The organism is Nocardiopsis sp. L17-MgMaSL7 (genome assembly GCF_003182025.1).
GTDB classification, from domain to species: Bacteria; Actinomycetota; Actinomycetes; order Streptosporangiales; family Streptosporangiaceae; genus Nocardiopsis; species Nocardiopsis prasina.
In genome coordinates this window covers 1-57671 of sequence record NZ_QGTF01000019.1, presented here as the reverse complement: position 1 = coordinate 57671, position 57671 = coordinate 1, and the positions used below count along the sequence as shown (strand labels likewise).

General features: G+C 71.6%; 48 protein-coding genes. 34 read left to right on the top strand and 14 right to left on the bottom strand.

The window, feature by feature from the left end; all coding sequences use genetic code 11:
- The first annotated feature begins 644 nt into the window (after nt 1–644).
- From BDW27_RS24620 to BDW27_RS24610, 3 genes are all read left to right on the top strand, one after another.
- Nucleotides 645–908 carry a WhiB family transcriptional regulator gene (locus BDW27_RS24620; RefSeq protein WP_110051983.1) on the top strand — a complete coding sequence of 88 codons (264 nt, stop codon included), beginning with the start codon at nt 645–647 and terminating at the stop codon, nt 906–908.
- A gap of 138 nt (nt 909–1046) precedes the next feature.
- Nucleotides 1047–1613, top strand: coding sequence for a hypothetical protein (locus tag BDW27_RS24615; RefSeq protein WP_026129661.1), 567 nt, complete (start codon nt 1047–1049; stop codon nt 1611–1613).
- A 111-nt stretch (nt 1614–1724) separates the two neighbouring features.
- Entirely contained in the window at nt 1725–2342 is a 618-nt protein-coding gene (locus tag BDW27_RS24610; RefSeq protein ID WP_110051981.1) for a copper resistance CopC family protein, read from the top strand.
- Nucleotides 2343–2405: 63 nt separating this feature from the next.
- Here the strand turns inward: BDW27_RS24610 and BDW27_RS24605 are convergent, their stop codons facing one another.
- Nucleotides 2406–3167, bottom strand: coding sequence for a PP2C family serine/threonine-protein phosphatase (locus BDW27_RS24605; protein ID WP_017590331.1), 762 nt, complete (start codon nt 3165–3167; stop codon nt 2406–2408).
- A gap of 851 nt (nt 3168–4018) precedes the next feature.
- On the opposite strand from BDW27_RS24605, the gene BDW27_RS24600 reads away from it, so the two are divergent.
- Nucleotides 4019–5293, top strand: coding sequence for a glycosyltransferase (locus tag BDW27_RS24600; protein ID WP_110051979.1), 1275 nt, complete (start codon nt 4019–4021; stop codon nt 5291–5293).
- Between the two features lie 17 nt (nt 5294–5310).
- Nucleotides 5311–6309 carry an anti-sigma factor RsbA family regulatory protein gene (locus tag BDW27_RS24595; RefSeq protein ID WP_110051978.1) on the top strand — a complete coding sequence of 333 codons (999 nt, stop codon included), beginning with the start codon at nt 5311–5313 and terminating at the stop codon, nt 6307–6309.
- On the opposite strand, the gene BDW27_RS24590 is transcribed toward BDW27_RS24595, so the two are convergent.
- Both BDW27_RS24590 and BDW27_RS24585 read right to left on the bottom strand, forming a co-directional pair.
- Nucleotides 6299–6646 carry an STAS domain-containing protein gene (locus BDW27_RS24590; RefSeq protein WP_017546860.1) on the bottom strand — a complete coding sequence of 116 codons (348 nt, stop codon included), beginning with the start codon at nt 6644–6646 and terminating at the stop codon, nt 6299–6301. The two genes, BDW27_RS24595 and BDW27_RS24590, sit on opposite strands and share 11 nt — an antisense overlap.
- 163 nt (nt 6647–6809) lie before the next feature.
- Complete coding sequence (locus BDW27_RS24585; protein WP_017546859.1) at nt 6810–7577, bottom strand: GAF and ANTAR domain-containing protein; 768 nt, start codon at nt 7575–7577, stop codon at nt 6810–6812.
- Nucleotides 7578–7724: 147 nt separating this feature from the next.
- On the opposite strand from BDW27_RS24585, the gene BDW27_RS24580 reads away from it, so the two are divergent.
- Nucleotides 7725–8882 (top strand): PAS domain-containing protein, encoded by a 1158-nt coding sequence (locus tag BDW27_RS24580; protein WP_110051976.1) that lies wholly within the window; start codon nt 7725–7727, stop codon nt 8880–8882.
- A 781-nt stretch (nt 8883–9663) separates the two neighbouring features.
- On the opposite strand, the gene BDW27_RS24575 is transcribed toward BDW27_RS24580, so the two are convergent.
- Both BDW27_RS24575 and BDW27_RS24570 read right to left on the bottom strand, forming a co-directional pair.
- Entirely contained in the window at nt 9664–10302 is a 639-nt protein-coding gene (locus tag BDW27_RS24575) for a two-component system response regulator (RefSeq protein WP_017546857.1), read from the bottom strand.
- A 6-nt stretch (nt 10303–10308) separates the two neighbouring features.
- Nucleotides 10309–14733 carry a HAMP domain-containing protein gene (locus BDW27_RS24570; protein WP_110051974.1) on the bottom strand — a complete coding sequence of 1475 codons (4425 nt, stop codon included), beginning with the start codon at nt 14731–14733 and terminating at the stop codon, nt 10309–10311.
- Nucleotides 14734–15151: 418 nt separating this feature from the next.
- Here BDW27_RS24570 and BDW27_RS24565 point away from each other — a divergent pair, with 418 nt between their 5' ends.
- Nucleotides 15152–17317 (top strand): SpoIIE family protein phosphatase, encoded by a 2166-nt coding sequence (locus BDW27_RS24565; protein WP_017546855.1) that lies wholly within the window; start codon nt 15152–15154, stop codon nt 17315–17317.
- A 117-nt stretch (nt 17318–17434) separates the two neighbouring features.
- Here the strand turns inward: BDW27_RS24565 and BDW27_RS24560 are convergent, their stop codons facing one another.
- The gene (locus BDW27_RS24560) at nt 17435–18040 is read right to left on the bottom strand and encodes a response regulator transcription factor (RefSeq protein WP_110051973.1); all 606 of its coding nucleotides are present in this window, start codon (nt 18038–18040) and stop codon (nt 17435–17437) included.
- Nucleotides 18041–18270: 230 nt separating this feature from the next.
- Between BDW27_RS24560 and BDW27_RS24555 the strand changes: the two genes are divergently transcribed.
- The 3 genes from BDW27_RS24555 to BDW27_RS24545 all read left to right on the top strand — a co-directional run bounded on the left by BDW27_RS24555 (nt 18271) and on the right by BDW27_RS24545 (nt 22092).
- Nucleotides 18271–20004, top strand: a complete 1734-nt coding sequence (locus tag BDW27_RS24555; protein ID WP_110051971.1) for a S1C family serine protease — start codon at nt 18271–18273, stop codon at nt 20002–20004.
- A 302-nt stretch (nt 20005–20306) separates the two neighbouring features.
- On the top strand, nt 20307–21566 hold the full coding sequence (locus BDW27_RS24550) for a glycosyltransferase (RefSeq protein ID WP_110051969.1): 1260 nt from the start codon (nt 20307–20309) through the stop codon (nt 21564–21566).
- A 139-nt stretch (nt 21567–21705) separates the two neighbouring features.
- A complete protein-coding gene (locus tag BDW27_RS24545; protein WP_110051967.1) occupies nt 21706–22092 on the top strand; it encodes a DUF4259 domain-containing protein in 387 nt (128 codons plus the stop codon).
- Here the strand turns inward: BDW27_RS24545 and BDW27_RS24540 are convergent.
- From BDW27_RS24540 to BDW27_RS24530, 3 genes are all read right to left on the bottom strand, one after another.
- Nucleotides 22089–23645: a HAMP domain-containing sensor histidine kinase gene (locus BDW27_RS24540; RefSeq protein ID WP_110051964.1), complete on the bottom strand. Its 1557-nt coding sequence runs from the start codon at nt 23643–23645 to the stop codon at nt 22089–22091. The genes BDW27_RS24545 and BDW27_RS24540 overlap by 4 nt on opposite strands.
- A 62-nt stretch (nt 23646–23707) precedes the next feature.
- A complete protein-coding gene (locus BDW27_RS24535) occupies nt 23708–24406 on the bottom strand; it encodes a response regulator transcription factor (RefSeq protein WP_026129659.1) in 699 nt (232 codons plus the stop codon).
- Between the two features lie 76 nt (nt 24407–24482).
- Complete coding sequence (locus BDW27_RS24530) at nt 24483–25430, bottom strand: CoA ester lyase (RefSeq protein WP_017546848.1); 948 nt, start codon at nt 25428–25430, stop codon at nt 24483–24485.
- Between the two features lie 165 nt (nt 25431–25595).
- Between BDW27_RS24530 and BDW27_RS24525 the strand changes: the two genes are divergently transcribed.
- Nucleotides 25596–27932, top strand: a complete 2337-nt coding sequence (locus BDW27_RS24525) for a molybdopterin-dependent oxidoreductase (RefSeq protein WP_199560758.1) — start codon at nt 25596–25598, stop codon at nt 27930–27932.
- Between the two features lie 344 nt (nt 27933–28276).
- On the opposite strand, the gene BDW27_RS24520 is transcribed toward BDW27_RS24525, so the two are convergent.
- Complete coding sequence (locus BDW27_RS24520) at nt 28277–28939, bottom strand: GntR family transcriptional regulator (RefSeq protein WP_017546846.1); 663 nt, start codon at nt 28937–28939, stop codon at nt 28277–28279.
- Nucleotides 28940–29122: 183 nt separating this feature from the next.
- On the opposite strand from BDW27_RS24520, the gene BDW27_RS24515 reads away from it, so the two are divergent.
- From BDW27_RS24515 to BDW27_RS24490, 6 genes are all read left to right on the top strand, one after another.
- On the top strand, nt 29123–30313 hold the full coding sequence (locus BDW27_RS24515; protein WP_110051963.1) for a CaiB/BaiF CoA-transferase family protein: 1191 nt from the start codon (nt 29123–29125) through the stop codon (nt 30311–30313).
- Nucleotides 30314–30366: 53 nt separating this feature from the next.
- The gene (locus tag BDW27_RS24510) at nt 30367–32022 is read left to right on the top strand and encodes a FumA C-terminus/TtdB family hydratase beta subunit (protein WP_110051999.1); all 1656 of its coding nucleotides are present in this window, start codon (nt 30367–30369) and stop codon (nt 32020–32022) included.
- A gap of 24 nt (nt 32023–32046) precedes the next feature.
- Complete coding sequence (locus tag BDW27_RS24505; protein ID WP_110051961.1) at nt 32047–33738, top strand: DASS family sodium-coupled anion symporter; 1692 nt, start codon at nt 32047–32049, stop codon at nt 33736–33738.
- A 33-nt stretch (nt 33739–33771) separates the two neighbouring features.
- Nucleotides 33772–34674: a MaoC family dehydratase N-terminal domain-containing protein gene (locus tag BDW27_RS24500; protein ID WP_110051959.1), complete on the top strand. Its 903-nt coding sequence runs from the start codon at nt 33772–33774 to the stop codon at nt 34672–34674.
- Nucleotides 34675–34770: 96 nt separating this feature from the next.
- Complete coding sequence (locus BDW27_RS24495; protein WP_017546840.1) at nt 34771–35925, top strand: acyl-CoA dehydrogenase family protein; 1155 nt, start codon at nt 34771–34773, stop codon at nt 35923–35925.
- The gene (locus BDW27_RS24490) at nt 35925–36758 is read left to right on the top strand and encodes a CoA ester lyase (protein ID WP_110051958.1); all 834 of its coding nucleotides are present in this window, start codon (nt 35925–35927) and stop codon (nt 36756–36758) included. The genes BDW27_RS24495 and BDW27_RS24490 overlap by 1 nt, the downstream gene beginning before the upstream one ends.
- Here the strand turns inward: BDW27_RS24490 and BDW27_RS24485 are convergent.
- From BDW27_RS24485 to BDW27_RS24475, 3 genes are all read right to left on the bottom strand, one after another.
- Entirely contained in the window at nt 36736–38886 is a 2151-nt protein-coding gene (locus BDW27_RS24485; protein ID WP_110051956.1) for a PrsW family glutamic-type intramembrane protease, read from the bottom strand. The two genes, BDW27_RS24490 and BDW27_RS24485, sit on opposite strands and share 23 nt — an antisense overlap.
- Nucleotides 38887–39023: 137 nt before the next feature.
- Nucleotides 39024–40355, bottom strand: a complete 1332-nt coding sequence (locus BDW27_RS24480) for an isoprenylcysteine carboxylmethyltransferase family protein (RefSeq protein ID WP_110051996.1) — start codon at nt 40353–40355, stop codon at nt 39024–39026.
- Nucleotides 40355–41452, bottom strand: coding sequence for a hypothetical protein (locus tag BDW27_RS24475; protein WP_233515915.1), 1098 nt, complete (start codon nt 41450–41452; stop codon nt 40355–40357). The genes BDW27_RS24480 and BDW27_RS24475 overlap by 1 nt, the downstream gene beginning before the upstream one ends.
- Before the next feature lie 99 nt (nt 41453–41551).
- Here BDW27_RS24475 and BDW27_RS24470 point away from each other — a divergent pair, with 99 nt between their 5' ends.
- Entirely contained in the window at nt 41552–42217 is a 666-nt protein-coding gene (locus BDW27_RS24470; RefSeq protein ID WP_110051954.1) for a TetR/AcrR family transcriptional regulator, read from the top strand.
- Nucleotides 42214–42714 carry an NUDIX hydrolase gene (locus BDW27_RS24465; RefSeq protein ID WP_233515914.1) on the top strand — a complete coding sequence of 167 codons (501 nt, stop codon included), beginning with the start codon at nt 42214–42216 and terminating at the stop codon, nt 42712–42714. The genes BDW27_RS24470 and BDW27_RS24465 overlap by 4 nt, the downstream gene beginning before the upstream one ends.
- A 5-nt stretch (nt 42715–42719) precedes the next feature.
- Here the strand turns inward: BDW27_RS24465 and BDW27_RS24460 are convergent, their stop codons facing one another.
- Nucleotides 42720–44273, bottom strand: coding sequence for an NAD(P)H-hydrate dehydratase (locus BDW27_RS24460; RefSeq protein ID WP_110051952.1), 1554 nt, complete (start codon nt 44271–44273; stop codon nt 42720–42722).
- 151 nt (nt 44274–44424) lie between these two features.
- On the opposite strand from BDW27_RS24460, the gene BDW27_RS24455 reads away from it, so the two are divergent.
- The 15 genes from BDW27_RS24455 (at nt 44425) to BDW27_RS24385 (ending at nt 57144) form a co-directional block, all read left to right on the top strand.
- Nucleotides 44425–44862: a hypothetical protein gene (locus BDW27_RS24455; RefSeq protein WP_110051950.1), complete on the top strand. Its 438-nt coding sequence runs from the start codon at nt 44425–44427 to the stop codon at nt 44860–44862.
- Between the two features lie 118 nt (nt 44863–44980).
- Complete coding sequence (locus tag BDW27_RS24450) at nt 44981–47050, top strand: N-acetylmuramoyl-L-alanine amidase (protein WP_110051949.1); 2070 nt, start codon at nt 44981–44983, stop codon at nt 47048–47050.
- An 88-nt stretch (nt 47051–47138) separates the two neighbouring features.
- Nucleotides 47139–47861: a MerR family transcriptional regulator gene (locus BDW27_RS24445; protein ID WP_110051947.1), complete on the top strand. Its 723-nt coding sequence runs from the start codon at nt 47139–47141 to the stop codon at nt 47859–47861.
- A 149-nt stretch (nt 47862–48010) separates the two neighbouring features.
- Nucleotides 48011–49012, top strand: coding sequence for a MerR family transcriptional regulator (locus BDW27_RS24440; protein ID WP_110051945.1), 1002 nt, complete (start codon nt 48011–48013; stop codon nt 49010–49012).
- A gap of 165 nt (nt 49013–49177) precedes the next feature.
- On the top strand, nt 49178–50020 hold the full coding sequence (locus tag BDW27_RS24435) for a hypothetical protein (protein WP_110051943.1): 843 nt from the start codon (nt 49178–49180) through the stop codon (nt 50018–50020).
- A 131-nt stretch (nt 50021–50151) separates the two neighbouring features.
- Nucleotides 50152–50904: a DUF4352 domain-containing protein gene (locus BDW27_RS24430; RefSeq protein WP_017546827.1), complete on the top strand. Its 753-nt coding sequence runs from the start codon at nt 50152–50154 to the stop codon at nt 50902–50904.
- Nucleotides 50905–51059: 155 nt separating this feature from the next.
- The gene (locus BDW27_RS24425) at nt 51060–51422 is read left to right on the top strand and encodes a hypothetical protein (protein ID WP_026129655.1); all 363 of its coding nucleotides are present in this window, start codon (nt 51060–51062) and stop codon (nt 51420–51422) included.
- Entirely contained in the window at nt 51415–51852 is a 438-nt protein-coding gene (locus BDW27_RS24420; RefSeq protein WP_110051942.1) for a hypothetical protein, read from the top strand. The genes BDW27_RS24425 and BDW27_RS24420 overlap by 8 nt, the downstream gene beginning before the upstream one ends.
- Nucleotides 51853–51867: 15 nt before the next feature.
- A complete protein-coding gene (locus BDW27_RS24415; RefSeq protein ID WP_110051941.1) occupies nt 51868–52110 on the top strand; it encodes a hypothetical protein in 243 nt (80 codons plus the stop codon).
- Between the two features lie 243 nt (nt 52111–52353).
- On the top strand, nt 52354–52758 hold the full coding sequence (locus BDW27_RS24410; protein ID WP_110051940.1) for a hypothetical protein: 405 nt from the start codon (nt 52354–52356) through the stop codon (nt 52756–52758).
- Nucleotides 52759–52767: 9 nt separating this feature from the next.
- Nucleotides 52768–53622 (top strand): sulfurtransferase, encoded by an 855-nt coding sequence (locus BDW27_RS24405; protein ID WP_017546822.1) that lies wholly within the window; start codon nt 52768–52770, stop codon nt 53620–53622.
- A 335-nt stretch (nt 53623–53957) separates the two neighbouring features.
- Nucleotides 53958–54557 (top strand): DUF4178 domain-containing protein, encoded by a 600-nt coding sequence (locus BDW27_RS24400; RefSeq protein WP_017546821.1) that lies wholly within the window; start codon nt 53958–53960, stop codon nt 54555–54557.
- Between the two features lie 7 nt (nt 54558–54564).
- Nucleotides 54565–55077, top strand: a complete 513-nt coding sequence (locus BDW27_RS24395; RefSeq protein ID WP_110051939.1) for a DUF2617 family protein — start codon at nt 54565–54567, stop codon at nt 55075–55077.
- Between the two features lie 12 nt (nt 55078–55089).
- Entirely contained in the window at nt 55090–55464 is a 375-nt protein-coding gene (locus tag BDW27_RS24390; RefSeq protein ID WP_017546819.1) for a hypothetical protein, read from the top strand.
- Nucleotides 55465–55554: 90 nt separating this feature from the next.
- Nucleotides 55555–57144, top strand: a complete 1590-nt coding sequence (locus tag BDW27_RS24385) for a polyamine aminopropyltransferase (protein WP_110051938.1) — start codon at nt 55555–55557, stop codon at nt 57142–57144.
- The last annotated feature ends 527 nt before the right edge of the window (nt 57145–57671 follow it).

Below are 57671 nucleotides of genomic sequence, written 5' to 3'. Positions count from 1 at the left end.
GATTCCGCGCAGATGTTTGGGAGGCTTACCAATGGGTAGGGCTCGTTTATTTAGCAGCTTGATTCCGCCTTGGACGGGGCTCCCAGGTGACGCTGGGTAGCGGCCGAGCCGCCCGTCCACGCCCTGTCTATCAGGGGCTTCGGCCCCCAGGGCGGACCGGCGTCGCGCGAGGTGGGAGGTGACTCGCGGGCGGGTGGTCGGCAACCGTCAGGGTCAAACATAGAGCCTCCACGACGAATATTAAGCGTGCGTTAAGTCACATCAATTCGGTGGAAAGCTCGCGACATATCGCCCTGGGTGACGCGCCACGCACGTCACACGTTACGCGTGACACCCGTCGGAACCACTTGTACGCAGGAATTTCCTTCGGTTTCCAGACGTCGGACGAACCCCCGCGAACCGCCCTTCCGCCCGGCCCCGACCGACCAGTGGAGACCGGGACCACCGTCGTACGTCCTTGATGAATCTCCGACTTTCCATCAGACTCTGTGTAGTACGACCTCATGTAGTACTACGATTAGTCGCACCGCTTCGCCGCAGCCCATGCGGGTCCGGCACCCCCGGGACGGCAGTGCGGACTCGAACTTCGTCGCCCCCGCCGTGGGAACACGGCGAGGACCACTGACCAGGGATCGGAGGCGTCCGTGAACCGCCTGTACCACGACAGCGAGGACTGGGTCGAGCAGGGGAACTGCCGCTCGTACGACCCCGAGATCTTCTTCCCGGTGAGCAGCACCGGGATCGGCCGCACCGACACGGAGCAGGCCCTGGACGTCTGCCGCAGCTGTACTGTTCGCCCGGAATGTCTGCGGTGGGCACTGCGTGCCGGGGAGGCTCACGGAGTCTGGGGTGGCACCACCCCCGAGCAGCGTCGCTACATGCGTCGCGAGCTGGCCCCGGCGGGTTAGGCGAGGTGGAGCCGCCGGACGCGAGGGTTCGCGTCCGGCGGCTCACTTCTGCCACCGGGCCCCGCTCCGAGACGTTCGAGCGCGTTCTCACGTCCGGAGGCCTTGCGGGCCCCTGTGGCACGGCCTAGGTTCACTATCGTGCGACCCGCTCACGGCACGCTCCGCCTCACACGCACGGCGCTCCTCGCCGGTGCGTGCACGGGCATTGCCTGGGTGGGCCACAACGTCGGGGCCGACAGCCCCGCCGGGGCCTGGGGGTTCCTCCTGGCCACGGCGTTCCTGTTCGGTCTCCTCTGGCGGTTCACCGGGATCATGCGGGGCTTCGGCGACATCTTCGCCGTGATGGCCCTCGCACAGGTCGCCCTGCACCTGATCCTCCAGCTGTCGGGACCCGGGACCGTCCAGGTCGAGCACGCCGGGCACGGCTCCGCCGCCCTCGGACTGGCGCCGGGGATGCTGTTCGCCCACCTGTGGGCGGCCCTGCTCGCCTCCGCGCTGCTGTCCCACGGCGAGTCCGCGCTCTGGTTCCTCGCCTCCGCCGTCTCCCGGGCCCTCCCGCGGCCGCCGCGCCTGCCCGACCTCACGCCCGTGGAGTCCGGGGTCGCGTTCGTCGCGCCCCCGGCCCTCGCGCCGCCTTCCCCAGAGCCGTCGACGCACGGTCCCCGCGGGCCTCCCGGTTCGCCCGCGTTCCGCACGGCCCCGTAGCCCCAGGCTCCGGCGGTCGAGGCGGTCCCCCAGAAGAGCCCCGGACGAGCACCGGTCCCCGACCCGTGCCCGCCGGGCGCGAACCGCACCCGAACGGCCTGAGAGAAGATCATGAGAAGAATCCGTACCGCGGCCCTGGTCGCCCCCTTCGCCGCCGCGCTGCTGCTGGCCCCCGCCCCCGCTTTCGCCCACGACGTGCTGATCGCCTCCGACCCGGAGGACGGCGTCACCCTGGACACCGTCCCCGAGGAGGTCACGCTGACCTTCAACAACGCCCCGATGGCCGGCGGCAGTGGCAGCGCCATCGTCGTGACCAGCCCCGAGGGCGCGGAGATCCAGGAGGGCGAGCTGACCTTCGACGGCACCGACGTGTCCGTCGCCCTCACGCCGCCCACCGAAGAGGGCGAGTACGGCATCTCGTACCGGGTGGTCTCCTCGGACGGTCACCCCATCCAGGACACCCTGAGCTTCTCGCTGTCCGAGGAGGCCGTCGCGGCCGCCGCCCCGGAGGAGCCCGAGGAGGAGCCCGCGGGCGCCGAGGAGGAGGCCCCCGAGGAGACCGTCACCGAGGCACCCGCGGCCGAGGAGACCGCCGCCGAGGAGGGCGGGACCTCCCCGCTGATGGTCCTGGTCGGTGTCGTCGTGGCCGTCGCCGCGATCGGCGCGGTCGTGCTCGTGGTGGTGCGTTCGCGCAACCGCCCCGGCTCCGGTGAGGGCTCCCAGAAGTAGCACCGCACGACGAAGGGGCCCGCACGACGACGCGTGCGGGCCCCTTCCGTGTGCGACCGCCGGCTACCTTCTGCGGGCCAGCAGGATGCTGATGTTGTCCTTGCCGCCGGCTTCCATGGCGGCCTGCCAGAGGGCGTGTACGGCGGCCTCGTCGCTGCCGGCCTCCGCGATCATCCGCTCCATCTCCTCGGGCAGCACCAGATCCGACAGGCCGTCGCTGCACATGAGCCAGGCGCTGGGGTCCGCGGCGTCGTCCCGTCCCACGTGGGGGACCATCGAACCGCCGGAGCTGCCGCCCAGGGACTGGGTGATGAAGTTGGTGGTGACGGGGCGGCCGTCCTCGGAGGGGGGCAGGGCCGGGGAGTCGTCCTCGGAGAGCTGGCGCAGGTGGCGGCCCTCGAGGCGGTAGGTGCGGGAGTCGCCCACGTTGAACCAGAAGTTGCCGTCGCTGTTGAGCAGCACGCCCGCGACCGTGGTCCCCATGCCGGAGAACTCGGTGTGTTGGAGCGCGTGGTCCTTGATCTCCTCGTCGATGTTGGTGAGGAGCTGGGCGATCTCCTCGGGGCCGTTCAGGCGCGGCCCCATCTCGGCCATGCGGTGCACCGCGTGTTCGGAGGCGATCTCACCGGCGGCCTGGCCGCCGATCCCGTCCGCGACCGCGAGGATGACCGGTTCGCTCACCGGCAGCACGCAGCGGACCGGGGAGGTCATGTTCGCGCTGGCGACGGTGAGAGCACCCATGACCACGGAGTCCTCGTTGGCGGGGCGAATAGCGCCCCGGTGCGTGAGGGCCGTGACAATGACTTCCCCACCAGCGACACCCATACGCCCTTCCTCCCGTTTCATCGGCCGTGGCCGGTTGCCCGGCGTCTGGCGCCGGGCCTTGGTCGAGTCCCGTACATCGTCTGGATTCAGTAACCGTACCGAGCCACCGCCGGAGTCGGTCAAAATCCGCGTACATCATGGCGGAAAACACCCGGATATGCAGTTCCCGCACCGGTTTTCGCCGCCAAAAGTGTTGTCGCGGTTGATCCTGGGACGTGTGTGGTGCCGTCGTTCGGTTCGGGTCCGACAGTAGCGGTGCCGGGGACCGCCCGACAGTGCCCACCGGCAGGTTCGGTCAACCCGCAGACCAGAGGCCCCGCGACGCACCCGCCCGGAGGGGCCGGGCCGGGGCCCGCCCGCCCCCGCGGCGCTCTGAAGGGGATCGATGCCACGTTGTCGGTTCCCTGAGGGTCTGGCAGAATGGTCCCGTTGGGTGTCTAAGACGCAGACACACACGACCGCCCTGTGCGGCGCCCTGACTTCCTCAGGCGCCCCGGTGGCTCGAACTCCCTTTCGACGGTCGTTTGGTGTGGTCTCATGCGTCCTTCCCTTCCTCTCTCCTCTCCGGTCTCCACCGTCCGTGCGCACCGCGTGCGCGCGGTCCTCAGCGCTGCCCGCCATCCCCCTCCACCGGACCCAGGTCCCGGACGCGCGTCTCCCTGAACCCGTCCGCCCCGCTCCCCCCGGTCCCTCCGCTCCCGTGCTCGAGCGGCCCGGCGCCACTGCGGCCGCCGGTGCGGGACCACCGCGCAAGTCCCGCCCGGCAGGATTCCGACTCCCCGCTCCGGAGTCCCGCCGGGCCACCCATCCACGACGGACACCACGGCGGTGTCCAAGGAGTCCGAAGCCCAGTGAAGATCGCCATGGTCGCCGAACACGCCAACCCCCTCCCCGCCCACCGGGGCGAGCCGGCCTGCCCCGCGAGCCTGCACGTGTGTGCCCTGTCCCGCCAGCTCGCCAAGCGCGGGCACCGGGTGACCGTCTACGTCCGCCGCAGCGACCCCGCCCAGCCCGACGGCCGCACCCGCATGGCGCGCGGCGTCTCCGTCGCCTACCTGGACGCCGGGCCGGCCCGCCCGCTCGCCGAGGAGGAGCACGCCGAGCACACCGGGGCCTTCGGGACCGCGCTCGCCGCCGTCCTGGACGAGGACGTGCCCGACGTCCTGCACGCCATCGGCTGGACCAGCGGGCTGGCGGCCCTGCACGCCCAGGCGCACAGCGAGAAGGACCAGAGCGGGACCCCGATCGTCCAGACCTTCCACTCGCTCAACGCCAGCGAGCAGCGCTCCGGCCTGCCCGAGCGTCCCGACCGCGCCCGCATGGAGACGATCCTCGCCTCCCGCGCCGACCACGTCCTGGTCAACTCCACCGACCAGCAGGGGGAGCTGGCCCGCCTGCGCGTGCCGCGCCACCACGTGAGCGTCGTGCCGTTCGGCGTGGACCCGGACCACTTCAGCGTGGAGGGCAGCGCCTCGGCCGAGCCGTGGCACTCCCGCCGCGAGGAGCGCGCCCGGCTGGTCTCCGTGACCCCCCTGACCGAGGCGGGCGGCGCCCGCCGCCTGGTGGAGGCGATGGTGCGTCTGCCCGAGGCCGAGCTGGTGCTGGTGTCCACGGCCGAGGACCGCGAGGTGGCCCTGGACGAGAACGCCCGGAGCATCGAGCTGCTCTCCAAGGAACTGGGCGTGGACGACCGCGTGCACCTGACCGGCCCGGTGGAGCGCAAGGAGCTCCCGCGCCTGCTGCGTTCGGCCGACGTCTTCGTCTCCGCGGCCTCCTACGACCCCTACGGCGGCGCGGTCCTGGAGGCCATGGCCTGCGGGCTGCCCGTGGTGGCCACCGCCACCGGCGCTGTCCCCGGCGCCGTCCTGCACCGCACCAGCGGCGTCCTGATGCGTTTCGGCCGTCCCGACGAGGTGGCCCGTTCGGTTCGCGCCGTCCTGGGTACCCCGACGATGAGCACCGCCTACGGGATCGCCGCCGTGGACCGGGCCCGCTCCCGGTTCACGTGGCAGCGCATCGCCATCGAGACCGAGCTCGCCTACGAACGTTCGCGTCCGCATCTGGCCGCGCGCGACGAGATCGAGGAGGATGAGGCGGACCTCCTCCTGTCCGGTTCCGCCAACTGAACGGTCCGCCCACACCGATGACGTTCGAACACCAGGGACTCCTGTTCCGCCGTGAGAGACGGTTCCACGATGTGGCGTTGGAGCGGCTGCGGTCCGCCGTCCGCGCCGACGCCCACGTCGTGCTCTCCGTCGCCGACCCCGGACCGCTCCTGAACGGACTGGACCGGCACGAGCGTGACAGGGTGAACGTCATCGGGAGGGACGACCTCTACGAGGCCCCTGGGCGCACTCTGGCCGCCCTGCACCGGCTGGCCCTGCTCCACGGGCCGGGGCCGGTGAGCGTGGTGGCCGAGCCGCCCCTGGCGTCGCTGGCACACGGGCCGACGATGGAGCTGCGCGAGTGGCACCGGCTGGAGTCGGTGTTGAGCACCGCGTTGGCACCGATGCGCATGCGCATGCTGTGCGTGCACGACGAGCGCCTCCTGGGGCCGGGCGTGCGCGCCGCGATCCGGGCCACCCACCCGACGCTGGTGGGCGAGGCGGGTCCGCGACCCAACCCGGCCTACCTGGGGACCGAGGCCTTCGGTCGCCGCCCCCTGGCGCCGGAGCCGCTCGCCGTACGGGGGCCGGTGCACCGGTTGGAGATCGGGCAGTCGCTCCCCCGGCTGCGCGAGGAGCTCACGGGGCTGGCGGGCGCGGTCGGCCTGCCCCCGGAGCGGGTGGACAGCATGGTCGTGGCGGTGAACGAACTCGCGGCGAACGTGCTCGAACACGGCGCGGGCAAGGGCAGCGTCCACCTGTGGCGTGCGCGGGACCGGTGGGTGTGCGACGTGCTCGACGAACACGGCGACCTCACTGATCCGCTGGCGGGCTACCGGCCGGCCGACACGCTCCGCTCACGCGGCTACGGGCTGTGGATCACCCGGCAGACCTGTGACTTCCTGGAGATCTGCGGCAGCGGTGAGGGGTCGCTGACCCGGCTGCACTTCGTCGACCAGGCTCCTGTCGGCCAGCAGGGCGGTTCGGCCGGTGCCCGGGCGGGGTGCGGCGGCCGGGGCGTCGAGCTCATCCCTTGAGCGTGTCCACGGCGTTGTCCGTGCTCGCGTCGATCGGGATGACCTGGTCGATGCCCGCTATCACGAACAGGCGGTTCACCTGCTGCTGCGGTTCGGTGACGACGAGGCCCAGGCCGAGGTCGCGGGCCTGACGGAAGGCCGAGACGAGCACCCCGATGCAGCGGGAATCGCAGAAGCCCACCTTGGCGAGGTCGACCACCACCCCGACGGGCAGGGGTGCGGACAACACCTCGTCGAGGGCCTCCGCGAGGGCGGGTGAGGTGACGGCGTCCATCTCCCCCACGGGTGTCACGATGACGACGCCATCCTCGCGGCGGATCGAGATGTCTGACGTCACGCTCGGTTCTCCTTGTCGTTCGCGTGCACCGGGCCGAGCTCGACGCTCCCCCGGGCGGACCGACCGCCACCGCGTACCGCGACGGCCCCGAACCCTCATCATGACGGCTCACGGTCACGCTCTGGACTCGGAGTGACCTCGACCCGTAGGCGAAGCCGCCGTCTCAGCGCCCGTCTGGCCTCGGACGGCGCGACCGCTGCGGCCCGGTGTTCTCCGCGACCAGGTCCCGAGCCACGTCCACGACCTTCTTCCGGTTACGCTGCGCCACCTCCCGCAGTGCGGCGAAGGCGGTGTCGGCGTCACAGCCCCGGGCATGCATGATGATGCCCTTGGCCTGGTCGATCACCGTGCGCGCGGACATCGCGCGGCGCATGTGGGCGGACTCGCGGGCGGCGTCGGCCTGGCGGTCGGCGGTGTTCAGGGCCATCGCGGCGTGTTCGGCCAGCAGCGCCGTGAGCTGGGTGACGACCTCCTCGTCGAAGGCGTCGGCGCGGCCGGAGTGCACGCCGAAGGTGAGGATGCGGTCCTCGTCGCCGTCCCCGGAGAGTTGGCTGGGCTGGGTGACGGAGGAGCGGTCGCCGCACTGGACGGCCATGCTCGTGTACCGGGGCCAGCGGCTCTCACGCAGCACGTCGGCGACGCGGACCTGGGTCATCTCGCGGACGGCCTCCACGGTGGGGCCCTGGTCGGTCGTGTACTGGTGTTCCAGGGCCTCGGCGAGGTCGGAGTGCGAGGCGCCGTAGTCGGTGACCACGTGGCGGATGGAGCCGTCCTGTCCCACCACCTCGCGCCAGACCACCACCAGCGCGGCCGAGCAGCCGGGGACCCCGAGGGCGGCGGCCCTGCTCATCTGGTCCAGGGCCCGTTCGAGGGTGGTGTGCTCCGCCTGCCCCAACGCGCCGATGTCACGGGCGAGGTGTTCGATCCACACTGTCCGAACCTCCTCCGACGATTCCCGGGTCACCGCTCCAAAGGTAACCTTCGGGAGACCCTCGACCGGACGGTCGTCAGATCGGGTCAACGCTGTCAGGCCCGTCGCTGGCGGGACGCCCTCGACGATGACCGGGAGACCCTGAGCGTGTCGGAGAACCTCGCCGAACTGCAACGCGAGATCACTGCTCTGAGTGAGCGGATAGTTGCCCTGCGCAATACGCACGCCATGTACCCGGACGACGCCCAGGGCACCGCCGAGGCGGCCCTGGCCGAGCTGGAGTACGCCGAGCGCCTGCTCGGAACCGCCGGATCGGAACTCGCCCGCGCCCACAGCGAACCCCCCGAACCCCGCAGGCCAGCCGAGGACGGCGACCGCGCACTGCTGCGCGCGGTGTTCAACGAACTCAGCGTGCCCGTGGTCCTGCTCGACCACGACGGCTACGTGCGAAGGATCAACGGCGCCGGGGCCACCCAGCTGGGCAGCGCCCCCGGATACCTCACCGGAAAACCCTTCACGCACTTCGTGGACCTGCGCAAACGGGCCGCGATGCAGTCGTGGTTGGCGGCGGTCCTGCGCGGGGACGGCCCGGCGCACCTGGAGTCGCGGCTGGCCCAGCGCGGCTGGGCGGAGGACGTGCACCTGACGCTCACCCGCCTGGAGCTGCCCACCGAGGCGCAGCCGCTGGTGCTGGTGGCGATGTCGCCGCCCATGAGCGGCGCTGACGAGGAGGGCCCGGCCCCGCTGGAGTCCGAGGTGGAGGACCAGGTCGTCGTGTTGGCCGCGCGTCGCCTGGACGTGCTCACCCGGATGACCCGGCTGCTGCTGCGCGGCACCACCCCGACGAGGGACCTGGCCCTGACCGACGCGGCCGACCTCCTGGCCGACTCCTACGCGGACTGGGTGATCATCGACGTCTGCGACCTGCCGGAGGGGCCCAGGGCGGCCCGCCGCGCCACCGTGGTCGGCCCCGCCGACGCCCCCGAGGGGCAGCTTGAGGAGGTCGCCTCGCTCACCCCGGGCGACTCGGACATCCCCGGCGAGGTGCTGGGCCGGGGCCAGTCCCTGTTGTTCCCCCTGATCGAGGACGAGACGGTCCTGGGCCGCTCGCGCGTCGGCGCCCCTCTCCTGTCCGTCCTCGGCGCGGGTTCGCTGCTGTCCGTGCCCCTGAGGGGCAGCCGGGGGGTGCGCGGCGCACTCACCCTGATCCGCCGCAGCAACCGGGGCAGCTTCCGATTGGCCGATCTCGGCCTGATCGAGGAGATCGGCGAGCACATCGGCCTGGCCCTCCCCCCGCGGCCGTGATTCGTAGGGCACTCCCTTGCGGCTGGGGATCGCTGACCGGGCTCACACCCGTGACTCAGGTGAACAGGCGGCTCCCGCGCGTGGCAGAGGCGGATGGTCGCGGCCGGATGTCTCAGTCGCGAGGGGTTGCCACACAGGTGGTCGCCCCTCAGCCACAGGCGAAGTACCGAACCGGCTGCTCAGCCACAGGCGTGAGTCCCGCCCGTACACCCCAGCCGCAAGGGGGGTGCTTTCGTTCGGTGCCGGAGAGGGTTCTGGAGGTGGTGGAGGTGGGATTGCGAGGAACGAGCCATCACACCGAAGACACCGAAGGTTCCTCTGCAAAGGCACCGAACCCGGGCCAAAGCGAAGCGGAGGCCCAAAAAAGATGAGGGTGCCGGAGAGGGTTCTGCAAGACGAGTCAAGCCGCCAGCGAGGAACGAGCCAGGCGTAGACGAGGATGCTGTGTTGCCTTGAACCCAAATCCCTCTGCAAAGGCACCGAACACGGGCCGAAGCGAAGCGGAGGCCCAAAAAAGATGAGGGTGCCGGAGAGGGTTCTGCAAGACGAGTCAAGCCGCCAGCGAGGAACGAGCCAGGCGTAGACGAGGATGCTGTGTTGCCTTGAACCCAAATCCCTCTGCAAAGGCACCGAACACGGGCCGAAGCGAAGCGGAGGCCCAAAGAAGATGAGGGTGCCGGAGAGGGTTCTGGAGGTGGTGGAGGTGGGATTGCGAGGAACGAGCCATCACACCGTAGACACCGAAGGTTCCTCTGCAAAGGCGCCGAGCAAAGGCCCTGAATTACTCGGGCCCGTGCAGCGTGTCGACCAGGGTGGACAGCCGTGAGGCGGAGCGGTCGACTCGTCGGACGGCGTCCACCAGTGGCTGGTCGACCTCCTGGTAGTTGTCGACGATGTGCTCGCGAAGGGAGGCGAGGTCGGTCTGGACCTGGCGCGAGCGCTGGGCCAGCTGCTCGGCCAGGACCCGTCCGGGTTCCCCGGTCTCCTGGTTGAGTACCCGCTGGAGTGACCTGGCCTGTTCGCGCATCTGCGCCTTGAGCTGGTGCAGTTCCACGAACACCTCGACCTTGGAGCGCAGCACCCACGGGTCGAACGGCTTGATCAGGAAGTCCACCGCGCGCGACGAGTAGCCGCGGAAGACCTGGTGCCGATCGACTTCCTGGGCGGTCAGGAAGATGATCGGCACGTCCTTGGTCTTCTCGCGCTGCTTGATGTGCGCGGCGGTCTCGTACCCGTCCATGCCCGGCATGATCACGTCGAGCAGGATGACCGCGAAGTCGGTGCCCAGAAGGTGCTTCAGAGCCTCCTCACCCGAGTTGGCCCTGACCAGGTTCTGGTCGAGGGAGGTGAGGGCCGCCTCCAAAGCGATCAGGTTCTCGTCTCGGTCGTCGACGAGAAGGATGTTGGCCTTCTGAGTCACTGCTGGCTACTCCGAGTCTTCTGTCGGGGTGCTACCGGTGCTGCCAGTGTCCCCGCTCGCGTCGTTGTTATCCGTGGTGTCGCTGTTGCCGTCGTGGCCTCTGGCGCCATTGTGCCCGGCTTCGGTCGCGTCCGTTCCACCGGCCCTCAGGTCGTCGCCCGCCGCCCCCGCTCTGGTCTCCTCCGGGCCAGCCGTGAGCCAGCGTCGCATCACGTCCAGGAGGTGGTCCAGGTCCACCGGCTTGGTCACGTAGTCCGTGGCCCCGGCCGCGAGGCTGCGCTCCCGGTCACCCTGCATGGCCTTGGCCGTCAGGGAGATGATCGGCAGGTCCTCGAACTGCGGCATCTCGCGGATGCGCTGGGTGGTCTGGTTGCCGTCCAGCTCGGGCATCATCACGTCCATCAGGACGAGGGAGATCTCCTCGTTGGCCTCCAGCTTCTCGATGCCGGTGTGCCCGTTGTCAGCGTAGAGGACCTCCAGCCCCTGGGCTTCGAGTGCGCTGGTCAGCGCGAACACGTTGCGCACGTCGTCGTCGACGATCAGCACCCGTTGTCCGGCCAGCACGGCCCGCCGCTCGGGGTCGGTCCGGGCCTCCACGGTCTCCTGGGAGCTCTCGCTCGACTCCGCCTCGGCGGGTTCGGGCGCCTTGAGCACCTGCACCATGGGCAACGGCTCGACCGTCTCACCGGAGTCGGTCAGGGCCGCCACGACGGCGTCGAAGTCCTCGTCCGGCAGGTTGAGGTCGTCGTCGGACAGGTCCGGCAGGGAGTCGTACTCGATCCGGCTCGGTTCGATCGCGGGCACCGGCTCCAGGCTGGTGGTGATCTCGTCCGCGTTCTCCCCGGCGTCGTCGGGCAACCGGACCGGGAGCAGCAGGGTGAAGGTCGACCCCCGGTTGGCCACGCTCTGCACGCGGATCTCGCCGCCGAGCAGACGGGCGAAGTTGCGGCTGATGGACAGGCCCAGGCCCGTGCCGCCGAACCGCCGCGAGGTGCCGCCGTCACCCTGGTGGAAGGCCTCGAAGATCACCTGGAGTTTGTCCTCGGCGATCCCGATGCCGGTGTCGGCGACGGTGAACGCGATGACCTCCTCGTTCTCCACGAACATGTCGAGGTCGGCGTCCTCCAGCGCCCAGGCGGGCTCGATCAGCAGCCGTACCTCGCCCTGCGGGGTGAACTTCACCGCGTTGGAGAGCAGGTTGCGCAGGATCTGCTGGAGGCGCTGCTCGTCGGTCCACAGGGTGCCCGGGATGTCCGGTGAGACGTCCACCGCGAACGCCAGCCCCTGCTCGCCGGTGACCGGGCGGAAGGTGGCCTCCACGTAGTCGACGAGCTGGGCGATGGAGACCTCGCTGGGCTGCACCTCGGCGCGGCCCGCCTCCACCTTGGACAGGTCCAGGATCTCGTCGATGAGCAGCAGCAGGTCGCTGCCGGCCTTGTGGATGGTCTGCGCGAACTCCACCTGCTTGGCGGACAGGTTCTGCTCGGCGTTGTCCGCGAGCAGGCGGGCCAGGATCAGCAGGCTGTTCAGCGGCGTGCGCAGCTCGTGCGACATGTTGGCCAGGAACTCGGACTTGTACTTGGACGAGACCTGGAGCTGGTGCGCGCGCTCCTCCAGGGCGTTGCGGGAACGCTGGATCTGCTGGTTCTGGAGTTCGATCGCGCGGTTCTGGTTGGCCAGCTGGGTGGCCTTCTGCCGCAGCTCCGCGTTCTTGCCGCGCAGCTCCTCCTGCTGGCGCTGGAGCTCGTTGGAGCGTTCGCGCAGCTGGCTGGTGAGCTGCTGGGACTGTTCGAGCAGGTGCTCCGTGCGGTTGTTGGCCAGGATGGTGTTGATGGTGGTGCCGAGCAGTGCCACCAGCTGGCGCAGGAAGTTCTTGTGGATCTCACGGAACTCTTCGTAGGACGCGAACTCGATCACGCCGAGCGAGCGCCCCTCGGTGACGATCGGGAGGATGTACAGGTTGCGCGGCTGCGCGCCGCCCAGCCCGGACTCGACCTGCACGTACCCGGGCGGGATGTTGGAGATCTGCTGTTCGACCTGCTGGGACAGCGCCTCACCGGCCAGTCCGATGCCCTTGCGGATGCGCTGGCGCCCCTCGGGCGGGTCGAAGCCGAACCCGGCGTAGAGGCGGAAGACCCCCTCGTTGTCCTGGTCCTCGGGCAGGTAGCAGGCGCCGTGCTGGGCCCCGATCAGCGGCGTCACCTCGGTCATGATCAGGCGGGCGAGCTCGTTGAGGTCGCGGTGGCCCTGGATGTGACCGGAGATGCGGGCCAGGTTGGACTTGAGCCAGTCCGCGTCGGCCTGGTCGGCGGTGGTCTCGCGCAGGTTGGACACCATCAGGTTGATGTTGTCCTTGAGCTGTTCCATCTCGCCGCGGGTGTCGACCTGGATGTTGCGGGTCAGGTCGCCCTTGGCGACGGCGTTGGCGACCTCGGCGATCGCGCGCACCTGTGTGGTGAGGTTGCCCGCCAGCCCGTTCACGCTGTCGGTCAGCTGCTTCCACGTGCCGGTGACGCCCTCGACCTTGGCCTGGCCGCCCAGCTGCCCCTGGCTGCCCACCTCGTGCGCCACCCGGGTGACCTCGGTGGCGAAGGCCGACAGCTGGTCGACCATCGTGTTCACCGTCGTCTTCACCTCCAGGATCTCGCCCTGGGCGTTGACGTCGATCTTCTTGGTGAGGTCACCGGCGGCGACGGCGGTCGTGACCTCGGAGATGTTGCGCACCTGGGTGGTGAGGTTGTGCGACATCGAGTTCACGTTCTCGGTGAGGTCGTTCCAGATGCCGGAAACGCCCCTGACGCTGGCGCGGCCGCCCAGCTTGCCCTCGGTGCCCACCTCACGGGCCACGCGTGTCACCTCGTCGGCGAACGCGGACAGCTGGTCCACCATCACGTTGATGGTGTCCTTCAGCTCCAGCATCTCGCCCTTAGCGTTGACGGTGACCTTCTTGGTCAGGTCACCGGCGGCGACCGCCCGCGTGACCATGGAGATCTGCCGCACCTGGTAGGTCAGGTTGTTGGCCATGGAGTTCACGTTGTCCGTGAGGTCCTTCCAGACCCCGGACACGTCGCGCACGTGGGCCTGCCCGGCCAGTTTGCCCTCGGTGCCCACTTCGCGGGCCACCCTGGTGACCTCGTCGGCGAACGTCGACAGCTGGTCCACCATCTTGTTGATGGTGTCCTTCATGTCGAGCATCTCGCCCTGGGCGTCGACGGTGATCTTCTTGCTCAGGTCGCCCTTGGCGACCGCCGTCGTCACCTGGGAGATGTTGCGGACCTGGTAGGTGAGGCTGTTGGCCATCGAGTTGACGTTGTCGGTCAGGTCCTTCCAGATGCCCGACACGCCCTTGACGTTGGCGCGACCGCCCAGCTTGCCCTCGGTACCCACCTCGCGGGCCACCCTCGTGACCTCGTCCGCCAGGGAGTCGAGCTGGTCGACCATGGTGTTCACGGTGTTCTTCAGGGCCAGCATCTCGCCCTGGACGTCCACCTCGACCTTGCGGGTGAGGTCGCCCCGGGCCACCGCGGTGGTCACCTTGGAGATGTCGCGGACCTGGTTGGTCAGGTTGTCCGCCATCGAGTTCACGTTGTCCGTGAGGTTCTTCCAGATGCCCTGGACCCCTCGGACGTTGGCGCGACCGCCCAGCTTGCCCTCGGTGCCCACCTCGCGCGCGACTCGGGTGACCTCGTCGGCGAACGTGGAGAGCTGGTCCACCATCGTGTTGAAGGTGTCCTTGAGCTCCAGCATCTCGCCCTGGACGTCGATGGTGATCTTCTTGCTGAGGTCACCACGGGCGACGGCGGTCGTGACGGTGGAGATGTCACGGACCTGGAGGGTGAGGCGGGAGGCCATCTGGTTGACCGACTCGGTGACCTCGCGCCAGGCGCCGGAGACGTCCTCGACCCGAGCGCTGCCGCCGAGCTTGCCCTCGGTGCCCACCTCGCGGGCGACCCGGGTGACCTCCTCGGTGAAGCCGCTCATCTGGTCGGCCATCCGGTTCACGGTGTTGGCCAGGCGCAGGAGGTCGCCCTTGAGTTCGCCCCGGCGGCCCTCGGTGGACGCCCGGCGGTTCAGTTCGCCCTCGGCGACCGAGTCCAGGACCCGCGCGACGTCGGTGACGGGTTCGGCGACCTCGTCGAGGAGGACGTTGAGGGCGCGGGCGCTGTTGCCCCAAGCGCCGCGTGCCGGGTGGACGTTGACCCGCTCGTTGAGCCGGCCCTCGTCGCGCACGACGTCGCCGACCCGCTGGAGTTCGGTGCTGAGCTGCTCGCTGTGGTCGATCACCTCGTTGAAGACGGAGGTGATCTCGCGGAGTTTGCCGCTGCCGCGCGACCTGAGCCGGACACTGAAGTCGCCGTCACGCATCCGGTACAGGGCACTCAGGATCTCGTCGAGCTGGTCGTCGGCCAGTTCCGTGACCGCCTCGGGCATGAACCCCTCCTCAATCCCGCACGTCTTCTCGGCCACCGAACGCGTATCGGCCCACGGTGAACGGGCCCCGCACGAATCGCACGCACGGGACACGGAGGTGCACGTGCCTCACGAGCACCCCTGGTGACACCCCGTCACGTTATCGTCGCGGAATACCACCCGAAAGAAGCGGATGTGTCGTCTTACACTAACTGGCGGAGCCAAAGCGCACAGGAGTGTTGGGCATGTTCCCCTTTCGCTCGTGGCTGACCCGCCTCGGGTTCCCGTCCGTGAGAGCCGTTCCCGCGCGGGGTCGCGTGAGGTTCGGGGTGGATCGGGGTTCCCAGGGAGGACGGCACGCGTATCGTGGCAGTGGCCACCCCTCCCACACCCGCGCCCAGTGACGAAGGACACCGACGGCTTGGCAGCACAAGACGCGTTGAAGGTCGCACGACGAGAGTTCCCCCCTGCTCCCGAGACCGCGGCGGCCGCCCGAGAGTTCGTGCACGACACCCTGCTCAGTTGGGGCGTGCCCGATCCCTTCGACGACATCATCCTGCTGGTGAGCGAACTGGTCACCAACGCCGTCATCCACGCGGACTCGGCGCTGGAGGTGACGGTGCGCCGCGCGGAGGGGTCGACCGAGGTGATGGTCACCGACTCCGCGCCCGAGCGCGCCGTCCCGCAGGCCGGGCCGCTGGCCGTGGACACCTCTCCCTCCACCGGTGACGAGCGCAGCGGTGGTCTGGGGCTGGCCCTGGCGTCGGCGATCGCCTCCAGCTGGGGCGTGAGCTACGGGCGCAACGACAAGGCCGTGTGGTTCCGGATCGAGGACCGGCCCGGGGACCACCCGTCGCTGGAGTCCCCTCCGGTGCGCAGGGGGCCGACCCGTCCGGTGCGCCCGCCCGCGTGGTCGGCGCTGGACTCGGCGCTGGGCTCCCGGCTGTCCCTGCCCCAGCTGCTGGAACGCACCGTGGAGTACTCGACCACGGCGCTGAGCGGGGACGCCGCCTACGTCGCGCTGGCCACCTCGGACGAGACCATGTGGGAGGTGCGCTCGGCGGTGGGGCTCACCGGCGGGGCGCCGTGGCGTCCGCTGCGGGTGCGCTCAGAGGAGATCTTCCCGTCCGCCGCGCCCGAACCCGGCCCGGTGATCAACGACGACCTGATGATCGCCCGCACCACCCGGGGCGCCCTGGCCAGGGCCGGGATGCGTTCGCTGGTGACGGCTCCGCTGATCGTCGACGGCCGGGTGACCGGACTGCTCGGCGTGGCCTCCACACGGGCCCGGCACTTCGGTCCGGCGGCGGCCAAGCGGCTCCAGGAGGGCGCGGACCTGATCGCCCTGCCGGTGGAGCGGTCCCGGCTGGCCGAGGTCGAGCTGAGCCGCCGTGCCTCGCTGAGCTTCCTGGCCGAGGCCAGCGACCTGCTCGCGGGCACACTGGACGAGCGGATGACGGGGGCGCTGGCCGCGCAGCTGATCACCTCGCGGCTGGGCCGGTGGTGCGCCATCCACACCATCAACGAGCTGGGGATCTCCCGGCTCACCCACGTGGTGCACGGGGACGAGAACCTCAACGACGTCCTGCGGTCCCTGCTGACCGCGCTGCCGCCGCGCGAACAGCGCGAGCCGGGCCCGCTGTGGTCGAACAAGGACCTGGCCGACGAGGGTCTGGACGAGCAGATGACCGGGGCGATCGCGCGCGGTCCGGCGATCAGCATCCCGCTGGTGGCCCACGGGCGCGCGCTCGGCCGGATGACCATCGGCAAGAACGATTCGGACGACTTCACCCGCGAGGAGGCCGACGTCGCGGACGACCTCAGCCGCCGGGTGGCGTCGGCGATGGAGAACGCGCGTCTGCACGAGCGGCACACGGCCATGAGCACCGCGCTCCAGCGCAGTCTGCTGCCGCCCAAGGACAAGGAGCCGGTGATCCCCGGCGTGGACCACGCGGTCTACTACCGGCCCTCGGACGAGCGCAGCGAGGTGGGCGGGGACTTCTACGACGTGTTCTCCGCAAGCGGCCGCTGGTGCTTCGCCATCGGTGACGTGTGCGGCACCGGGCCGGAGGCGGCGGCGGTCACGGGCCTGGCCCGGCACACGCTGCGCGCCCTGGCCCGGGAGGGGTTCACCCCGGCGCACATCATGCAGCGGCTGAACCTGGCGATCCTGGACGAGAACACGTCGACCCGGTTCCTGACGATGCTCTACGGGGAGATGACCCCGGCCACGGACGAGGCCGGCGGGATGCGGGTGCGCATGGTCTCGGCCGGACACCCGTTGCCGCTGCGCCTGAACCAGAAGGGCGAGGTCGAGCCGTTCGGCACGTCCCAGCCGCTGTTGGGCGCCTTCGAGGACGTGGGCTTCAGCACGGAGAGCGTGGACATCCGCCCGGGCGAGGTGGTGCTCGCGGTGACCGACGGCGTCACCGAGCGCCGCAGCGGTTCGGACATGCTCGGCGACGAGGGTCTGATGAAGATCTTCTCCGGCGCCGCCGGGCTCACCGCGCAGGCCGTGATCAGCCGGATCGACCGTGAGCTGGAGGAGTACGCCCCGGGCGGCAACTCCGACGACACCGCGATGCTCGTCCTGCGCTTCCTGTAGCCCGGCCGCCCTCCCGTCCCGCCGGTTCCGTCGGTCCCCTCGGCCCTGCCGGTCCCGAGCCGGACCGGGCACGCCGGATCGACCGGGCCAGCCGGGTCGGCCGGGTTCACGAGCCGGTCAGAGCCAGCCCATGTCCTGGGCGGTGCGAATGGCGGCCATGCGGTTGTCCGCGCCCGTCTTGCCGATGGCGTTGGACAGGTAGTTGCGGACGGTGCCCTCGGTGAGGTGCAGGGCCTTGGCGATGCGGGCGACGGTGGCGCCGTCGGCGGCGGCGCGGAGCACCTCGGCCTCGCGGTCGGTGAGCGGGCTCTCCCCGCCGACCATCGCGGCGGCGGCCAGTTCGGTGTCGATGTAGCGGCCGCCCTCGTGCACCCTGCGGATGGCCCCGGCGAGCTGTTCGACGGGGGCGTCCTTGGCGAGGAAGCCCCGGGCCCCGGAGGTCAGGGCGCGGCGCAGGTAACCGGGGCGGCCGAAGCTCGTGAGGATGACGACCCCGCAGTCGGGGGCGCGCTCCTTCAGTTCGGCGGCGGCCTCCAGCCCGGTGGCGCCCGGCATCTCGATGTCCAGGACGGCGACGGCGGCCCCGTGTTCGAGGACGGTGTCGACCACCTGGTCTCCGCGCCCCACCTCGGCGACGACCTCCAGGTCGTCCTCCAGTCCGAGGAGCGCGGCGATCGCTCCTCGCACGAGGTGTTCGTCGTCGGCGAGAACGAGCTTGATCACGGGTGGGGCCTTCCCTGTCGTATCGGGTTCCGGAAGCGGGGGCGCGGTATCGTTTCGGACATTGTGGTGCATAAGTCAATGCGTTCGCGCGGAAACACAGACCGGGGCACACCGCCGACCAGGGCCGGAGCCAACTCGAAACCACGATGTATGGGGCTCTCACCCTGTTCTAACCGACGCCCCCCAAGATGAAGCAAGTCAGTACATCGTCCCGTCAGCCGGAGGATGAGTTGCACCCGAACGACCCGAGTGAAGGTCCGGAGACCGGTGCTGGAGCCGAGCGCGGCGACGCCGAGCACGGTCACACCGGGTCCGGTGCCACGGACCAGCCCGAGACCGGTGAGGCGCGCCCCTTCGAGGGTTCCCTCCCCGACGACGCCGCGAACGAGCAGCCGGGCGAGCCCGGTCCGTCCGCCCCGCGCTTCTCCGCGCCCGAGGGCTCCCAGCCCGGCTGGGCGACCGGCCCCAACGACACCGACCGGGCCTCCTACGTCTTCCCCGGCCCCGACGGCCACGCGGGCTCCGCTCCCGGTCCGGCGCCGGAGGGCCCGCGGCCCGGCGACGGCCCCGAGCGGCCCGGGGGCTTCGGCGGCCCGTTCGACCCGCCCCAGGGCCCGCGGATCGCGGGCCACCAGCCTCCTGGGGCGCCGCCGCCCCAGGGGCCGCACACGGCGGCCTTCATGGCCGGGGGTCACGGCGGCCCGCAGGGGCCGGGTGGCTTCGGCGGAGCACACCCTCAGGGTCCGCACCCCCAGGGTGGTCCGCACTCCCAGGGGCCGCACCAGACGAGTCAGTTCGGACCGTCCCACTACCCGCAGTTCGGCCAGGGACCCTTCCCCGGTCAGCCGCAGGAGGCCCGCAAGAAGCGCGGCACCGGCCGCATCGTGGGCGTGGCGGCGGCTACCGCCCTCGTCACCAGCCTGATCGTCGGCCCGGCCGCCGCCCTGGGAACCGCCTACCTGATGCCCGGCGGGGGCAGTTCCCCGATCAGTTCGCTCACCGGCGAGCAGGGGACGACCGCGACCGAGGGCGCCGTCGGCGACGTCGCCGACGAGGTCCTGCCCAGCGTGGTCTCCATCCAGACCAGCGCGGGCGGCGGCAGCGGTGTCGTCATCTCCTCGGACGGCCAGATCCTGACCAACGCGCACGTGGTGGAGGCCGCCGGTGAGGGCCCCCTGCTGGTGCGGTTCAACGACGGCACCTCGGCGGAGGCGGAGCTGCTCGGGGCCGACCCGGTCTCCGACATCGCCGTGCTCCAGGCCCAGGGCCGTAACGACCTCACCCCCGCGAAGCTCGGCGACTCCGACCAGGTCGGCGTCGGCGGCGACGTGGTGGCGATCGGTTCGCCGCTCGGGCTGTCCGGCACGGTGACCACGGGCGTGGTGAGCGCGCTCAACCGCCCGGTGAACACCGGTGCCACCGAGAGCGGCGGCAGCCAGACCGCGACGGTGATCAACGCGATCCAGACCGACGCCGCGATCAACCCCGGCAACTCCGGCGGCCCGCTGGTGAACATGGCCGGTGAGGTGATCGGGATCAACACCGCGATCGCCGGGCTCTCCCAGGAGAGCGGTTCGGTGGGTCTGGGCTTCGCCATCCCCATCAACCAGGTCCGGCCGATCACCGAGCAGCTGGTCGAGACCGGCAGCGCGAGCTACCCGGCCATCCAGGCCACCATCGCGCCCAGCCCGGTCGGCGGCGCGCAGATCATGGAACTGACCGAGGGCGGGGCCGCCGAGGAGGCGGGCCTGAAGGTCGAGGACGTGATCGTGTCCGTGGACGGGGAGGCCGTTTCCTCTCCGGACCAGCTGATCGCGCTCATCCGCGCCCTGCGGCCCGGTGACGAGGTCACCCTGGGCGTGCTGCCCGGTGGCAGCGGCTCCGAGCAGGAGGTCACGGTGACGCTGGGCGAGCAGAGCGCGGCCGCGGCTGAGGAGGAGGCCTCGGAGATCGAGGAGGACTGACGGGGGCGTCTTCCTTTTCTTTCTCCGATCCCGGGACGGGGGCGGACTGGCCAGGAGGCCGGTCCGCCCCCGTCCGCTGCGCGGGGTGGGGGTTGCGAACCGGTGTCCGAGACGCGGTCATTGTGCCTTGACACACAAAGGCGACCACGGAGAGTATTCTTCCCTGCGCCTTCTGCTACGTCGCCGGTCGCCTCGGCGTCACCGGAAGGTCGGCGACGGTCCATACCGGTGGACCACACTCGTCGTACACCGCACCGGACCAGAGCACGGCCCAGCCGCTCGACGCCTCCAGGAGAACCGGTATGTCCACGTCCTTCGCACCGCAGTCCCCCACCGTTCCCCGGTCGCCGGAGAAGGGTCGCGGGGGGCGCCGCGTCCGGGTCCTCATCGGCACCGACACCTATCCGCCCGACGTGAACGGCGCCGCCTACTTCACCGCCCGCCTGGCCCACGGACTGGCCGAGCGCGGCGCCGAGGTGCACGTCCTGGGCCCCTCGCCCACCGGCCGCCCCTTCGTGGCCGAGCGCGACGGAGTGGTGGAACACCGCCTGCGGTCCATGCCTTCCCTGGCGCACGAGAGCGTGCGCCTGGCCCTGCCGCCCGGGGTGCGCGGGCACCTGAACCGACTCCTGGACCGGCTGCGCCCGGACACCGTGCACATCCAGAACCACTTCGTGGTCGGCAGGATCCTCACCCACGCCGCGCGCGCCCACGGCATCCCGGTGGTGGCCACCAACCACTTCATGCCCGAGAACCTCTTCGACCCCATGCGCATACCCGAGCCCCTGCGCCCGTACGCGGCCCGCCTGGCCTGGTGGGATCTGGGCCGCGTGCTGTCGAAGGTCGAGCACGTGACCACGCCGACCCCGGCCGCCGCGGGTCTCCTGACGGAGCAGGGGTTCGCCCGTCCGGTGGAGCCCGTCTCCTGCGGCATCGATCTGTCCCGGTTCCAGCCGCTGCCCGCCAAGGCACCGGCGGCCGAACGGCGGCGCCTGCGTGAGCGTTTCGGCGTCCCCGACCGCACGACCATGCTGTTCGTGGGCCGTCTGGACGAGGAGAAGAACGCCGACGAGCTGGTCCGGGCCGTGGGGCTCCTGCCCGGCGTCCAGCTGGTGCTGGCCGGGCACGGCGCCCACCGGGACAGGTTGGAGGAGCTGGCCCGCGCGGAGGGGGTCGCCGACCGGGTGGTGTTCCTCGGGTTCGTCGCCCACGAGGACCTGCCCGACGTGTACCGGTGCGCGGACGTGTTCACCATCGCGGGCACCGCCGAGCTCCAGAGCATCGCCACTCTGGAGGCCATGGCCAGCGGACTGCCCCTGGTGGCCGCCGACGCCATGGCCCTGCCCCACCTGGTGGAGGAGGGCCGCAACGGCTACCTGTACCAGCCCGGCCACCCGATCGAGTTGGCCGCACGGACGCGCCTGGTGGTGGAGGACGAGGCCACACGGAAGCGGATGGGCGCGCACAGCAGGTCGATGGCGTCCCGGCACCGTCTGGAGGACTCCCTGGAGCGCTTCGAGCGGATCTACCGAGAGGCGACGGTCGGCGCCCGCCCCTGGTGAGGGCCCCGAGCCGCCCGGGGTCGACCTGGGGTCCGGCCCGGAGTTCTGCCCGGAGTTCGCCCCGGAACCGCTCCGACCCGGAAGTGTCGGTGCCGCCTGGTTCGATGTCCCCAGTCGACACGTGACCGGGAGGACTTCCATGGGTACCTGGGGCAGCGGGAACCTCGACAACGACACGGCCGCCGACCACCTGTCGGCCGTCGTCGACCGGCTCGTCGGGGAGGTCGCCGCGGCGATGGCCGGCGAACCGGTCGAACTGGAGGCCGACGAGTACTGGGGCGACGCCGTCCCGTGCCACCTGGAACTGCTGTACGTCCTCGCGCGTGAGGGCTATTCGGGCGGGCGGCTGCCCGCACCCGAGGTCGTGCTCGGTTGGCGCCGGGTCTACATGGCGGCCTGGGAGCGGAGCATCGACGGGCTCGAACCCTCCCCGGAGTTCAGGGAGGAGCGCCGGGCCGTGCTGCACCGCACCTTCGACCGGCTGGCCGTCGCGGCCGCCCCCGACGCCCCCTCCCTGACCGGCTAGGCGGTTGGCCCCGGAGGCGCTGGCGGAACCCCTGGCGGCGGCCCCGGAGGCGCGCCCGCAGGTCCGGGCGGTGTGGCCGGAGGCCCCGGGGGTGCGGGCGGTGGTCCGTCCTGCGGCGGCCGGTGGAGCGGCAGCTGGAGGCCGATCACCATGCCCCCGCCCTCCCGGTTGCGGGCGAACACCTGACCGCCGTGCGTGTGCGCGATCTCCTTGACCATGGACAGCCCCAGTCCGGAGCCGGGCAGGCCACGCGCGACGGTGGCCCGGAAGAAGCGTTCGAAGAGGTGACCGATCTCGGCCGGGTCCACGCCCGGACCGCGGTCCAGGACCTCCACCACGCCCTGGCGGACCCGGATGACGATCGGCTCGCTCCCCTCGGGGTCGAACTTGGCGGAGTTCTCCACCGGATTGGCCAGGGCCCGTTCCAGGGAGCCGGGCCGTCCCCACACCACGCTGTCGTCCGCGTCCACCAGGATCTCCCTGCCGGTGCGGCGGTGGCTGCGCGCCGCCACCCGCCTGGCGACGTCGGCGAGCACGACCGGGCTCGGGGACTCGTCCTCGTGGTTGCCGGTGGCCAGCCCGACCAGTTCGTTGACCAGCCCGGTCAGCTCGCGGGTCTCCCCCTGGAGGTCGTCGATGAGCCGTTGGCGCCCCTCCGGGCTGAGCCGGTCCACCCGGCCCAGCACCTGCACGTTGGTGTGCAGGCTGGTGAGCGGGGTCCGCAGCTCGTGCGCGGCGTCCTGCACCAGACGGCGCTGTTCGTCCTTGGAGCGTGCCAGGCGGGCCAGCATGGCGTTGAACGCCGTGCTCAGCCGCCCCACCTCGTCGTTGCCCGGCTCCTCCGGGGCGCCGGGTCCTCCGGCCGGATCGCCCTGCTCTCCGTGGGCGTTCCGGTTCGGGGTGACCGGGTCCAGGCGTCCGGTGGAGCTGACGTACTCGGCGGCGTTGGTGAGCCGGACCAGGCGGCCGGTGATGCGGTGGCCCGCCAGCCAGCCCACCGAGGCCGCGCACAGGGCGACCAGCAGGCCGACCCACAGGATCTGGGTGGCCAGCCGCCCGATCATCTGCTCCACGGGGGAAAGCCGTTGCAGGAGCTGGATCGCGCCGCGCCCCTCCCCCAGGGACACGGTGCCCACCCGGTACTCCTGGCCCTGGATCCGGGTCTCCCTGGTGTCCACAACCCCGGCGCCCTCGGCCCGGGCCACCTCCAGGTCCGCGGAGGTGGGGTGGAAGGAGGAGAGTTCGTGCCGGTTGGCGAGCAGCCGCGCCCAGGTGCCGTCCGGGGTGAGGATCTGCGCGTCCAGGCTGCCGGGCGCCAGGAAGGTGAAGGTGTTGCCGTCCGGGGCGTCCTGGTTGTTCTGCGCGGAGACCACGAGCTGCCGGGACAGGTTCTGCACGGCCTCGTCGAACTCGCTCTCGGCGTCGGCCCGGATGAGCGCGGCGGCGGTGCTGTAGGCCAGGGTGCCGACGAGGGCGATGGTGAACGCCGCGACCAGGGCGAAGAGCACGGCGAACCGGGTGCCGAGGCGCCACTCCCTCGGGTGCAGGACCATGCTGGCGCGCGAGGGCCCCGGGGAAGCGGGCGTCGGTGCGGGTTCGGGAGCGGACACGGGCCTCACCCCTGGGGACGCAGCGTGTACCCGACGCCCCGGACCGTCTGGATCAGCGGCGGACCGCCGTCCTCCAGCTTGCGGCGCAGGTAGCTGATGTAGACCGCGAGGTTCTTGGACTCCGGACCGAAGTCGTAGCCCCAGATGCGGTCGTAGATGGTGGCGTGGTCGAGCACGATCCCCGAGTTGCGCATGAGCAGTTCGAGCAGGTCGAACTCGGTCTTGGACAGCTCGATCTCGCGTTCGCCCCGCCAGACCCGGCGGGCCCGGGCGTCCAGCCGCAGCTCGCCCACCCGTAGAGGAGCGTCCCCGTCGACCTCCTCGGGCACGGGCGCGGCGCGGCGCAGCAGTGCGCGCAGTCGCGCCAGGAGTTCGTCGAGCTCGAAGGGCTTGGCGAGGTAGTCGTCGGCCCCGGCGTCCAGCCCCGCCACCCGCTCCGGGGTCTCCACCCTGGCGGTGAGCATGAGGATGGGGGTCCTGTCCTGTTCGGCGCGCAGCACGCGGGCCACTCCGAGCCCGTCGACCCCGGGCATCATCACGTCCAGGACGAGCAGGTCCACGGGGTCGGCGTGGACGGCGGCCAGCGCCTGGACGCCGTCCGCCGCCGTCCGCACCGTGTACCCCTCCAGTTGGAGGGCGCGTTCCAGGGACTCCCTGATGGCCCGGTCATCGTCGGCGATCAGGACGGTGGCGGTGCTTTCCATGGGGGACATGCTCTCCCACCTTGGTGAGAGGTCGGTAAGAGGCGGGCCGGAAGGGTGCGAGACCGGTGGTCGCGGGTCAGGCGCCGGGTTCGAACGCGCGGGTGCGGGTGAGTCCGGCGGCGCGGCCCTTGCCCGCCACGACCAGAGCCATCTTGCGGGAGGCCTCGTCGAGCATCTCCTCGCCGAGCATGACGGCGCCGCGCCGGTCGACGGTGGTGGCGTGCTGGTAGGCGTCCAGGATCAGCTCGGCGTGGTCGTAGTCCTCCTGGGTCGGCGCGTAGGCCTCGTTGGCCGCCTCCACCTGGAGCGGGTGCAGGACCCACTTGCCGTCGAACCCGAGCGCGGCGGTGCGCCCTGCCGCCCTGCGGAAGGCGTCGACGTCGCGGATCTGGAGGTAGGGGCCGTCGATGGCCTGGAGGCCGTGGGCGCGGGCCGCCACGAGGATGCGCATGAGGACGTGGTGGTAGGCGTCACCGGTGTCGTAGCCGGGCGGCTGCTCCCCCACGACCAGGCTCTTCATGTTGACCGAGGCCATGAAGTCGGCGGGTCCGTAGACCAGCGTCTCCAGGCGGGGCGAGGCGGCGGCGATCCGATCCACCTCGACCAGGCCCTTGGCGTCCTCGATCTGCGCCTCGATCCCGATCCGGCCGACCGGCAGGTCCGAGGCGCGTTCGATCTGGGTGAGGAGGGTGTCCAGCCAGTGGACGTCCCGGGCCTCGGTGACCTTGGGCAGGACCAGGGTGTCCAGGTGCGCCCCGGCACCCTCGACGACGGCGATGACGTCGCGGTAGGCCCACTCGGTGGCGACGTCGTTGACGCGCACCGACCGGACCCGGCCCTCCCAGCCGCCGTCGTTGAGCGCCCGGACCACGGTGGCGCGGGCGGCCTCCTTCTCCGTCGGCGCTACGGCGTCCTCCAGGTCCAGGAAGAAGGCGTCGGTTTCCAGTCCCCGGGCCTTCTCCACGAACCGGGGGTTGGACCCCGGGACCGCGAGTACCGACCGCCGTGACCTGAGCTCACCCATCTTCGCCTGCTCCCTTGCGCGTGTGTCCTGGTGTTGGCTGCGCGGATCATCATCGCACCGCGACCGGTCGCCGCAGGAGGCGCGTCCCCCCGCGCTGCGTAGAGTGTGACCTGGGAGGGGGTCGTACCCCCGTCCGGGGTCACGCAGGGGAACACGGGAGTGCACATGTCCGCGACGCTTCGCCCGACCAGCGCCCACTGGGGCAGCTACCAGGTCGAGGTCCACGACGACCGGGTGGTCGGCGTGCGCGCCAACCCAGAGGACCCGGAGGCGTCGCCGGTCATCGGCAACACCCCCGTGGCGCAGCACCACCGCACCAGGGTGGCCCGCCCAGCGGTGCGCCGCCGCTGGCTGGAGCACGGGCCCGGACCCGACTCCCTCCGGGGCGACCCCGAGGACTCCTACGTGGAGGTGGAGTGGTCCACCGTCCTGGACCTGCTGGCCGGGGAGCTGGACAGGGTGCGTTCGGAGCACGGCAACGAGGCGATCTTCGGGGGTTCCTACGGCTGGGGCAGTGCGGGCCGCGTCCACCACGCGCAGAGCCAGCTGCACCGGTTCCTCAACACCATCGGCGGTTACACGCGGTCGGTGAACACCTACAGCCACGCCGCCCTGGAGGTGCTGTTCCCGCACCTGATCGGCACGCGGGCGGCCAACCGCCTGTTCCGGCGGGTGCCGTCCTGGAAGCGCATCCGCGAGCACACGGAGCTCCTGGTGAGCTTCGGCGGGCTGCGGGTGAGCAACACGTGGACGACCTCGGGCGGACGGGACTCGCAGACCGCCGCCCAGGCGATGCGCGCGGCCTCGGACGCCGGGGTGGAGTTCGTCTCGGTGTCGCCGTTGCGCGACGACACCGACGCCGGGGTGAAGTCGGCGTGGGTCTCGCTCCGGCCGGGGACGGACACCGCCGTGATGCTGGCCCTCATGCACGTGCTGTTCTCCGAGGGGCTGGCAGACACCGCCTTCCTCGACCGCTACACGGAGGGCGCGGACCGCGTGCGCGCCTACGTCATGGGTGAGCGGGACGAGCGCGGGAACCCCGGAGGGGTGGAGCGCTCCCCCGAGTGGGCCGAGCGGGTGAGCGGGGTGCCCGCCGCGGACCTGCGCGCGCTGGCCCGGCGGATGGCTGAGAAGCGCACGCTGGTGAACGTGGGCTGGTCGCTCCAGCGGGCGAGGTACGGCGAGCAGCCGCTGTGGGCGGGGTTCGCGCTGGCCTGCGTCCTGGGCCAGGTGGGGCTGCCCGGGGCGGGGTTCGCGTCGGGGTACGGCTCCATGGGCAACTACGGGGGCGGGGCCACCCCGTTGGGGCTGCCGCGCATGCCCCAGGGGAACAACGCCGTGACCGCCTTCATCCCGGTCGCTCAGGTCTCCGACATGCTGCTGCGTCCCGGGCAGGCCTACGACTTCAACGGCGAGCGCCGCGTCTTCCCGGACATCCGGCTCGTGTACTGGGCGGGCGGCAACCCCTTCCACCACCATCAGGACCTGGCCCGGCTGACCAGGGCTTTCGGCCGTCCTGACACCGTGGTGGTGCACGAGACGCACTGGACCGCCACCGCCCGGCACGCCGACATCGTGATCCCCTCGACCACCGTGCTGGAGCGGGACGACATGGCCGCCAGCCACGGTGATCTGGCGCTGCGCGCGATGCCGCGCCTGGTCGCGCCGCACGGGCAGGCCCGCGACGAGTACGACACCTACACCGACCTGGCCGAACGTCTGGGTGTGCGGGAGGAGTTCACCGAGGGGCGGACCAGCGGCGAGTGGGCGCGGGTGGCCTACGAGCGGTGGCGGTCGCTGCTGGCCCGCCGTGACCTGGAGACCCCCGGCTTCGACGAGTTCTGGGAGCGGGGGCGGATCGAGATGCCCGGCCGGGTCGAGGACGAGACCCACCTGGGCGAGTTCCGCGAGGATCCTGAGGCCAACGCGCTGCGGACGCCGAGCGGGCGGATCGAGCTGTACTCGGAGACCATCGCGTCCTTCGGCTACGCGGACTGCCCCGGGCACCCGGTCTGGCTGCCCGGTCCGGTGGTCACCGGCGTCGACGACGCGGATCTGCCGCTGGTGCTGGTCGCCAACCAACCTGCCACCCGGCTGCACAGTCAGCAGGACATGGGCGCCTACAGCGCCTCACGGAAGGTCGACGGCCGCGACCCGGTGCGGATGCACCCCGACGACGCCGAGCGGGCCGGGGTCCGCGACGGCGACGTGGTGCGTGTGTCGGGTGCGCGGGGTTCGTGCCTTGCCGGTCTGGTGGTGAGCGAGGCCCTGCGGCCCGGGGTGGTCCAGCTCTCGACCGGCGCCTGGTACGACCCCTCGGGGACCGACGTCACCTGCGTGCACGGCAACCCGAACGCGCTCACCGAGGACGTGGGCACCTCGTCGCTGTCCCAGGGGTGCACCGGTCAGCTGGTGCGGGTTCGGGTGGAGCCGTACGAGGGTGCTCCGCCACGCGTCCGCGCCTTCGACCCGCCGCTGGGCGTGGAGCCGTTCGAGGGCTGACCGGGGGCACGGCGGAGTACCCACCATGGGTGGGACCCGCGCGTTCCCTGGGGCGTTCGCCGCCGGGCCGCCCCGGGCCGCCCCGGTCCGGCCCCACTGGCAGCGTTCTCAGTCGGACCACGCACTGGAACGGAATCCGAGCCCCGCGTTCCCTGGGGGGTGCGGCCTCGGTCCGGAGCGTGGGGGTCCGAGCACGGTCCCGGCCCCGTGTCGGCCCACCAGCGGCGTCTCTGTCGGACCACCCTCAAGCCCGAATCCGGGCCCCGGTCCACCTGGCGTGTTCAACCCGGGCCGGAGGGCTCGGGCACACCATCCCGGCCCGTCGGTCGCACCGGCGAACCATCTCAGTCGGCGGCGGTCTCCGCGGTGAGCTGGCGCATCGTGTGCTCGGCCGCCTCGTCGATGTGCGCGCGCATGAGTTCGGCGGCCAGCTCGCCGTCCCGGTCCCGGAGCGCGGCCATGATCGCGTGGTGCTGTTCCGACGACGCGTGGGCACGCCCCACGAGGCTGATCGCCTGGTAGGGGACCCCGTTCCACAGCCGGTCGATGAAGTCCATGAGGTAGTCGGAGCGGGCCGCGCCGTAGACCGTCCGGTGGAAGCGGACGTTGAGTCCGGTGATGTCCTCGTTGCGCCCGTCCTCGACGGCCCGGTCGAGGACCTTCAGGGCCTCCGCCATCTCCTCCAGCTGCGCGTCCGTGGCCTGCTCCGCGGCCAGCCGGGCCGCCATGGGTTCGAGGACGAGGCGGAGCCGGTACACGTCCTCCGCCCGCTCGGGGGTGCACTGGGCGACGACTGCCCCGAGGTTGGCCTTCTGCTCGATGAGGCCGTGGGCCGCGAGCATCCGGAGGGCGTCCCGCACGGGGGTCAGGCTCATCCCGAGCCTGCGCGCGAGGTCCTGGAGCCGTAGCCGCTCCCCCGGGGGCAGCTCTCCCGAGCGGATGGCGTCACGCAGTGCGCGGTAGGCCACCTCGGATTTGGTCGGGGCTTCCGCGCGCTCGATCGACATGGGGATCAGACTATCGCACCTTGGCATTTTGTCATTTATAAATTATTGTCACTTTCGTCGCCGTTCGTGCCACGCGTCACATCCACCAGTGACGCGCGGCGCACGCGGCCACCGTGAGCGGTGGTCCGATCCGCCCGACCCCCAACCGCGCCTCCCCGCCAGGAGGCGCCGAAGGAGTTACCCATGCCCTCTCTGGACGGTGTCACCGTCGTCTCCATCGAGCAGGCGGTCGCGGCCCCCTTCGCCACCCGTCAGCTCGCCGACCTCGGCGCCCGGGTGATCAAGGTGGAGCGCCCCGGCTCGGGCGACTTCGCACGCGGCTACGACACCACCGTCCAGGGGATGTCGAGCCACTTCGTCTGGATCAACCGGGGCAAGGAGAGCCTCGCCCTGGACATCAAGGACCCCGACGACGCGGAGCTGCTCGGCAAGCTCATCGACCGCGCCGACGTGTTCGTGCAGAACCTGGCGCCCGGCGCCGCCGAGCGGGCCGGGTTCGGCGCCGACGCGCTCCGGGCGCGCAACCCGCGGCTGATCACCTGCCAGATCTCCGGTTACGGCACCGAGGGCCCCTACCGCGACAAGAAGGCCTACGACCTGCTCATCCAGTGCGAGGCCGGGCTCCTGTCGATCACCGGCTCCGAGGAGGAACCCGCCAAGGCCGGGGTGTCGATCGCCGACATCTCCGCCGGAATGTACGCCTACTCCGGGATCCTGGCGGCCCTGTACGAACGCGAGGCCACCGGTGCGGGCACCCACGTGGACGTCGCCATGCTGGACGCCCTCGGCGAGTGGATGGGCTACCCGTACTACTACGCGAACTACGGGGGGACGGCCCCCCGGCGCACCGGGGCCCGCCACGCCTCCATCTCCCCCTACGGCCCCTTCCGGACCGGGGACGGCGCCGAGGTGTTCCTCGCGGTGCAGAACGACCGCGAGTGGCAGGCCCTGTGCACGCGTGTGCTGGGCCGCCCCGAACTCGCCTCCGCCCCCGAGCTGGCGACCAACAGTGACCGCGTGCGCAACCAGGAGCGGGTCGCCGAGGCCGTGGAGGCGTCCTTCGCCGACCTCACCGCGGACGGCGCGACCACTCGGCTGGACGCGGCGGGGATCGCCAACGCGCGCCTGCGCACCATGGCCGAGTTCGCCGACCACCCTCAGCTCGCGGCCCGCAACCGTTGGCGCGAGGTCGACACACCGCAGGGACCCGTCAGGGCGCTGCTCCCACCGGTGACGCCGGGTGGCGTCGAGCCCGTGATGGGACCGGTCCCGGCTCTGGGGGAACACACCGACGCCATCCGCGCCGAACTCGCCGAGTCCCCGCCCTGCGGCGCCTCTCCGGCAGGTTCCGCCGGAACCGGGAGGGCCTCGTGACGAACCCCCTGCCCGAGGAGGGCGTCTCGGAGGCACCTCTGTCGGAAACCCCCGTGTCGGAGATCCCCTACACCGGACCGCTCCCCCTGGGCCCGGACACCACCGAGTACCGCCTCGTCGGCACCGAGGGCCTCCGGTCGCGCTCCGTCGCCGGTCGCCCCTTCCTTGAGGTCGAGCCCCGGGTGCTGCGGACCCTGACCCGGCAGGCCATGGAGGACATGGCCCATCTGCTGCGCCCGTCCCACCTCGCGCAGCTGCGCTCGATCGTCGACGACCCCGAGGCCAGCGGCAACGACCGCTTCGTCGCCTCCGACCTGCTGCGCAACGCGGCGGTCGCCGCCGGGGGCGTGCTTCCGATGTGCCAGGACACCGGCACGGCCGTGGTCATCGGGCAGCGGAGCAACGCGGTGCTGACCGACGGGGACGACCACCGGCAGATCTCGGCCGGGGTGTACGACGCCTACTCCCGCCTCAACCTGCGCTACTCCCAGATGGCGCCGCTGACCATGTGGGACGAGGTCAACACCGGCACCAACCTGCCCGCGCAGATCGACATCAAGCTCCTGCCGGGCAACGAGCCCCGGTACGAACTGCTGTTCATGGCCAAGGGCGGCGGGAGCGCGAACAAGACCTTCCTGTACCAGGAGAGCAAGGCCGTGCTCGAGGAGGAGCGCATGCTCGCCTTCCTGGAGGAGCGGCTCCGCTCCCTGGGCACCGCGGCCTGCCCGCCCTACCACCTGGCGATCGTCGTCGGCGGTTCGAGCGCCGACCAGGCGCTCACCGTCGCCAAGCTCGCGTCCACGCGCCAGCTCGACGCGCTGCCCGAACGGGGATCGCCCCTGGGCCACGGCTTCCGCGACCACGCCTTCGAGCGGCGCGTGCACGAGCTGACCCGCCGGATCGGCTACGGAGCCCAGTTCGGCGGCAAGTACTTCTGCCACGACGTCCGCGTCGTGCGGCTGCCCCGCCACGGCGGCTCGCTTCCGATCGCGATGGCGGTGTCCTGCTCCGCCGACCGCCAGGCCAAGGCGGTGCTCACCCCGGAGGGCGCCTTCCTGGAACGGCTGGAGACCGACCCGGCCCGGTTCCAGCCGCCGGTCTCCGACGAACGGCTCTCCCAGGACGCGCTGCGCGTGGACCTGGACCAGCCCATGGACCGGATCCGCTCACAGCTTTCCGGTGTCCCCGTCGGCACGCGGGTCAGTCTCGACGGCACCATCGTGGTGGCCCGCGACATCGCGCACGCCCGTGTCCGGGCCGCCCTGGAGCGCGGCGAGCCGATGCCCGCGTACCTGAGGGACCACCCCGTCTACTACGCCGGTCCGGCCAAGACCCCGGACGGGCGCCCGTCCGGTTCCTTCGGCCCGACCACGGCGGGACGCATGGACGGCTACGTCGAGGAGTTCCAGCGCGCCGGGGGCTCGCTGGTCATGTTGGCCAAGGGGAACCGCTCGCGGCAGGTCGTCGACGCGTGCCGCAGGCACGGCGGCTTCTATCTGGGGTCCGTCGGCGGACCCGCCGCCCGTCTGGCCGAGGAGTGCATCCGCGAGGTCGAGGTCCTGGACCACTCCGACCTCGGCATGGAGGCGGTCTGGCGGATCCGCGTCGAGGACTTCCCGGCGTTCCTCGTGATCAACGACAAGGGTGACGACTTCTTCGCGCCCATCGCCTCCCCGACCCTGAACATCACCCCCCGCCCCGGGGTCTGACCCCGTCCGGACAGAGGAACCCCCATGGCAAGACAGAACGGTCGCGGCGGCGGTCGAGGAACGCCGTCACCGGCGCCCGGAGACACGGCTCCCCAGGCCCCGGACGAGCGACCCGAGGCCTCCTCCGGCGCTCCGCCCGCCGGCCCCACCCTCGAAGCCGGAACCGGGACCGCCGGGACCGCCGGGGCCTCCGGGACCGGCACGACCGACACCGGAACCGCAGAGACCGGGACCGGAACCGCCGAGACCGAGCGCATGCCGTTGCGGCGCGCGATCGGGCTCGGGCTGGGCCCCGTGCTGGGACTGGTCGTGTTCGCCCTCCTGGCTGGCGGCCGGAACGAGCTGACGACCTCCGCGTGCGTGGTCGCGGCCGTGACCGTCCTGATGGCCGTCTGGTGGATGACCGAGGCGGTGCCGTTCGCGGTGACCGCGCTGCTACCGATCGCCCTCTACCCCGTGTTCGGGGTCGCGGACGTCACCACGGTCGCCGCCCCCTACGCCTCCGACATCGTGTTCCTGTTCCTGGGCGGTTTCGTCCTGGCCCTGGCCATGCAGAGGTGGGGGCTGCACCGCCGGGTCGCCCTGCGCATCGTTCTGGCAGTGGGCACCCGGCCCACCCGTCTGATCGGCGGGTTCATGCTCGCCACCGCGCTGATCAGCATGTGGGTGAGCTCGACGGCCACGGCGATGATGATGCTGCCTATGGGGCTGTCCATCCTGGCGCTGCTCAGGAAGGACGGCGTGGAAATCGACCGGAACTTCTCGGTCTGCCTCATGCTGGGCGTCGCCTACGGCGCCACGATGAGCACGACGGCGACGATCGTCGCCACTCCGGGCAACGCGTTCGTGGTCGCCTACATGTCCCAGACCCACGGCATCGAGATCACCTTCGCCCAGTGGATGCTCGTGGGAACGCCGCTGTCGATGCTGTTCCTGGTGATCGCCTGGTTCCTGCTGACCCGGTTCGTCTTCCCGCCGCGCATCACGGAGATCCCCGGGGGCGAGGATCTCGTCCGCAGCCAGCTGCGCGATCTGGGCCGCATGGGCCGCGGCGAGCGCATCATCGCGACCCTGTTCACCGCGACCGCGCTGTCGTGGGTGTTCGTCCCCTTCCTCGCGAACTGGGCGCCGCTGGCCGAGCTCGCACCGTGGCTGGGGCGCGTCTCGGAGGCGGGCATCGCCATCGTCGCCGCGATCGCCTGCTTCGTCCTGCCCGTCCGCGCCCGCCGGGGCCAGATGCTGATGCGCTGGGAGGACGCCGCCGACGTTCCCTGGGGAATCCTGCTGATGTTCGGCGGCGGTCTGAGCATGTCCGCGATGATCACCCACACGGGGCTGAGCGACTGGCTGGGCGGGCACGTCGCGTTCCTCTCGGGCGTCCCGGTGGTGGTCACGGTCGTGGTGGTCGCCGTGCTGATCCTGGTCCTGACCGAACTGACCAGCACCACCGCCACGATCGCCACGTACGTCCCGGTGATGGCGGGCATCTCGGCCGGACTGGGACACGACCCGCTGCTGCTGGTGATGACGACCGTCTTCGCCGCCGGGTTCGCCTTCATGCTGCCGATCGCCACCCCGCCCAACGCCATCGCGATCGCCTCGGGCCACGTGACCATCGGCCAGATGATGCGTGGAGGGGTCTGGCTCAACCTCGTGGCCATGGCCCTGGTCCCACTGGCGATCTTCACCCTGGCCTCCTGGGTCCTGGGCCTCTGACCCGCCACACGAGAGAAAGACGGAGGAAGACGCATGTCCCTTCTCAGCAAGGCCGTCGAGGGCTGGGACCCCGCGCCGGTGAGCGTCACCGGGGTCGTCGACCCGTGGCCCGGCGAGGCGTTCGCGCGGGCGCTGGACCTGCCGACGCGGCTGGCTCCCGGGGACCCCCTGCCCCCGATGTGGCACTGGTTCCACCTGCTCGACCACCCGTCCCGGTCGGACCTGGGCGAGGACGGGCACCCCGCTGAGGGGGCCTTCCTCCCGCCCGTCCCGGACCGGCGCCGCATGTTCGCGGGCGCACGCGTACGGTGGCACGCCCCCATCCGGATCGGGGACGAGGTCACCCGCGACTCCTCTCTGGAACGGGTCGAGGTCAAGCGCGGACGCAGCGGCGAGATGGTGTTCGTGACGGTGCGCTCCCGGTTCCGCCGTGGAGAGGAGGTGCTGCTCGTCGAGGACCAGGACGTCGTCTACCGTTCCCAGCCCTCCGGGGACCGGCGCCCGACGCGGGGCGGTTCTCCCCAGCGGCCCGCGTCTCTGGCCGGGGAGGTACTCGCCGGAACGGACGAGGGGCCCCCGCCGGGCACCACGCGGGTCGTGCTCGACACCGATCCCACCCTCCTGTTCCGGGTGAGCGCCCTGACGTACAACACCCACCGCATCCACTACGACCTCCCCTACTGCACGGACGTGGAGGGCTACCCCGGGCTGGTCGTGCACGGCCCCCTCCTGGCCCTGCTCCTGATGGAGATCCCCCGCACGGCGCACCCGGACCGCATGGTGGAGTCGTTCGCGTTCCGCCTGCACAGCCCGGTGTTCTCGGGCCAGCGGGTGATCGCCGACGGGCACGCCGTCGACGGGGACGAACTCGTCCTGTCCGCCTCGGCCGAGGGCGGTCCCACATCCATCAGCGCGTCCGCCGTTTTCGCGCCCTGAACCCGGCCACGACCAACCGCCCGCCACGACCGACCACCATCCCGCCGAGGCCGTCAGCGCACCGGCACGAGCAAGAAGCAGAGAAGGAAACCCGCGATGACCGAGTTGAGCAGTGAAGAACAGGCCGTGGTCTCCTTGGTCGGCGAGTTCGTGGATCGCGAGGTGCGCCCCGTCGCACGCGACCTCGAACACTCCGACACCTACCCGGAGAAGCTCATCGGGCAGATGAAGGAGATGGGGGTCTTCGGCCTGGCCATCCCCGAACCCTGGGGCGACTCCCGTGTGTCCATGCCCTGCTACGCGCTCGTGACGGCCGAGCTGGCCCGCGGCTGGATGTCCCTGGCCGGTGCCATGGGCGGACACACCGTCGTGTCCAAACTGCTCCTCGCCTACGGGACGCAGGAGCAGAAGGACCACTACCTGCCGCGGATGGCCACCGGCGAGATCCGGGCGACCATGGCCCTGACCGAACCCGGCGGCGGTTCCGACCTCCAGGCCATGACGACCGTCGCCCGCCGTGACGGCGAGGAGTACGTGGTCGACGGGACGAAGACGTGGATCACCAACTCGCGCCGGTCCCAGCTCATCGCCCTGCTCTGCAAGACCGACCCGGCCGCCGAGCCCAAGCACCGGGGCGTCTCGATCCTCCTCGTCGAGCACGGCCCCGGGCTGACCGTGTCCAAGGACCTGCCCAAGCTCGGCTACAAGGGGGTCGAGAGCTGCGAGCTCAGCTTCGACGGTTACCGGGCCCCCGCCTCCGCCCTCCTGGGAGGCGAGGAGGGCAGGGGGTTCGCGCAGATGATGAAGGGGCTGGAGACCGGCCGCATCCAGGTGGCCTCCCGTGCCCTGGGGGTGGGCCGCGCGGCCTTCGACGACGCGTTCCGCTACGCGCAGGAGCGGGAGAGCTTCGGCAAGCCGCTGTGGCGCCACCAGTCCATCGGCAACTACCTCGCGGACATGTCCACCAAGCTCACGGCGTCCCGACAGCTGATCCTGCACGCGGCGGAGAAGGCGGAGGCCGGGCTGCGCTGCGACATGGAGGCGGGCATGGCCAAGCTGTTCGCCTCCGAGACGGCGATGGAGATCGCCCTGGACGCGATCCGCGTGCACGGCGGCTACGGGTACTCGACCGAGTTCGACGTGGAGCGCTACTTCCGCGACGCGCCCCTGATGATCGTCGGCGAGGGCACCAACGAGATCCAGCGCAACGTCATCGTCTCCCAGCTGGTCAAGCGCGGCGGGCTGGACTGATGCCCTCGCGAACCCGGCCCCTCCCCTGGTCCGGCCCGGCACCGCTGTTCTGCCCCGCCGACCGGCCCGACCGCGTCCGGGGCGCGGCCGGGATCGCGGACGCCGTGATCGTCGACCTGGAGGACGCGGTCTCCCCGGAGCACAAGGCGGTCGCGCGCGGGCACGCGGTCGACGCCCTGCGCGAGCTGGGGACCGGGCGGGTCGTCGTACGCGTCAACGCGGTGGGCACCCGGTGGCACGAGGACGACGTCCGCGCCCTCGCCGACCTGCCCGACGCCGTCGTGATGCTGCCCATGACCGCCTCCCGGGAGCAGGTGGAGGCGCTGGCACCCCGGCCCGTCGTCGCCCTGTGCGAGACGGCGGCGGGTGTCCTGGAGGCGCCGTCCATCGCCCGGGCGGACAACTGCGCCGGGCTGATGTGGGGCGGGGAGGACCTGGCCGCCGACCTGGGCGGGCGCCAGCGTCCCGGCCGGGTCCGGACGCCCGTGGCCGAGCACGCCCGTTGGACGGTCCTGCTCGCCGCGCGGGCGTCCGGCCGGTTCGCGATCGACACGGTGTACACCGACATCGAGGACGTCGCGGGGATGGGCCGCGAGGCGCGGGACGCCGCGGACGCGGGCTTCGACGCCAAGGCGTGCGTGCATCCCCGGCAGGTGGCCGCGGTCCGCTCGGCCTTCCTGCCGACGGAGGACGAGCTCGCCTGGGCCCGCCGGGTGCTCTCGGCGGCCGAGGGGCACGGCGGCGCGTTCGGGTTCGAGGGGGGCATGGTCGACGCCCCCGTCATCGAACGGGCCCGGACGATCCTGCGTCTCAGCGGCGGATCAGGCGGTTGACCCTCACGGGCAGGAGGAGTCCGACCAGTCCCAGGAACGCGTATCCGACCTGACCGGGGGCCAGCATCCCCAGGATGGCGCCGGTGTTGGCGGTGGGGGCTCGCAGGAACTCGCCCATGCGCGGGTGGGCGTGCGGCACGGCGTTGCCCATGGTGAGCAGGCTGAGCACCGCCAGCCCGGCGAGGGCGGTCCACACGAGGGTGGCGGTGTCGGCCGCCGTGAGCCAGCCGAGGATCAGCTCCACCGCCCGCACCGCGTAGCCGGGGGTGCCCTCGTGGCCGAGGGTGCCCTCCGGGACCGCGCCCGGCACGGAACCGAGGGCGAGCAGCGCGGCGGCGGCCACCACGATGCCCCCGGTTCCGGCCAGGCCGATCCTCCGGGCCAGGGCGCGGGCGCTGTCGGCCAGTTCCTCCTCGGAGGGGTAGCGGCGCCAGTTCCTCCCCCGTGAGCGGGCCTCGCCCATGGCGTTGGCCCGGCGCCAGCGCAGGAAACGGAGCGCGTCGCCGAGCGCGCCCGGGCCCTGCTTGGCGGCCATGGTGGCGGTGGCGAGTTCGTGCGCGATGGTGGTGACCGTGGTGGCGAGGGTGACGGGCAGGTTGACCCAGGAAAGCGCGATCCGGCGGAAGGTCGGGGCGATGTCGGCGGGGATGCGCACCCGCAGGGCCACTGACCTTCCGTGTGCCCAGCGGCGCAGCCCCGGCAGCGGGGTCCGGCCGGGCAGCGGGGGCGTGGTCTCCGCCGCCGTCGCGATCACCCGGTAGTCCATCGCCACCGCGAACAGCAGGGCGAGCAGCAGCAGCCACGGGGTGAGCGATCCGCCGCCGAACAGCGTGTGCACGAAGGTGGAGAACGCGTCGAGCCGGGCTCCGGCGGCACGGGCGTTGACGTCCAGGTGGTCCAGGAACACCAGTGAGGTGGCCAGGACCGGCAGCAGCCACAGCCAGCCCCCGTACCGGCGTCCGACGATCGCCAGACCGAGGGCGGCGCCGATGAGGCCGGTGGCGACGGCGTGCCCCGAGTACGGTTCGGGCGCGGCCCCGCTCACGAGCCCGGTGACCGGGTCGGCCAGAGGCGCGGAGATCCCCACGAACAGCCGCTCGGCCAGCTGGAACCCGGCTCCGGAGGCGGCTCCCAGGAGGAGGAAGTCCACGGCGGACAGGCGGCGCACGCGGCGGCGGGCGAGCAGCACGAGGAGGAGCAGCGGGAGGAGTTTGCCCGCTTCCTCGACGGTGACGGCCACGTAGGTCTGGCTGAGCACGTCGTCGGTGTCCCACCCGAGCGCCCCGCTGACCAGCGCGGAGGCCAGGGCCAGCGGCCAGAGCAGGAGGACCCCGAGCGCGGCCACCCTCAGCAGGGTGGCGAAGGAGACGGTCCGGGAGCGGGCCAGCAGCGCCAGCTGGAAGAGCAGCAGGTAGGTGAGGAACAGGGCGGGCGGGGCGGCGGCCAGGGCCGGGACTGCCAGGGGGGCGACCAGCAGGAGGCCGAGCATGGCCCAGCCCCAGGTGCCGCGCAGGGCACGCAGGAACCGGACCGTTCCGGGGCTGCGCCCGCGGGCGCGTTCGGCCCTTCGGGCCAGCCGTTCGGCCAGGTCGGGGCCGGGGCTGCGGGGGGCGCGCGCGTGCCGGGCGCCGGGTTCGACGCAGTTGTAGTGCTGGGCGGCCCGGAGCAGGTCCGGCCGGTTGCCGTCCAGGGCCCGGGTGGCGAAGTTCGCGCGGACCCCGGGGATGTCCGGGCCGACGATCTCGCGGACGAAGTCGATCGGCCCGGAGGCGACAGTGAGTTCGCTGGCGGAGACCAGGACGGCGGCGGAGAAGTCCTCGACGCACACGAGGAAGTCGGTGGGGGTGGGCCCCCACCCCCTGATGAGGTCGATGAGGGTGTCGGTGTCGAGGGGCACCTCAGTCACCGGGTCGTAGGAGTACTCCGCGCGGGTGCGGCAGACCAGGAGCCGGTCGACCCCCAGGGCCCGTCCGGCCTCGACGAGGCCCCGGATGAGGTTGCGGTCGCGCGGCACCACGAAGGGGGTGGTGACCTTGCCCCTGGCCCGGAGCCACTGGGGGGCGAACTCGGTGGGGCCGGCACAGACGCGCAGCACGAGGTCGCGCGCGAGCATCGCCTGTTCTTCCATGGACTTCCTCGTACCGGGGGGTGGGGTGTGGTGGGCCGGGCGCGTCCGGAGGGAGGCGCGGCCCCGCCCGAGCATAACGGCGAGGGGGTCCCGTGGAACATGTGAGATCGCGGCGATTGTTCGGTTGTGGGCTCGCGTCAGCCCGAAGTGGACACGATGGCCGGTGTGACCGGTTTCCTGGAGGGACGCGGCCCGACGCCGAAGGCGTCCCCGCACAGCTGGACGAAGTGGCGCAGCACCGGCAGGGAGAGCGCCCACCCGGCCATCGCCCACCCCAGGTGCAGGTGCTCCATGGACCGGGCCAGGGCGGCGACGCCGCTCCACCGGACCCCCTCGGCGGTCTCGTAGGTGAGCCGGTACAGCACCTCGGGGTGCTCGGCGGCCGGGCGCAGGGCCAGGGCCGTCGGTCCGCGCGCCGCCAGCCAGGCGCCCACGCCCCGGCACGGGCCGCAGTCCGCCGCCACGTACAGGGTGCCCCGCGCCCTCCCGGGCCACGGCCGCCATCGCGGCAGCCACGCGCGCACCCCCGCGCGGTAGGTGTCCCAGTCCGATCCGAAGGCCGCCCGCAGCTGCCCGCCCTCGTGCCAGGCGGCCAATCCGGCCCCGTAGGCGAGGGCGACCGGGACACCGAGCAGGAGCGGCGGGTGGAGCAGGCCCAGGACCAGGTAGAGGAGGGTGACGGTGAGCTGCATCGGGTTGCGCACGTACGCGTAGGGGCCGCTGGTCACCAGCCGTGCGGGCGGGTCGAAGGGCAGCGGTGTCCCGCCGCCCACCGCCGCGAACTCCCGAGCCGCCGCGAGGCCGGGCAGGCAGACCAGGGCGAGCACCTGTGCCCCCGCGGTCAGGGTCTCCGGGGAGGCGGTCCACCACCGCCAGGAGGTGGCCGGTGCCCATGCGGGTCCGGCCGGGGCGGTGGCGAGCACGTACACCGGAAGGACGACCATCAGGCCGAGGGCGAGCACCGCCTGTGTCCACATCCGGGCGTGGACCAGCTGGCCGCGCCGGGTCCAGTGGGCGAGCAGCAGCGCGGGGATCAGGCAGAGAACGGCGCCCAGGAACTCCCCGAGCAGCCAGAGCGGCCCCAGCACCACCACCGGTTCGGCCAGCGGCATGAGGATCAGGTCCAGCCACACGAGCACGGCGGTGACCAGCGGGACCGGGAGGATCCGGAGCATGACCGCGGGCAGCGCGCCCCACAGCAGCACCCAGGCCAGCAGCAGGTCCACCGGCAGCCCCTGCCACACGGCGCCCTGCGCGTGGAAGGACCACCAGCCCGCCCGCAGCGCGATCAGGTTCAGCGGCAGGAGGGTGAGCAGCGCCCAGCCGGAGGCGACGATCATCGCCGCGACCTCCCGGGGCCGGGGCGCCCGCCACAGGCACGCGGCGGTGACCGCGAGCAGCGGCAGGAGCAGGCCCGCACCCCGGACCAGCAGGGAGGGGAGTTCCGGGGCGGGGGCGAGTGCGGGAATCAACGCCGGGGCTCCCCGCCCGTGAGCGCCTGGGCCTCCTCCTGGAAGGTCCGCGCGAGGTAGTCGGCGGCCAGGCCCGTGACGTGGGACTGCACCGGCCCGAAGTACCAGGAGGGGTCGTAGGTTCGCGTGTACTCGATCTCCCAGGTCAGCCGGGTCCCGTCGGGCTCGCCACGCCAGGTGGCCACGGCGCGTTCCATCTCCATCCAGTTGGCGAAGGCGGTGTCCTCGGTGACCTCGAAGACCACCCGGCCGCCGTCCGCGCGCACGTCGCTCTCGGCGACCTCCAGTCCCAGGTGGCGCGGGGTGGGCTCCGCGCCGGGCGCGAGGGTCCGGCGCGGCGTGAAGTGGACGGTCCTGGTGTCTCCGGCCTCCAGGCCCGAACCGACCGCCTCGACCGGTTCGGGGAAGGGGACGGCGCTCAGCAGGAAGGCGTCGGGAGCGTCGTACCCGGGCGGGGCCGCCAGCGCGGCGGCGACCTCGGCGGGGGTCGCGCCGACCAGGACCGAACCCGTTCCGGAGTCCTCGCGCGGCAGCAGGGAGAACCCGCCGATCCCCTCCATGGCCAGGGCGAACAGGATCGGGACGGCCAGCATCGCGTGGGGGTGGCGCCGGCCGCGCCGTCGGAGCGAGGTGACCACCCAGGCGACCAGGGCGACGACGCCGTAGATGAGCGGGGCGGAGATGACCAGGCAGACCATCCCCTCGCCGAGCATCGGTCCGGCCAGCAGCAGGCAGACCGTGGTGACGGCCATGGCCGTGCCGAGCCCGCCGCGCGCCTGGACGCAGAGGATCACGAGCAGGGCCAGGAACGCGGGCAGTCCCACGTAGAACAGGGCGGTCTGGTCGAGGCCGCCGAACCTGGTCACCCGTACGGCGAGCAGGGCGGCGAAGGCGGCGAGGACGATCCCGGCCAGGACCCACCGGGCCGTCGTGGGTCTGGGGAGGCCCTCCCCGTCGGCCGGAACGCCCCGAATGGGGTCGAAGGAGCGGTGGGGGGCCGCCCAGCGCTCCGCGAGCTCGGCGTCGGAGGGAAGGTTCGTCTCGGGGTCCCGCTCGGGTTCGGGGGCTGCGGAGGACTCGGGGGGCTGCGTCACGGTGGCACTCCTCGCTGTCGCACTTTGACGACATGATTAAAGCACACGGTTTAATCACTTGATTAAACCGTATGATGAACCCCGACCCGAGGGAGGACCATGTCCAGGACCGGCGGCGGGAGCCGCAAGAACAGCGCCGAGACCAGGGACCGCCTGATCACGGCGGCCAGCGAGGTCCTGCGTGAGGAGGGGTATGCCGGAGCCTCGGCCCGGGCGATCGCCGCCCGCGCGGAGGCCAACTCGGCGCTGGTCTTCTACCACTTCGGCGGGGTCGACCAACTGCTGCTCGCGGCGCTCGACAGGTCCAGCGCCGAGCGCATGGCGCTGTACCGCGAGATGGCCGGAGCCGCCCACACCCTGGAGGAGCTGGTGGAGGTGGCCACCCGCGTCTACCGGACCGACCTGGAGCGCGGCTACATCGCCGAGTTCTCCGAGCTGGTCGCGGCGGCGGTCACCAAGCCCGAACTGCGCGCGGAGATCAACCAGCGCTCGCGGCCCTGGATCGACTTCATCGCCGGGGAGTGGGATCGTGTGCTCGGGGGATCGGCCCTGGGTCGGCTGCTGCCCGCCCAGGAGGTCGCGAACGCGGCGATCACCTTCTACCTGGGCGTCAACCTGTTCTCCGTGCTGGACGAGGACCGCAGTCGCACCGAGGGCGTGTTCGACCTGGCCGGGGCGCTCGCACCGCGCGCCAAGCTGCTCACGCTGCGCCTGCCCCGCCGGGGCTCCGCACCCGAGGGGACCCCCGCACAGGACCACCCGTGAAGGAGAACACCGTGAACGTGGAGATCGCCGAGGGGATCACCTTCCCCGACACCGCCGACGGGGAGCGCTGGGTCGCGGGGGCCGTGGTCGTCGACGCCCAGGGGCACGCGTTCGCCCAGCGCAGGTCGGCCACCCGCAGGGTGTTCCCGAACTGCTGGGACATCGTCGGCGGCCACGTGGAGGACGGCGAGACCATGCTCGGAGCCCTGGCCCGTGAGATCCACGAGGAGACCGGCTGGACCCTGTCGGCCGTGGTCGCTGAGCTGTACCGGCTGGACTGGGACCCGGGCGACGGCGTGACCCGCCGCGAGGTCGACTACCTGGTCCGCGTGGACGGCGACCTGTCCGCCCCGGTCCTGGAGGCGGACAAGCACACCGAGTACATGTGGGTCGACGACGCGAAGCTGCACCTGCTGCGCGACGCACGCGACCCCGGCGACTACTTCATCACCGACATCGTCCGGCTGGGCCTGGAGGCAGCCCGCTCCCGCTCCTGACGGCGTCAGACGGCCGCGCGCCGGACCTCCGCGACGGCGAGCGGCAGTGCGTCCAACAGGTCCGAAGCACTGATCGGGGCGCCGCCCCGGGCCAGCACGGCCGCCCGTCCGTGCAGGTAGGCGGCGCACATCGCGGCGTCCTGCGCGGACAGGCCCGAGGCCAGCAGCGCCCCGGCCACCCCCGAGAGCACGTCACCCGAACCCGCGGTGGCCAGCAGCGAGGTGCCCGTGGGATTGACCACCGTCCGCTCCCCGGGGTGCGCGATCACCGTCGTCGACCCCTTGAGCAGGACCGTGGACCTGTACAGCTTCGCGGCGCGGGTGACCTGCGCCAGCCGGTGCGCCTCGATCTCGGCGCGGTCGGTGTCCGGCAACAGCCGCGACAGCTCGCCGGCGTGCGGTGTGAGCAGGGTGGGCGCACCCCGCAGGTGCACGAGTTCGGTGAGGGACACGCTGCTCGACACCAGGTTGAGCGCGTCGGCGTCGAGCAGCACCGGGACGTCGCTCTCCAGCAGAGCCCGCAGTTCGTCCGCGTTGGCGGGGTGGGTGCCGCGACCGGGCCCGACCACCACCGCCGAGACCCGCCCCGGGGCGAGGTCCGTGCTGCTCCTCGGGTCCAGGTGCAGCCCCACGACCTCCGGCCACCGCGAGATCACCTGGGAGAGGACGTCCTCGCCGCCTCCGTAGCGGACCATGCCCACCCCGGTCCGCAGCGCGCCGCCGACACACAGGACGGCGGCGCCCCGGTACTGGTCGGACCCGGCGCGGACGGCGAGCACGCCCCTGCGGTACTTGTCGTCCTCGGCCGAGGGGACCGGCAGGAGCCGGGCGATATCCACAGGCTGTGGACGGACGAGGTCGGCCTCCGGCAGCTCCGGCACCAGCCCGATGTCCACGAGGCGGACCCGCCCCGCCAGTTCCGCGCCCGGGTCCACGAACAGCCCCGGCTTGTGGGTGCCGAAGGTGACCGTGGCGTCGGCGCGCACCGCCCGCCCGGCGATCTCCCCGGTGTCGGCGTCCACCCCGCTCGGGAGGTCCACCGCGACCACGAGGGCGCGCGAGTCCGAGGCCAGGGCGGCGAGCGCAGCGTAGGGTTCGCGCAGGCCACCGCGGCCCCCGATCCCGACCAGACCGTCCACGACGAGGTCGGCTTCCAGGAGCGCCGACTCCGCCTCGGCGGTGATCCGCGGACCACCATCCCCACCAGCCGCAGAAATATCTGTGGCCCCGTGGGCCTCTGTGGTCACGTCCTCGATCACCCGGCCTCCCGCCGCCACCAGCGCGGCCAACCCCTCGGGGTGGACGCGCCTCCCGGCCAGCACCGCGCGCACGGAGGCGCCGCGCCCGGCCAGGTCCGCCCCCGCGAAGAGGGCGTCGCCGCCGTTGTCACCGCCGCCGACCATCAGGGTCACGCGGGCGCCGTGGACACGGGTCAGCATGCGGGCGCAGTGGACGGCCAGGCCCATGGCGGCGCGGCGCATCAGCGCACCTTCGGGCAGTCGGGCCATGAGCGCCTGTTCGGCCTCCCGGACGGCACTGACGGAGTGGGCGGAGCGCATGGGTCACACCTTTCGAGGGGCGGTCTCCCCATCGTCGCGCACCCGGCTCGGGACGCGCCCACACCGCCACACGCACGAACGGTGCTTCCTCGACTACTTTTTGATGTGACCGCAGGTGGCAGGGCCACCCGACCCGACGCGAGGGACCTCCATGCCCCCGACTCCCGGTTACCGACGCTTCGTCAAGACCACTGGCCAGGCCCTGAGGCCACGGGAGTGGCACCGGATCGGTTTCGACCTCCGCGACGGCCTGGCCCCGGCGGACCCGGCCGAACTGGTGGGGGCCGACGAGCCCACCGGCGCGTTGTACGACCTCTCGGTGGGGGTGACGCTGACCAACATCACCCCGGATCGCGAGGTGCGGCTGCGGGCGGTCGAGTTCGCTCCCGACGGCTCGGGAGGGTGGCGGACCCACCGGGACCTGCCGGTGGAGGTCTTCACCCACGGGTTCGGGCACGGCGGGTTCACGTACGCGTGGAAGGACCGGTTGGAGCCGGGCCATCGTGTGGAGGTGTGGGCCGCGCAGTTCGGTGAGGCCGACGCGCATCTGGTCGCGGCGGAGGCCGTGGTGTTCCTCTGGCCCCGATAATCACTCCAGCCACCACATTCACAAAAGGGATTCCTAACCCAGAAATCACCTTCTCCACATATAGCCCGTTGTCACGGATTCACCACGTAGGGAAGTCCTCGCAGGGGACAATGGGTGTATGCCTCGACCAAGCAAATATGTGTCCAGGTCCGATCTGGGCTGGGGTGCTTCCCCCGCCGAGCGAGCCAACCCCCGCTCCGGTCTCGTCATCCACTACGACAGCGGCGACCAGAACCTCGCCGACAAGGATCACTCCGCCTGCCTGACCTACTGGCGGAACACCCGCAACTTCCACACCGGCCCCTCCCGCGGCTGGGCGGACATCGGCTACTGCGCCGACGAGGAGACGCAGATCCTCACCGAGGACGGCTGGCGGACCTTCCGCGACCTCCGCACGGGCGACGTGGTCCTGACCCTCGACCACACGACCGGAACCTCCCAGTGGCAGCCGGTCCAGGCCGTCAACGTCTTCCCCGCCACCGAGCGCACGCTCGTCCGCATGGAGGGGCGTGCGCACTCCTCCCTGACCACCCCCCAGCACCGCTGGCCCGTGGAACGGCTCCACCGACGGACCGGCACCGAACGCCAGAGGTCGGCGGACGAAACGTGGGCCGCGACCGGTAGCGCGGAACGCACGCAGCGGAGCCGGGAGCGGGTGTGGGCGACCACCGAGTCGCTGACCCACGGGGACAGGATCCCCCTGTCCGCGCCCTGCGACAGCCTGCCCGACGAACCGAAGTGGGACGACTCCCTCGTCGAGGTGATCGGGTGGTTCTGGACCGGGGGCCACCTCAAGCCCCAGAGCGGGAGCCGCCAGCCCGACACGGGTGTGGCCCTCCACCAGTCGCAGGAGCTCAACCCCCACAACGTCGCGAGGATCAGGGCCTGCCTCGGGGACCTCTTCGGTCCCTCGTGCGATCGGTTCCCCCGTACCGGCTCGACCTCGGACGGCGTTCCCCGCTGGCGTGAGGAACTCAACCAGGACCTGGTCGAGTTCCACCTCTCCGCGGACGCCGGCCGGATCCTGCTGGAGCAGGCTCCGGACCGGGTTCCCACCCACGCGTTCCTGTGCTCCCTCACCCGAACGCAGCTCGAACGCTTCATCGAGGTGTCCCTCCTGGCGGACGGGCACAACGGCAGGACCAACGACTCGCGGGCGCTCAATCAGAAGAACCGTGCCGCGGCCGAGGCGTTCCAGTTCGCCGCCATCCTGGCCGGTCACGCGACGTCGCTGACCCGAAGGCCGCCCACCGACCCGACCGGCCACGCCATGTGGGAGGTGGAGCTGCGCCGTCAGACCCACTTCTCCCCAAAGGCCGCGGACTCCCGTCGAGAGGCGTTCTCCATCAGCGAGGAGAGCTACGGCGGTCACGTGTGGTGCCCCACCACCCCCAACGGCACCTGGCTGGCCCGGCGCCGGGGCACGGTGTACTACACCGGCAACTCCTTCATGGCGTGTGCGCACGGGTACGTGCTGGAGGGGCGCGGGCTGTACCGGACCCAGGCCGCCCAGCCCGGCGGAAACTCCTCGCACTACTCCTGCACCCTGGCCACCGGCCCCTCGGACACCATCACCCCCGAGCAGATCAACGCGGTCCGCGTGCTGCGCCAGTGGCTCATGGAACCCGACACCTCCATCTCCGGGAAGGTGCTCGGCCACCGCGACTTCATCTCCACGTCCTGCCCCGGCGACAAGGCCTACCAGCTGGTCAAGGACGGCACCTTCGCCCAGGCTCCCGGAAACTCTGAAGGAGACGACATGCCCTCACACCGCAGGTTCGAGAAGGACAACGCCCAGACCCTGGAGTCGGGCAGCTGGGCGAGCCTGGCCTTCGACCGGCGGCACGACGGCGAGACCGGGGAGTTCTACGCCCTGGTGGGGGTCGAGGAGACCAAGGGCGCCTACTACGACGTCTCGGTCGGGGTGACCCTGGAGGGGATCGACTCCGGCGCCGAGGCGCAGATCCGCCTCACCGAGTACGAGCCCAACGGTGACGGCGGCTGGAAGGTGGCCCGCAACCGCCCGCTGGACAGCCCCGTGCACGTGGGCGGCAAGGCGCACTTCACCTACTCCTGGAAGGGCAACCTGGCCGCCGGGCGCCGGGTGCGCGTCCGGGTCGCGCAGTTCGGCAAGGCGGAGGCGCGGATCACCTCGGCGACCGCGGACGTCTTCTACTGGAAGCGCTGACCCCCCGAGTGAACGGGGTGGTGCCCGGCCTCCGGGAGACCACCCCGTCACCCCGCCCCGTCGCGGGCCACGCGGCGATAATGGGGCCATGTTGTCCATCGGAGAGGCCGCCCGTCTTCTCGGAACGACCCCGCGCACGCTCCGCTTCTACCACTCCCGGGGCGTCGTCCCCGAGCCGGAGAGGGACGAACTGGGCCACCGGAGATACGACATCGCCACGCTCCACGCCCTCAAGTCCGTTCTCGCCCTCCGCGAGCTGGACCTTCCGCTGGACCGGTGCGCCGGGCTGGTCGGGGCCGACGGCACCGACCTCGGGGCCGCGCTGGAGAGGTGGGAGGCGGAGATCGTCCGGCAACAGGAGCGGCTGGAGCAGCGGCGGTTGATGATCGCGCGGCTGCGGGAGGACGCCGGTCGACTCGGCCCGGGGAGCCCACTGGAACCCTGGTCGGCCTGGGTGGACGTGCTCACGGCGAGAGGCGTCGCCCCGGTCCTCGTCGAACAGGAGAGGACCGCGCTCCAGCTCATGTCGCTCTTCGGCGGGGCGCCCGACGATCCCGGCGCCGCCGGGGCCGACCCACGGGTGGGCCCGGCCATGGAGGCCTTCATGGAGCTGTCCCCGGAGACGGTGGAGTCGGCCAGGACGGAACGGCTGGTGGAGGACCTCGTCGACCTCGCGCGGCCGTTCGTGACGGACGCGGGCCCCACCGGCCCCGCCGACGGCCTCACATCGGAACTGCTCTCCTCCTTCACCCCGGCGCAGCGGCGCGTCCTGGGCAGGGTCGCGTCGCGCCTCTCCACCAGCACGGACTGATCCCCTCCCGTCCTCTCACCCACTTGGGTCGGGGCGGGTTCCTTTCCGGGACTTGGTCCTGGCGGGGCTCGGGGCCCTGTTCGCGCCGGGGAGCCCCGGCGCGGGTCCTCGTTTGACTCTCAAGCGGCTTGAGACCCGATAGTGGCGCTATGCACGACAACGACCTGTACCCGATCGGGGACGCCGCGCGTCGATCCGGTCTGAGCGTCAGCGCCATCCGGTTCTACTCGGACGCCGGGGTCATCGCCCCCACACGCCTGACCGGGGCGGGCTACCGGCTCTACGACCTTCACGCCATCGCCCGCCTGGAGTTCGTCCGGACCCTGCGCGAGCTGGACGTGGGCCTGGAGGAGATTCGCCGGGTGCTTGGGGGCGAGTCGACCCTGCACGACCTCCTCACCGCCCATCTGGAGATCGTCGAACGCCAGGAGCGCGGCCTGCGCGCCAAAGGGGCCGTTCTGAGGACCCTGGTCCGGCAGGAGGGGACCGCCGCACAGGTGACGCTCCTGCGCACACTCGTCTCGATGTCCGACGAGGAGCGCGAACAGCTCATTGACGGGTTCTGGAACGAGGTCGGCGCGGACCTCGACGTGCCCGTCGGGTTCGTCGAACAGCTGAGGCAACTGCGGCCGCGGTTGCCACAGGACCCCAGCGCCGCCCAGCTCCAGGCCTGGGTCGAGCTGGCCGACCTGGTGCAGGACCGGGAGTTTCGCGACGCGGTCCGCGCCTACCTCCAGTTCACCTACACCACCGAGCCGGGGAGGCACTTCGCGGCAGCGCCGGTGCAGGAGTTCATGTACGAAACCGGGGTGCCGGTCATGGAGGACATCCTCGACCTCCAGCGTTCGGGAGCACCGGTGGAGTCCCCAAGGGCTCAGGAGGCGATCGCCCGCCTGGTCCGGGCCAGCGCGGCGCTCGGCGCGGAGCAGGGCCCCGGGGAGAGGGAGAGGATGGCCTCGTACTTCACCGCGATCATCGCGCTCCTGGACGAGGAGGGAGCGGTGCAGGACACCTGGTTCGACAGTACGCACGGCAGGTACGTGAGCCTGGTGGCGGTGATCAACGGGACCCCGCCCGTTGAGGAGGAGGACGAGCGACAGCTCCTGGCCTGGATGGTGGCGGCCCTGCGCGCTTCGGTCCCCGAGGGCTGAAGCGAGGGATGGTGTTGCTCGTCGCGGCCGTCCGCGCTTCGGGGGCCGCGACCGCTGAATCTCGTGGTCGTGCTCCTCGCCCCCGCCCCGGAGTCCCCCTTGCCCTGACGCCGCGTCAGGGCGCCAGCATGGCCCTTCCGTGACGCCGACGGAAGGACGGACTCCGTGCTCCGCAATCCCCGGGTGGCCGCCCTCCTGCGGTGGCTGCCGTTCGTGATCATCGCCGCCAACCTCCTCCTCGTCCTCACCGGGGTGGTCGACCTGGCCCGGGCCGCGATCATCGTCGTCGTCCTGGAGGTGTGCCTGCTCGGGGTCGTCGTCGCGGAGTTCGCGGCGATCCGGATCGCCTACCGGAGGGCCCGTTCTCGTGGTGCCAGCCGGACCCAGGCCTTCATGGCGGGCCTGGACGCCTGCCTCCCGCCGAGCGTCGCCTTCGTCGTGAAGCAGGAGCTGCTGGTCACCCTGGCCCTGCCCCGTCTGTTGCTCCGGGAGTCGCGGGCCGAGGGCGTCACGTCGGTGCGCTGCGGTGGGCCCACCGCAGCCGTCGCCCGGTCCATGTCGGCGCTGGCGCTGTCGGGCGCCGTGCTCGCTCTGCTGTTCACAGGCGGGCCGGGCTGGCTTCGTTGGGTGCTCTTCGCCGTCGCCGTCTACTTCCTCCTCTACGCGCTCGGTCTCTGGTCCCTCCACGGCAGGCAGAGCCATCTGGTGAGCGAGCGGTTCCTGCGGGTGCGTCATGGCGCGAACGCGGACTTCGCCTTTCCCACGAGTGAGGTGGTCTCCGCCAGGGTGTCCCGGAGCGCCCACCGGGGCGGCCCCGTCTCGGTGGACGAGGGCACGCTGACGGTCTCCGTGTTCGGCGGGACCAATGTCGTGGTCGACTTCGGTGGCCCGGTACCCGCGCGGTTCCTCGACCGCGAGGAGGAGCACGTGAGCGCCGTCCGCTTCCACGCCGACTCACCCGAGGAGGCCGTGCGGGTCCTGGTCGGTCACCTCGACCGCTCCCCCTGACTCGGGGAACCGGTGGCGGTTGTCCTCGCCAACGGCTACGCTCTGCCCTCAGCCGCGCCCCCCGCTCGACGCTCGGTGTCACCGCGGCTCCCGCTCCGCCGCCCCCTGTCCCCCAGAGACGGAGCACCACGATGTCCTACCCCAGTGGCCCCCAGCAGCCCTACGGCGACCAGCCCCATGGTCAGCAGCCGCCCTACGGGGATCCCCATCAGCCCTATGGCGGCCAGCAGCCCCCCTACGGCGACCAGCCCCACGGTCACCAGCCGCCCTACGGCGACCCCAACCAGCCCTACGGAGGCCAGCAGCCCCCCTACGGGCCCCCGCCCACGCCGCCCAAGCAGGGCATGTCCACCGGCAAGAAGGTCGGCTTCGGATGCGGGGGCTGCCTCGGGGTCCTCCTCTTCCTGGCGCTCATCGGCGGGTGCATGAGCCTGGTCAGCGGCGACGACGCGGCGGCCCCGCCCGCCGCGACCAGCTCCCCGGACACCGAGGAGGCCGCGGTCGAGGAGACTGAGGAGGCCGAGGAGGAGCCCGCGGAGGAGGTCACGGACGTCGTCCTGACCGCCTCCCTCGCGGGCACCGCCGGTGACGTGGTCGACGACACCGTCTACACGGTCATCGACGTCACCGTCGAGAACAACTCGGATGACACGCTTGAGGTCAACCCGCTCTACTTCAACGTGATCCTCGCCGACGGCACAGTCCGCTCCGACTGGGCGGACACGCTCTTCGCGGACATCGACAAGCTCTCCACGGTCTCCCTCGGCCCTGGTCAGCGCGTCGAGGGCCAGATCGCGGTGGTCGGCGACGACCTCGACATCGCGACCGTCGAGATGGCCGAGCTGTTCGGTCTCCAGGAGACCATCACGGCCGAGGTCAGCTAGGCCCACGAGGAACGCGGCCCCGGCCCGGCCCGTGCGCCGGTGTCCGGGGCCCTCCCCCGGGTACGGGGTGGTGCCCGCCAACGACTACGATGCGTCGTAGTTTGTTGTGGTCCGCTGACATGGGCGGACGTGCGGAGTACCCGAGCGGAGGCGGCGTGGTCGACTGGCTGACCATGACCATTCAGATGGTGTCGTTGGCGATGGCCGTGTGGTGTCTCGTCTCCACCTTCCGCGACCAGCCGATGCTCGTCCCCCACCTGGTGGGCATGGGTGTGCTGTGGCTGCTGGTGCTCGGGCAGGTCGGTGCGATCACCGTGGCGATGGTCGGCGGTGAACGCCCGGGGGAGACGGTCATGCTCGTCTCCTACCTCGCGACCGTCGCGCTGCTGCCGCCCGCCTGCGCCGTGTGGGGGTTCATGGAGCGCAGCAAGTGGGGTCCGGCCGTGATCGCCTTCGCCTGCCTCATCCTCCCCGTCCTCATGGTCCGCGTCGAGCAGCTGTGGAGTCCCGTTGTCTGAGGCGCCCGATCCCGTCGGCGACCGCACCCTGCGCACCGGCCCCGGCCGGCTCCTGGTGGCGGTGTACGCCGTGTTCGCGCTCGCGGCGACCGCACGCGGCTCGTACCAGCTCGCCACCCGGTTCGACGAGGCCCCGCTGGCGTACGGGCTCTCCGTGCTCGCCGGGGTGATCTACCTGGTGGCGGCGGTCGGCCTGGCCCGCGCCGGGCGCACCTCGCGTCTGGTCGCGCTGGTGTCGGTGTCCGTGGAGATGATCGGGGTCCTCGTGGTGGGCGCGCTGAGCGTGCTGGCCGCCGGTGCGTTCCCGGACGACACGGTGTGGTCGCACTTCGGCAGCGGCTACCTGTTCATCCCGCTGGTCCTGCCGGTGCTGGGTCTGTGGTGGATCCTGCACGTCCACCGCATGGACCGGGACGCGGCGCACACCTAGACCGAGCGTCGGGCTGTGGGGTCCGAGGCCCCGGTGGCCTCCGAGGGGCGGCACGATCGGACGATCCGCACGTTCTTCCTGTTCGGCGATCCCGCCACCGACTTCTCCGCCGACCTGGTTTGGCTGGCGGCCGAGGTGGCCGCGGGGCGCCTGGACCCCGGGATCAGCCGACGCGCCCCGTGGACCGGCTACGACGAGGCGGCCCGGGAGCTGCTCGGCCGCCGCCTGCACGGCAAGGCGGTCCTGGACGTCGTGTAGCGGGACGGGCCCGTATTCCCATGGAGCGGCCCCGGCCGGTGGTGGGCGACGGGTGCGCAGCCGCACCACCGCCGTGCTCACGAGGAGCGCGGCGCACGGCAGGCCCAGGCCGGGGGATCACAGATGATCCCGCCTGGCTGGCGGCCCCTCGGGAACCAACCCCCTCAAACCCTCGCTTCCTGTGGTGAACCCGACCCGGGCGTCCAGGCATGGACCGGCCTCCTCCGGGCATGCCTGAGGCCTATGGAGGCACACACGCGAACGCGCCACCCCAGCCGGACGCCCCTCAACCGCGCGGCGGTGGGCGGCGCCCTCCTTCTCGTCACGGGCCTGTGGCTGACCCTCGTGGCCTGGAACGACTCAGTACCCGACCCCGCACGACACCGGATCTTCCTCTCCCTGTGGTTCATGGGCGTCGCCCTCCTGGCCGCCCGGCTGTTCCTCGACGGCCCGCCCGGTGCGGCGCCGCGCGTGTCACGGAGCGTGGTGACGTTCGCGATCGGTGTCGTAGGCGCGGCCTCGGTGGCCACCATGCCCTGGACGGACCTGGGCTCGGTGTTCTGGTACCAGTTGTGGTTCTCCGTACCGCTCCTGACCGGGCTGGCCTACGCGGCCTTCCGTCCCGGCACGGACCGCTCCACGCCCTAGGCTGGCGGCATGTCCGATCAGACACTGTCCCTGCCGGTGGCCGTCTCCGCCGCCTGGCTCCGTGACCACCGCGACGAGGTCGTGCTCGTCGACTCCCGCTGGTACCTCGACGGCCGCTCCGGCCGGGAGGCCCACCTGAACGGCCACATCCCCGGGGCCGTGCACGCCGACGTGGACACCGACCTCGCCGCGCCCGCCAGCGCTGAGGGAGGCCGCCACCCGCTTCCGGCCGCCGCCGACCTCGCCCGTTCCCTGGGCCGTCTCGGGATCGGCGACACCTCATCCGTGGTCGTGTACGACGACGCGAACGGCTCGGTGGCCGCGCGTCTGGTGTGGATGCTGCGAGTCCTGGGCACCTCCGCGGCCTTCCTGGACGGCGGCATCCAGGCCTGGACCGGCGACCTGGAAAAGGGCGAGGTGAACGCCGTGCCCGCGCACCGGACCGCGCTCCCCTGGCCGCCCGACCGCATCGTCGGCACCGAGGCCCTCCAGCGGGAACTGGCCGACCCCGACCGGCTCCTCCTCGACGCCCGCGTGCACGGCCGGTTCACCGGCGAGGAGCCCGCGCCGGTGGACGCCCGCGCCGGGCACATCCCCGGTGCGCGCAGCGCCGAGTGGCCCGCCAACCTGGGCCCGGACGGTCTGCTCGCCGCACCCGAGGTCCTGCGGGAACGCTTCGCCGCCCTCGGCGCGGACTCGGCCGGTACGGTCACCGCGTACTGCGGCTCCGGGGTGACCGCCTGCCACGACCTCCTGGCGTTGGAGCACGCGGGGTTCACCAACACCCGCCTGTACCCGGGCTCGTGGAGCCGTTGGGGCGGCGACGACTCCCTCCCGCTGGAGACCGGCGACTCCCGGCCCTGACCCCGGCCTCCGCTCCCCACGACGGGGCCCGCGCCTCCCGCGCGGGCCCCGTCGTGGTGTCCGCGCAGGCCGTGGCGGCCCCGGCACGCTGCGTACGGGTCCCGCAGAAGGACCGAAAACCACCTAGGCTGGTGGGGGACAACGGTCCGAATCATCCGGAACGTGCTGGTCCTGCAACCGCTGACACCCGCGAACGAGTTCCCCCCAACGCCCCCTTTCCCTGACCCGATCCGGCCAGGAGCGGAACCACAACACCCGAACCGGCGTCAGAACACACAGGACCGCCCGGCCCCGGGAACCCCCAAGACTGCTTCACCGCGAATCGAGGAACACTGGTGATCGAACTCCTCCTGCTACTGATTCTCATCGCCGGGATCGTGATCGGGGTCCTGATATACAAGCAGCGCTCGCAGGCGCAGAAGCAGGACACCCCTCCCCCGCCGCCCCAGGACCCCTTCGCCGCGTCCTCCACCACCGACACCGCCGGTGACCCGCGCGCCATCAAGGCGGGCGACATGATCGACTGGGGCCACGAGCGGACCTGGATTCGCGGCACCCTCCGCCTGTCCGAGGGCGGTTACGTCTGGTCCGAGCACTTCCTGGAGGTCGAGGGCGGCAAGCGCTGGCTCTCGGTCGAGGAGGACCCCGACGTCGAGCTGGCCCTGTGGACCGGCCGCCCGGACCTGACCATGGTCCCCCAGGGCAAGTCCATCGAGCTTGAGGGCGTCACCTACAAGCTCGAGGAGAAGGGCTCCGGCTCCTACCGCTCCGAGGGCACCACCGGTCTCAAGGCCGAGGGTGGCATGGACTACGCCGACTACGAGTCCGAGGACGGCCAGCTGCTCGCCTTCGAGCGCTTCGACCACGGGAGCTGGGAAGTCAGCACCGGAACCAAGGTCGCCCCCGGTACCTTCACGATCTTCCCCGGGAGCTGACACCCACATGCGCGCGAGCATCAGCGCCCCCTTCGTCGACACCAAGGCCGACGATCTGGTCTGGACCCTGAGCCACCCGCCGGTCGAACCCCTCGCGACCCGCACCGTCACGGTGTCGGGCAGAGAGGTCGAGCTGCGTGTGCTCGGCGCTTCACACCAGATCGTCCTGCGCCCGGAGTCCGACGGCGGAGCGCTGGTGGAGACGGTCGCCTGCCTGCCGGGTTCCTCCGGCGGGCTTCCCGGTTACGCCGAGCACCCCCTGCCTGGGGTGGGCGACTACCGCTTCGACTCGATCGTCGAGTCGCTGCCCCGCGCCGAACTCACCCACCGGGTGGCGGAGATCCACGAAGCGACCTCCGACTCACCCGGTGGGCTCCTCGTCGCCTTCCCCGGTGATCCTCTGGCGATCACCGCGCTGCACCTGACCTCTGGCAGTGGGGCGTCCCTGCGCTGGCGTACCTGGCACGCCTACCCGCAGAGCGACGAGCTGGTGACGACGACCACGACCCTGACCCCCTAAGAGGAGGCCGACATGGCCACGACCACGACCCGGGGAGCCCGCGCTCCCAGACACAAGATCGCCGCGATCGGCGGGGCCACCGCCCTGCTGATCCTCCTCTCGGCCTGTTCCGGCGGCAGCAACAACGCCGACTGCGAGCCCAAGGCCGACCCCACCTCCAGTGCCACGAGCTCCACCAGCTCGACGGGCACCACGAACTCCGCGTCCGGTCCCACGCCGAGCCCCTCCCCGACCGACGAGTGCTCCAGCCGCAGCGGCGGCGGTGGCGGCGGGTTCTTCTTCTTCGGCGGCTTCGGCGGCGGTGGCGGGAACAACAACAACTCCAACTCCAACAGCGGCGGTAGCGGGAGCGACAGCCGCGGCGGAGGCTCGGGCTTCGGCAAGTAGTCCGCGTGTTCGGGGGGTCGGGCTGGCGTCCAGCCCGGCCCCCCGACGCACTTTCCCCACCCTCAAGTCCCTTCCTGAGAGAGCAGTACCTTGAGCGAGACCACGGCCCAAGCACGGCCCCGACTCCCGGTGCCGCCGCGCGCGGCCCGGTTCTTCGTTCTGCTGGCGGTGTTCATCTGCGCCGCCTGCGGCCTGGTGTACGAGCTGGCCCTCGTCGCGATCGGCAGTTACCTGCTCGGCGACACCATCACCCAGGCCTCCGTGGTCCTGTCCGTGATGGTGTTCGCCATGGGTGTGGGTTCGCTGTTGTCCAAGCGCTACCAGACCCGTCCGGCGCTCTCGTTCGCCGTGGTCGAGGGGCTGTTGTCCCTGGTCGGCGGCCTCTCGGTCCTGCTGCTGTACGGGTCGTTCGCCTGGCTGTCCGCCTCCGCCTACCAGCCCACCCTGGTGCTGCTGGCGTTCGTGATCGGCACGCTGATCGGTATCGAGATCCCGCTGCTGATGACGCTGATCCAGCGCATCCGCAAGCAGGAGGCCTCCGAGGCGGTGGCCGACCTGTTCGCCGCCGACTACGTGGGCGGCCTCATCGGTGGTCTGGCCTTCCCGTTCCTGCTGCTCCCGCTGCTGGGGCTGCCCAAGGGCGCCCTGATGGTGGGTGTGCTGAACGCGGTGATCGGCGTGGCCGTGGTGCTGTGGCTGTTCCGCACGGACCTGACCCGGCTCGCGTACGTGGGGCTGACGGTCGGGCTGGCGTTCATCGTGACGGTGCTGGGCCTGGCCTACTACTTCGCCGAGAACTTCGAGGTGGACGCCCGCCAGGCCATGTACCGGGACCCGATCGCGCACGCGGAGCGCAGTGAGTACCAGGAGATCGTGCTCACCCAGTCCCTGGACGGCCGGGACGTGCGCATGTTCCTCAACGGCGACCTCCAGTTCTCCACCCTGGACGAGTACCGGTACCACGAGTCGCTGATCCACCCGGCGATGGACGGCGCCCGCGAGGACGTCCTGGTGCTCGGGGGCGGGGACGGCCTGGCCATCCGGGAGCTGCTGCGCTACGACGACGTCGAGTCGGTGACCCTGGTGGACCTGGACCCGGCCGTGATCGAGCTGGCGTCCACGGACCCGGTGATCCGCGACCTCAACGACGACTCCTTCCTGGACCCGCGTGTGGAGGTGGTCAACGCCGACGCCTTCCAGTGGCTGCGGGACAACCTGGCCAACTTCGACGTGGTCATCGCGGACCTGCCGGACGGCACGGACGTGGGCACCTCGAAGCTGTACACGATCGAGTTCTACTCGCTGTTGGAGCAGGCCCTGGAGCCGGGGGGCCGGGTGGTCGTGCAGGCCGGATCGCCGTTCTTCGCCCCGGACGCGTACTGGAGCGTGGGCCACTCGTTGGAGGAGGCCGGGCTGGCGGTGACCCCGTACAACGTGGACGTGCCCACCTTCGGGAACTGGGGTTTCTACCTGGGGGTGTCCGGTGCTGAGCCGGGCGGCGCCCCCGAACTGACCCTGCCGGAGGACGCCCCCGAGCTGCGTTTCCTGGACCAGGACCTGCTTGGCGCGGCGCTCGTGTTCCCCATCGACCGCCAGGAGGGCGAGGTGGAGGCGTCGACGATGATGCACCCGAAGATCATCGGTTACCACCAGGACCGCCAGGCCTGGCGCGGTTACTGACCGGTTCGGCCAACCCCGTTTTCTTCCCCGGAGCCCCCTGACGAAACTCCCTCCAGCAGGACCGGAAACTTGTAGCGGCTGATGTAGACATGCGCGCTGCTCGCTGCTATCTTTTCTGCCATAGCCACTGAGACACACGGCTGGACCACCGGATACGCCGGTGGAGGGAAGGCCGGCTCGACGGTGCGCACGTGCGTCAAGGCGCCGGGGGCCGGTAGGACCGCAGTAACGCAGTACCGTTTTTCGGCAGTACCGGGCTCCCGCTCGCACAGGGGAGACCACAGCAGGAGAAGGACGCGGTAGGGCTCGACCGGCGCGGGTTGATCGGCGTCGGGGGCCGGTAGGACCGTATGACCGGCGTTTCGCTCTTTCAGGGGACGCCGTGCAGGACAGAGCAGGTCGGCTCGACGGTGTGCACGTGCTTCAAGACACCGGGGGCCGGTAGGACCGCAGTAACGCAGTACCGTTTTTCGGCAGTACCGGGCTCCCGCTCGCACAGGGGAGGCCGCAGCAGGAGGAAGGACGCG

Bases quoted from the DNA above. Each gene is read 5' to 3' on its own strand.
- BDW27_RS24610 (WP_110051981.1), top strand. From the start codon at position 1,725: ATGAGAAGAATCCGTACCGCGGCCCTGGTCGCCCCCTTCGCCGCCGCG.
- BDW27_RS24605 (WP_017590331.1), bottom strand. From the start codon at position 3,167: ATGGGTGTCGCTGGTGGGGAAGTCATTGTCACGGCCCTCACGCACCGG.
- BDW27_RS24595 (WP_110051978.1), top strand. From the start codon at position 5,311: ATGACGTTCGAACACCAGGGACTCCTGTTCCGCCGTGAGAGACGGTTC.
- BDW27_RS24570 (WP_110051974.1), bottom strand. From the start codon at position 14,733: ATGCCCGAGGCGGTCACGGAACTGGCCGACGACCAGCTCGACGAGATC.
- BDW27_RS24550 (WP_110051969.1), top strand. From the start codon at position 20,307: ATGTCCACGTCCTTCGCACCGCAGTCCCCCACCGTTCCCCGGTCGCCG.
- BDW27_RS24545 (WP_110051967.1), top strand. From the start codon at position 21,706: ATGGGTACCTGGGGCAGCGGGAACCTCGACAACGACACGGCCGCCGAC.
- BDW27_RS24540 (WP_110051964.1), bottom strand. From the start codon at position 23,645: ATGGTCCTGCACCCGAGGGAGTGGCGCCTCGGCACCCGGTTCGCCGTG.
- BDW27_RS24535 (WP_026129659.1), bottom strand. From the start codon at position 24,406: ATGGAAAGCACCGCCACCGTCCTGATCGCCGACGATGACCGGGCCATC.
- BDW27_RS24530 (WP_017546848.1), bottom strand. From the start codon at position 25,430: ATGGGTGAGCTCAGGTCACGGCGGTCGGTACTCGCGGTCCCGGGGTCC.
- BDW27_RS24525 (WP_199560758.1), top strand. From the start codon at position 25,596: ATGTCCGCGACGCTTCGCCCGACCAGCGCCCACTGGGGCAGCTACCAG.
- BDW27_RS24520 (WP_017546846.1), bottom strand. From the start codon at position 28,939: ATGTCGATCGAGCGCGCGGAAGCCCCGACCAAATCCGAGGTGGCCTAC.
- BDW27_RS24515 (WP_110051963.1), top strand. From the start codon at position 29,123: ATGCCCTCTCTGGACGGTGTCACCGTCGTCTCCATCGAGCAGGCGGTC.
- BDW27_RS24505 (WP_110051961.1), top strand. From the start codon at position 32,047: ATGGCAAGACAGAACGGTCGCGGCGGCGGTCGAGGAACGCCGTCACCG.
- BDW27_RS24500 (WP_110051959.1), top strand. From the start codon at position 33,772: ATGTCCCTTCTCAGCAAGGCCGTCGAGGGCTGGGACCCCGCGCCGGTG.
- BDW27_RS24495 (WP_017546840.1), top strand. From the start codon at position 34,771: ATGACCGAGTTGAGCAGTGAAGAACAGGCCGTGGTCTCCTTGGTCGGC.
- BDW27_RS24490 (WP_110051958.1), top strand. From the start codon at position 35,925: ATGCCCTCGCGAACCCGGCCCCTCCCCTGGTCCGGCCCGGCACCGCTG.
- BDW27_RS24485 (WP_110051956.1), bottom strand. From the start codon at position 38,886: ATGGAAGAACAGGCGATGCTCGCGCGCGACCTCGTGCTGCGCGTCTGT.
- BDW27_RS24470 (WP_110051954.1), top strand. From the start codon at position 41,552: ATGTCCAGGACCGGCGGCGGGAGCCGCAAGAACAGCGCCGAGACCAGG.
- BDW27_RS24460 (WP_110051952.1), bottom strand. From the start codon at position 44,273: ATGCGCTCCGCCCACTCCGTCAGTGCCGTCCGGGAGGCCGAACAGGCG.
- BDW27_RS24455 (WP_110051950.1), top strand. From the start codon at position 44,425: ATGCCCCCGACTCCCGGTTACCGACGCTTCGTCAAGACCACTGGCCAG.
- BDW27_RS24450 (WP_110051949.1), top strand. From the start codon at position 44,981: ATGCCTCGACCAAGCAAATATGTGTCCAGGTCCGATCTGGGCTGGGGT.
- BDW27_RS24445 (WP_110051947.1), top strand. From the start codon at position 47,139: ATGTTGTCCATCGGAGAGGCCGCCCGTCTTCTCGGAACGACCCCGCGC.
- BDW27_RS24440 (WP_110051945.1), top strand. From the start codon at position 48,011: ATGCACGACAACGACCTGTACCCGATCGGGGACGCCGCGCGTCGATCC.
- BDW27_RS24430 (WP_017546827.1), top strand. From the start codon at position 50,152: ATGTCCTACCCCAGTGGCCCCCAGCAGCCCTACGGCGACCAGCCCCAT.
- BDW27_RS24410 (WP_110051940.1), top strand. From the start codon at position 52,354: ATGGAGGCACACACGCGAACGCGCCACCCCAGCCGGACGCCCCTCAAC.
- BDW27_RS24405 (WP_017546822.1), top strand. From the start codon at position 52,768: ATGTCCGATCAGACACTGTCCCTGCCGGTGGCCGTCTCCGCCGCCTGG.
- BDW27_RS24395 (WP_110051939.1), top strand. From the start codon at position 54,565: ATGCGCGCGAGCATCAGCGCCCCCTTCGTCGACACCAAGGCCGACGAT.
- BDW27_RS24390 (WP_017546819.1), top strand. From the start codon at position 55,090: ATGGCCACGACCACGACCCGGGGAGCCCGCGCTCCCAGACACAAGATC.